The sequence below is a fragment of the Erwinia mallotivora genome (assembly GCF_000590885.1).
Lineage (GTDB): Bacteria > Pseudomonadota > Gammaproteobacteria > Enterobacterales > Enterobacteriaceae > Erwinia > Erwinia mallotivora.
This window is the reverse complement of the sequence record NZ_JFHN01000021.1, coordinates 1-53,141: the sequence shown is the minus strand read 5'-3', so window position 1 is coordinate 53,141 and position 53,141 is coordinate 1. Positions and strand designations below refer to the sequence as shown.

The window sequence follows — 53,141 nt, the reverse complement described above, 5'->3', positions numbered from 1 at the left end:
CAGCTCAGCAAACGGGCTGTGTGCCCATCCCTGTTTTTTCTTCGCCCTGAGTGCGTCAGGAAACACCAGCGGGTGCATATGCCACTGATTTTCTTCCATGTAAGGCACAAGATGCATCCAGCGCGTGTCCGTCAGAATCTTCACGCTCCAGGCGTACCATTCCGGCGATTCCTTCTTCATCGTGGGTGATAAGAAAGACTTCCAGATCGGATCTTCCGATGAGTAGTACCACTCACAGGGATGTTTCACGCACAGACGGTACAGGTAATCGCGCATTGACGGGTTCTGTACCGCCCGCCGGTACTGTTCCGGGTAGTAGCCGGTAGATTTTACGTCGTCAATTTTGTTCAGCAGCTGTCGGTAGTTGAACGCCACCGCCTTGCTCCAGGGCTTCCCGTCGTTATCCGCCACGCTGAAAAACCGCTCAAAAATTGTCTTCACCAGCCCTTTCGGCTGCTTCTTTCCATCGAGATGGTCAAAGCTCGCCGGGCTGTCTGTCGTCGTTTCAAAACCCCGACCGGTGAGGTCATATTGCGACAGCAACTGCATATCCGACTCTGCCAGCAGCCCGTGCGATGTCCCGCCCGGCCAGTAGCGTTTCCCTTCCTGGTCCGTCACAGCCTGCCCGGACAGCGCCATCACCTTTCGGTCTGCGTGGTTATCAGGCCCGGGTATACCTTTCCGTCACTGTCTTTCAGGTACACCGGAATGCCCTTCGGACAGCGGGCAAAGGCGGGCGTGTCACGCCCCGTGCCTTCCGGATTGCTCAGGAAGCGCGGCAGGTCATCCGTGGTCAGGCATTCGATATGCACCTGATAGCGTTTTTCATGCCCGTCCTCAGTGGGAACCTGAAAATACCCCAGATGGCCCACCGGGTCTCCGGCGTTAATGGGGCAGGGGGTGGGGCATACCACCGTATCAAACTGCACGGCTTCACGTGACGGCGGCAGGAATGGCGACCACCACGCCGGACGGGTGGCGCTGTCGCGGGCCGGAAGAAGATTGCCGCTGTCGCACAGCGTCCACACCCGGTCCCCGGTTTTCAGGCTCATTCTGCCCGAAACCGGCTCCGCCAGCGTGACGTACGCATACTGTCGCCCGTTGCTTCCGGTCATCATGCCGGCGCTGTCCGCTTTGTCCCATGTCACCCGCGTGCCGGATGGCAGCACCGTCGCCATCCACTGCCGGGACATGTCGACATACGCATTCAGATGCCGGCCGTCCGCCACCTTAAACGCCGTACTGTCCTGCCCCGGGTAGGCCAGCCACGGCGCGAGGTGCATGTACAGTGTGTAAAAGGTCAGCGCGCCCTCTGTCGTTTTCCCTGGCTGAATACGGTGGCGAATAAGCACAAAAGACCCGGAGTAGCACAAATCCCCCCCGTACCACGGCACGCTGAGGTAATCCCGGTTAATCCGGTACGCCACCACCTCACCGTCCACCATACACCGCACGGGCTGCTCTCCCGGAAATGGCAGCGGAAAATCCAGAGCCTCATTCATCGCCTGACCGCTGAGCGCACACCACGGGGTGGTGGCATCACTGATGTGGATGCCTCCGTGCCACATGCCGTGGCGGCCAATAAGCCAGTGCCCGGCGGCTTCACCCTCAAGATGTGCCAGAATTTCGCGGAGGTTACTGAACTCTCCACCCCGGTTATTTTTTGGTACCGGCCAGCGTATGGTCGGGAGCAGCGGAGCATTTTGTGTCTTAAGCATACCAAATCCTTTTAGTTGCTCTGGTTTAATACCGGCCATCATACACCGTAGGTGTTTTATCGCCGTTGCTGGAAGAGGAAATAAGTAAGATTTTTAAGATGGGATTTGATTATTGTCTGGCAATATTATCAAAAAATTACTGAATATGCTTTTTCTGACCAGTATCAGTCACCAGCAAGTATTCCAGTATTAGCAATAAATATGGCCCCTGAAGGGGCCATTGGTAAATAATCTCTGTATCAGAGAGGGAAATTGTCGGCTGTGCGATATCTTTAACTCAGCGTTAACGGCTGATCTGATGTCCGATAATTCCGCCTACGGCTGCACCACCGACGGTGCCCAGACCACTTCCGTTAGTCAGGATCGAGCCACCGATGGCACCGGCACCTGCGCCGATAGCTGTGTTGCGGTCGCGTTTGGACCAGTGTGAACATGCGCTCAGGGAAAGCACTAAGGTTGCGGCCAGCAGGCCAGCGGTAATACGTTTTGCAGTTATTGTCATTTTTCACTTCTCCATCATTGCTGCTACAGAAATTCTCTTTGAGTATAGAGAGAACTCTGCGTACCCGGCCGCCAGTGCTGCATTATTATTGCGACTCGTCTCACTAAGTAACAAAGTCACAATGGCTTAACGCATTCTTTCGGCTTGTTTACATTGTATGTGGTTCTGTTTTACCTGACAGGTAAAAAATCTTAATTCCCGCCACAATTCTGGGGTCTCCAGCCAAAACCTGCCTTTCATCCAGCCAGTACATCCATACCCTGTATCGCCGGTGCGGGGGAAAATGAAGTAAATGGCCAGGAGAGAGAAACAATGCTGGAAAAACTGAAACAACAGGTGCTGGAGGCGAACCTCGCCCTGCCGAAACATGGACTGGTGGTCTTTACCTGGGGCAACGTCAGTGCTGTGGATCGCGACAGCGGCCTGATGGTGATTAAGCCTTCCGGTGTCGGCTACGAAGTGATGAAAGCCGAAGATATGGTGGTGGTTGACCTGGACAGCGGCAGGGTGATCGAAGGTGAGATGCGCCCCTCATCAGACACTGAAACGCATCGGGCACTCTATCTCGCCTGGCCTGACGTGGGCAGTATCGTCCATACCCATTCGCGCCATGCCACTATCTGGGCGCAGGCCGGACGGGATATTCCGGCATGGGGAACGACTCATGCTGATGATTTTTATGGTGCAATACCCTGTAGCCGGCAGATGACGGCAGAAGAGATCGGGTCGGCGTATGAATGGCAGACCGGCCAGGTAATTATTGAGACTTTTCGTGACAGAGATCTCGACCCCGGCGTGATCCCGGCTATTCTGGTCAATTCACATGGACCGTTCTGCTGGGGGAAAACCCCGCAAAGTGCGGTGCATGCTGCGGTGGTACTGGAAGAAGTGGCTTACATGGGGATTTTCAGTCGGCAGCTGACGCCTGATTTACCGGCAATTGCTCAACCGCTGCTTGACTGCCATTACCTGCGTAAGCATGGCAGTAATGCCTGGTACGGCCAGAAAAAATAGTTTTTCAGCGGATGAAAACATCTGCCAGCCGGGATAAATTGCAAAAGGGAAATTCAGGGCGGAAAGGGCGGGATAACAACGGTTATCCCGCCTGGTAACGCTCTACGCTGCCGGACGCGCCACGATGCTGCGGGTTTCCATACGAACTTCCGCAATGGTGACCTCAATCAGGTCAGTCACCCGATAAACAACCTCGCCTTTGATCTGCACGCTGCCATTTTCCTGACTGCATACCAGCTCATCCCGCACGGCGTGGATAAACGGGGCAGGGATAAAGGCTACCGCGCCGTTGGCAGTCAGACGCACGCGCATTCCGCCACGGGAAACATCAATAATCTCTGCGCCAAACCGCTGGTCGGTTCCGGCGGCTTTTTGCAGAAAGCGGGAATAGAGCCAGTCACCGACATCACGCTCAGCCATCCGGTTCAGACGACGGCGTTCGCTCATCCTCACGGTGACCTCATCCTGCGGACGGGCAGCCTGTTCTCCACGTACCAGCGCTTTCAGCAGACGATGGTTAATCATATCGCCGTATTTACGGATAGGAGATGTCCAGGTGGCGTAGGCTTCCAGACCCAGACCAAAGTGTGGACCCGGATCAATACCGATCTCCGCAAACGACTGGAAGCGGCGAATACGGCTGTCGAGGAACTGTGTCGGCTGCGAATCCAGCTCACGACGCAGTTTACGGAAGCCCTCCAGCGTGGCAATTGCCAGCGGATCGACTTTAACACCATGATTTTCCAGCACCGCGGCGGCCTGCTCGGCACTGGCTGCATCAAAGCCCGGATGGATGTTGTAGATGCCAAAGCCCAGCGTGTCGCGCAACACCGTGGCTGCGCAGATATTCGCCGTGATCATCGCCTCTTCAACGATACGGTTAGCGATACGTCGGTGCTCTGCGATGATATCCAGCACTTCACCCTTTTCACCCAGCACGAAGCGGAAGTCAGGGCGATCTTTAAATACCAGCGCGTGGGTCTGGCGCCATTCGGCGCGGGCCAGGCACAGACGGTGCAGCAGGCGAATCTGACCGGCAATGGCCTCACTTTCCGGCTGCCATTCCCCGCTGTTTTCCAGCCAGTCTGAAACGTTGTCGTAAACCAGTTTAGCTTTTGACTCAATCCAGGCCGCGAAGAAATGCGGTTCACCCAGCGCGCCATCAGCGCTCACGCTGACGCGACAGGCCAGCACCGGGCGGCGCTCATGCGGGCGCAGCGAGCAGACGTCGTCAGACAGCTGACGGGGCAGCATCGGAATATTGAAGCCTGGCAGGTAGTTGGTGAAGGCACGCTGAGCGGCAATACGATCCAGCTCACTGTCGGCGGCGACCCAGGCGGTGGGATCGGCAATGGCGATGGTCAGCGCCAGCGCACCTTCCGGCGTCTCTTCCACATACAGCGCATCATCCATATCTTCGGTACTGGCGCTGTCGATGGTGACAAAAGTCAGCGCGGTCAGATCTTCACGCGTCAGCTTCTCGTCAAGCATTTCACCGGCCACGCCTTCAGGGGCTTCACGCTCCAGGTTATGGCGGGAAAGGGTGACCCACCACGGGGCAAGATGGTCATCACCGGTAGTGATAAACGCGGTCAGTTCGGCGTAAAAAGTGCGATCGCCTTTCAGCGGATGACGACGCATCTCAGCCACCGCCCAGTCACCGTCCTGGAAAGCATGCTTCACATGGCGATCGGCACGGCACTGGATGGCATCTTTCAACAGGGGATGGTCAGGAACAATCGACAGACGATCGTCTTTCTTCTGCACACGTCCCACAAAGCGGCTGAGGAAAGGTTCAACCAGCTTTTCCGGATCGGCAACTTCACGGTCCTTGTCGGTTTGCAGCACGGCAATCACCCGATCACCATGCATCACTTTCTTCATGAAAGGAGGGGGAATAAAGTAGCTTTTCTGCGGGTCGACTTCCAGAAAGCCGAAGCCTTTTTCAGTGCCTTTAACCACACCCTCAACACGCGGCGTCTGGGAGTGGAGTTTCTCTTTGAGCTGCGCGAGCAGCGGGTTATCCTGGAACATAATCTCAATAGTTTTCGTGGCCTGTAAGCGGCAGACAGTTTTACGCGATTAACTCTCTCGCGGCAAGTAAAAAGCCAGGGCATCGCGGCTTTCGCGCGGTGATTAAACGGGAATATGACAGCGATCAACACCACTCTTTTCTGAATGATGTCGCTCGTTCTCCCGGGAAGCCGTTTGTCCAGGCCGGGGCCGTCCGGCCTGGATTATCGCGCTATTTCGGGATCAGGCAATACGCAGGTCAGATTTAACCGCTGAAAGGGTAATTTTGACCGGGATTGATTTTGAGGTTGGCGTTCCGCTGCCATCACCGAAGCTGGAGAGCGGAACCAGCGGATTGGTCTCCGGGTAGTAGGCGGCCAGATTGCCGCAGGGAATGTTGTAAGGCACCAGTCGGAAACCTGAGACTTTGCGGGTAATGCCGTCATTCCACAGCGTTTCGATATCCACATCATCCCCGGCGGCAAAGCCCAGACTTGCCATATCCTGCGCATTAATAAACAGCACCTCACGCTGGCCGTAAACGCCGCGATAACGGTCGTCCAGTCCGTAAATGGTGGTGTTGTACTGATCGTGAGAGCGCAGGGTTTGCAGGGTGAAGGGCACCTTGACATCCTCGCCTAACTGCGGAAACAGGGAGTCCGGCAGGCGGGCAGCACTGAACTGCGCTTTATTATTGCGGGTATTAAAACGAAATTCGGCCGCTGCGTTGCCGAGATAAAAGCCCCCTTTGATATCACAACGGGCGTTGAAATTGCTGAATCCGGGAATGGTGGCGGCAATGTGATCGCGGATCTTGTTGTAATCCGCCGCCAGCGCCAGCCAGTCCACTTTTTCCCCACCGAGAACCGCATCGGCAATGCCGGCAACGATCGCAGTTTCCGAGCGCTGAGTGTCCGCCACCGGCTTACCGACGCCTTCAGAGGCATGAACCATGCTGAAGGAGTCCTCGACGGTAATAAATTGTGGGCCGCTGGCCTGGATGTCCTGTTCGGTACGACCCAGCGTCGGCAGGATCAGTGCATCCTTTTTGCCGGGGCAGAGGTGGCTGCGATTCAGTTTGGTGCTGATCTGCACGGTCAGGTCACAACGGCGCAATGCTTCCTCGGTACGGGGGCTGTCCGGCGCGGCGGCGGCAAGATTGCCGCCCAGCGCGATCAGGACTCTGACCTCGTCACGCAGCATGGCTTCCAGTGCTTCAACGGTGTTGTGGCCCGCTTCTCGCGGTGGTTCGAAATTGAAGTGGCGGGCAAGGCTATCGAGAAAGGCAGCGGAAGGTTTCTCATCAATCCCCATCGTGCGGTTACCCTGCACATTACTGTGCCCACGGACGGGACAAAGCCCCGCCCCTTTTTTGCCCAGTTGCCCAAACAGCAGTTGCAGGTTGACGATTTCCCGCACCGTATCGACGGAGTGTTTGTGCTGGGTAATGCCCATCGCCCAGGTGCAGATCACCCGTTCCGCACTCTGATATATCGCTGCCGCTTCGCGCAACTGCTGCTCGCTCAGGCCGGATTGTTGGGTTATCTGCTGCCACTCCGTGGCGGCAACCTGCTGAAGCCAGGCCTCCACGCCTTCGGTATGGGTGCGGATGAATGCTTCGTCGAACAGGCCCGGTTCGCCTTTTGCCCGTCGTGCCGCGTGGGTTTCCGCCAGCGCTTTAACCATACCCCGCACCGCTGCCATATCCCCGCCGAGGTTGGGCTGATAATAGGTGGAGCTTATGGTGCCGGCTTTACTGGTCACCACTTCCAGTGGTTTTTGTGGATCGGCAAAACGTTCAAGTCCGCGCTCACGCAGCGTATTGAAGGTAACAATTTTTGCACCGTGATCGGCGGCATGGCGCAGGCTGTGTAGCATTCTGGGATGGTTGGTTCCGGGGTTCTGCCCGAAGACAAAAATGGCGTCGGCGTGATCAAAATCATCCAGACGGATGGTCCCTTTGCCCACGCCAATACTCTCTTTCAGGCCGGTGCCGCTGGCTTCATGGCACATGTTGGAGCAGTCAGGAAAATTGTTACTGCCATGCATCCGGCCAAACAGCTGATAAAGCCATGACGCTTCATTACTGGCGCGGCCGGAGGTGTACAGCTCCATCTGGTGCGGGTTATCCATCGCCTTAATATGGCGGGCGATCAGTTTAAAAGCGTCGTCCCAGCTGATGGGTTCATAATGGTCGGTTTCCCGGTTATAACGCAGCGGCTCGGTCAGCCGCCCCTGATATTCCAGAAAATAATCACTCTGTTGAGAGAGCGCGCTGACGCTGTAGCTGGCAAAAAAACCAGCATCAACATAACGGCGGGTCGCTTCCCAGGTCACGGCCTTTGCGCCGTTTTCACAAAAACTGAAGGTGCTTTTATTGTCGTCACCCCAGGCGCAGCCGGGGCAGTCAAAGCCTCTGGCCTTATTCATGCGCATCAGGTTGCGCATATTTTTCAGAACTTGTTTGCTGTCGAAGACGAAGCGGGTGGTCGCTTCAAGAGAGCCCCAGCCGCCCGCAGCGGCCCGGTAAGGCTTGATAGCTGTTTTGAATTTCATAGTGCTTCGCAGGTTATGAATATGTTTATTTAATGTTAGCAGTCTATTTCTGATTTACAGGGAAGTGTGAGGTGAGTAGAAAAAATTGTCTAATTGATAGCTTTAATCATGCGATAGGTGCGGTTTATGACACAAGTACCAATGAAGATGAAACGTGAAAAATGTCATGAATATCTGAGTTCCGGCCACCTCGCAGATTCGGGTGGCGGATATCTGGTATTTCAGGTGTGGTGAACAGCTTGTCTGAAGCGGGCGAAAAGGTTGAGGTGCTCAGTGTGGCAAATATCATCGCTGCATGTAACAGTGTTTGAGGGACTCTGTAGTTACTCTATTTTATACCAAACTCAACGGTATCAGTCTGGCAATCTAACAAAGCTATCAATTGTTTCGTATTATTATCAACTCTTTGTGTTAATGGCACCATCCAGATGTTTTTTTCCAGGGTTATATTTGTAAAGTCAATTAAAATTCCGTTTTTCTCAGCGACGTCTTGTGCGACAGAAAATGAATTCCAGTCATCAATAGAGTTTGTTCTCGCTCTGATCACTTCAGACACAACCTCCTGATTGTTATAATGCAGACACGCATTCTTTATTTCATCAGAAACAGCGCCGGGTCTTAGCCCTAAAATAATCAGATAAAATCCCAGCGTCATAATAACTATTAAAAAAACTAAAGAGTATAAAACTATTTTAACGAACTTTTCCATATTCTCATCTCCAGTTCTCACTGAAGATGAGAACTATAAAAGTTCTATGGTCAGAAATTAACAGGCGTTTGACCATTTATTTGGATCTCGAAAGGAACACCGTTAAAACGTTCACCCAACCAGCGGCCAAATGTAGTTAAATCTTCATTGGTTTTCGACCTGTGTGTGCTGGCATTGAAGTTGTACAGGTCCGGCACCTGAGCACGAATAACACCGTTGAATCCCCAACTTCCTGATGCATTACGAGTGAATACACCATCAAGTTGAAGAGTTATATTTCCCAGAATATAAGGCATAAATACGTTTGTCCCTGCCGTATTATATGGGAATGAAAATGTCATATTGTGCTGACCGGGTCTACCTGTAGAATTCATTCTCTCATTGAATCCTGGAATATCATTTGGTTTTAGAAACTGGAGCGCCAAAGTACTTATGTCAATGCTCATTCCCCTACCATTTCCAGTAAGATAATTATTAAGTGCTGAAATTATCGCATATGGGTTGTTACCGAGAGTGGGTATTCCCTGGTCCAGCCTCATATCAAGGCGTTGTTTTGAATTCCACCCTTGTGCTATATATGTCCCATTATTTGGTTGTTCTACCATGCATTTATTGAGAAAAATGCAATCACGAAGAAAAATGATTGCATTTTTTTGTTTTTCGACTTCAAATTTTGTACTTTTCAATATCTTCGATAAAGCAGTAAGAGCCCGATTGTAATAATTACCGGACTGAAAATCTATCGCCAGCTGTGCCTGTGGAGGTGGTCCACCAACGATACTTCCTCCGCTTGCTCCACCTGAGGGCATCATAGAGGGATCTGGGTTTCCTCCTGGCACTACTGGTGAGATGACAACCATGTCATTTGACATAAAATACTCCTTTTATATAGTCTTTGAACTTAAAAACAACATAAAATTAAATGTTTAAAAATATCGACACAAGAATAAATTGCCAGATTTGCGACTTTGATTTATTTTTTTTTTGACATTCAAGATTAACACTATGATTTTGAATAAAAATATCCCAAAACGTATACCAGTCATGATTTGCTGTTTATTGTTTGCTTTTTTAACAGCTACATACATGTTAAATTTGGCACGGTTATAACTGGTAATACGGCAATAAAACCAGCCAGTTTGCGGGGAAAATCTATAATGAGGTGTTACGGGCGATAGAACTGAAAGTACTATTGAGACGAGCAGGAAAATCAACTGTGTGAACTGGAGATGGTTACTAATGCCATGGTATTGTGCAAGCCCAATTATATGTGGAAAAATCTGAGCTGGATGCACCTTAATGGGGAAAAACCCAGATATGAGGATATCACCCGGTTATCTCCGTTGAAATACGTTCATATATGTTCTGCATCAATATACATTTACGCTGTCGTAGCGTGTCAGGACATGAAAATTCATAACATCAGATTTCAATGTAAATAATCAATCTGGCGGACGTTTTAGTTCCACCAGAGCTCAAACCGTGTGACAGATTATAATCAATCAGCACTCTTGTATTGCGGTGATGATTGAGGGAGTGTACCAGCCAACAATAATTTTGGCATTATCTGTCACAACCTTTGGAATTCGTAGTGAACCATGGGGTCTTATCCCTATCACTGGAATCTGATTTTTGACTGCCGTTTCTATTTCCCATTGCATCCATTCACTGTGGCAGGTATACATACCTGCAACTACTATAAAAACGTCGGATGATTTTATTTTTTCCCTTAATACTCTTTTAATATAGGTTGCATCTTCTGAGTTGACAGGTTTGTCTACAGTCACTTCCTCATAGGAGGCAATCAAATCTGCTTCTTTATTTAGTTTGTCCTTTAGATTGTTCAATGCATCATTATAATCCCAGCAATGACTGATGAAGACATGGTAACTTTTTTTCATTTGTTTGATTCCATTTTATTTTCATTAAAAGAGTCGAGATCCCATGATTTGTCAGATAATGAGGTGAATTTTCTCCTGTAATCTTCTTCCTTAACTTTCAACCCCAGATATGCAGCGGATTTAGCCGCCGTTGCATAAACCCATTTTTTATCATTTCTTTCGTGAAAATTTTCTGATTCTATTATTTCTTCGGTTGTTGCAAAAACTGCCTGGAAGATTTGGGCTGCACTCATCTCATTAAATATAACATCTCGTGAATTTTTTTCTCCGGCATTCCTGAGTTGAACAGATTTCTCGTGGAAACAAAGAGCAAGGTTTTCACCATTGTAATAGTCTTTTTTTATTGTATATCCACGATTATAGAACTCGATAGCTTTATTTAAGAAAGAAATGTCCTTTGTGTCATGCCAAATGTATTTGTTTATAGCTCCTGCCATACCTGTGGTTTCTGGGTCGTTACTTTCTTCAGGTGAAAGTTGAGACAAAATAACCATAGCTTCCATGCAACACATTACTCTGCTTTTAGAATCTGATTTTTCTTTGTAAGTGCATAAGGTTAATCTCTGGATAAGGTATTCATCTCCGGGTCTTATCTCTAAAGCTTTTCTGTAATATTCCTTAGCCTCAGTAAAAGATCCTGTTTTAATACTTTCTTCTGCTTTGTTAAAAATCCTTTTCCACTCATTCTCCGCATCATCAGAGTCCCTGACTATCTCCGTTATTTGTTTAACCGTTAACATCGGCGTGTTCAGATCAGGTAAAAAAGTATATACAGGGCTGTCCGTGCGACTTTCGCTCATCGCTGAGGTGATAAGATTTTTTAGTTTCTCTTTTATTTTTCTTGCTTCAGAACACCCAATATCTTCCCCTAAATGCTCATATTCAACTGTGGCTACATGATTCAAATCGAAGTGTAAGATCCCCGATTTTTCAGACATGACGATAGTAGTTCCTTTTTTCAAAGCATGCCTGACACCTAATTCATATATGGCATTGGCGTTGCTTGTTGATATATCTGCTATAACAATATCAGCTGATAATAATAGTCGATACATTTCAACATCTATGATGGCAGAGTGACTTACTTCATCAGCTCTGACGCATTTTATATTTAATTCTTCGACCGCAGGTTTAATAATTTCGTTATATGTTGCATCGAGATTCAGGAGCTTCCCGGAGCGGAAGTCTGTTTTTTTACCAAATCCCATAACAACAAAGCATAAAGATGCTGATTTTCGTTTGCTCAACGCACTCACCTTCAGGCAGTAAACTGTTTTTTTAGTTATATATACAGCTCCTATCATATTACATTTTCTTAAGTTTTCACTTCTTTTCTGTCACAACGAGCCACCGTGCCTGCACTGTGCTCTCGTTGCCAGCAATCAGCAGAGGGCCTTCATTGCGCTCAGAGCCTACTCACCAGGCGTTATTGTCGCAGCCACTCTGGACAAGGACAGTACGAAGAAACCGGAGCGCACACGGAGTACGTGAGGATTTCGATCACTCCACAGGTTCAAAATGGCAAGTAAATTAGCCCTGATGGGCCAGACTTTTAGCGTTCTTTTCAGCAGCAGTTTACTCCCGGTGGCACGGTGAGCTCAGCAATTATCAATAGAAATATATTGTTCGGCTGATTGACAAGCTGATCTTTAAATGTAAACTGTACAGTACGGTTCACTTATGAGGTCAGTTAACATGATGTCAAAACTCTCGTTCGGTCTGTGTATCCTCGCGGCAACAGTGGTGTTGTCCGGATGCGTCTCACTCTTCTGAAACAGGAAAACAATGATGAAGCCACTCTTCATTTTTCTGATGACCACAGCGGCGTTTGCTTTGTCTGGCTGTCTCTCCATCGGTACACATATCTGATAACGCGCCTGCTGATGACCCGGCACGGATAAGCGTTATCAGCCAGCCAGAAAAATTGTCTTTATGGAGGCGGTTTTAATTACAGGTTAAATAAGCTGTAGCGAGCCTTTGATAAAAAAAACTGCTTTCTCTTCAGCAAAATTTAAGTGCCGGCATGAAAAGGCAAAATATCCTTCGTCCGTGGAGCACGCCTGCATGGTGCGGTTCAGGTCGGAAATACATTTATTCTCCCTAGCGTTATTTTCCCTAACGTCGGCAGATAGCCTGCGGCTTATTTATTCTTATGAGGTGCTCTCTGTGAAACTTATTTTTAAAAAATCTTTACTGACTCTGATTATGATCGCGGCCGGTATGGCTACTTCTTTTTCCTATTTTATCGACTGAAATCCTGAGCAATAACCGCATCAGCGGCAGGCCACCGTTACCTTGCGGCGGGATGCAATCAGTGAGTTGGGGGTAACGCCAAATGCTTTGCGAAACGCATGACTGAAGTGCGAAAAATCAGAAAAACCATAGTCCAGCGCAACCTGAGAAACGCTGGCTGCCTTGCCGTCAGCCAGCGCATCCCGGCTGGCTGTCAGTCGCTCCTGCCAGATAACCGCCGCCGGAGTCAACTGATGGCGGGCAAAGGTGCGGGTGACAGTGCGCACGGAGACGTAATGGGCGAGGGCGATATTTTCCACATTCAGCTGCGGATTGCTGAGGTTGCGACTGATGTAATTGCGCATTCTGGCATAGAGATCGGCGCTCCCGGGCTGTCCATCCGCGCTCTGCATCTCCAGGCTGAGGATCAGCAGATCCAACAACGTTTGCGAATAGCGTCTCGCCAGGTCTGGTTGAGCGATCATCAACGGTGACTGGACGGCCTGGCCAATCATCTGGCGCAGCGGGATGACGCCCGGCCTGGCATCATCCAGTACCGTGGCGGTTAAGGTTTCCGCACTGGCTACTTTGCCAGCCAGCAGATGTCTGGGGATACGAATCAGATGGTTATTTCTGCCGCCGATACTGAAGCGAAAGGTCTGTGCGGCATCGTAAAGCACCAGATTTGTGGCGGCGAGGCAGGCTTTACGTCCTCCCTGTTCTAACTCTCCGAAGCCATCCTGAATGTAACCCAGCCAGAGATCATCTTCCGGCCCCGTTCTTAAATGCTGCGCTTTTCGCTCCCAGTGATGCAGGGTTGAGCTGAGCGAACAGATATCCACCAGTCCCACTTCCCGCACCGCCAGTTCCCCTTCGAAATACCCCTGGGCAGGCGGTTTACCGTCAGACGGAATACAGTGCCGCAGCACCACGTCATTCCAGTATTCGAAGCGGTGAGGAAGGGAGATGTTTGCAGTGGAGTAACAAATATCACGGGAAGCGGAATCAGAATTCACGGCGTCACCTCACAGTCATACTGCCTGTCGGAAAGGGTTGTTTCAGACTGAAAGCAATATTTACGCCAGACTCGCCATGCGCCCGGATCCGGGCACTAAGGGCGATTTTTGTCACCGGTAACGATAAATCATGCACTGTTGGCGGGCATCGATGCACCGCGTCATCACCTGCGCGCTGTATTCTCTGCCGCCTGCGCCGACTGTCCTTGCCAGCCAGGCGGTTGTCCGACTGAGCCAGGCATCCTGCGGGATTCTCCTTAGTATCACTGGTGTATTCACTTACCGCCGCGATGGCACACCAGGGAGTTTCTATGGAATCAGCAATTGATAAACATCTGCAATGTCCCCGTACGCTTTCCCGTCGGGTGCACGACGACTACCAGCCACCCTTTCCGATGTTTGCCGGGCGTGCCGGTGAAGATCTGACCCAGGTGGTGATGGCCTGTATGGGTGTTCAGTTTCGCGAGGCCGATCGTGCAAAAGCGCTGGCGGGGATGCAACACCTTGTTGCCTCTTTCCGCATCGGGGAGGGTCCCGGCCACTACGACATGACCTTTCATACTGATAATCAGGGCTACGGGAATTTTATCGTGATGGGCTACTGGCGCGATCCGGCCGCCTGGTGCCGCTGGGTGCGTCAGCCGGAAATTGACGGCTGGTGGTCTGCTGAGCAGCGGCTGTCCGACGGCATCGGCTGGTTTCGCGAAATCATTGCCCCCAGGGCCGATCAGTTAGAGACGCTGTATGCCTTCCAGCAGGATCTGCCTGGCGTCGGGACGCTGATGGACAATATCAGTGGTGAAATCCAGGAGCACGGTTACTGGGGATCGGTTCGCGATCGCATTCCGGCCTCACAACATGACTGGCTTCAGCCTGACGGTGAGTTACGCATTATTTCCGGCGATCCGGCGGCAGGCGGTAGGGTGGTGGTGCAGGGCCATGACAATATCACCCTGATCCGTTCCGGACAGGACTGGGCAGAGGCCGACGAGCAGGAGCGCGCACTCTATTTCAGCGAAATGCTGCCGCCGTTGCAGGCGGGTATGGATTTTCTGCGTGATGAGGGGCAGGCGCTGGGTTGTTACAGCAACCGCTTTGTGCGCAACGTCGATATTGACGGCAATCTGCTGGATATTGCTTACGATCTGGGCTTCTGGCGTTCGCTGGACAGACTTGAGCGCTGGGCTGAATCACACCCCACGCATCTGCGCATTTTTACCACCTTCTTTCGGGTGGTGACCGGGCTGCAAAAGCTGCGGCTCTACCATGAGGTATCCGTCTCGGATGCCCGATTCCAGACCTTCGAATACATCAACTGCCATCCCACCACCGGGATGATGCGCGACGCGGTTCGTTAATTTTTCCATTCTTATCTTTTGGGGTCCGCCATGATGCAAGGATTACGTTTTTTCCTGCCTGCCATGTTGCTGTGTAGCGCGTCCGTCCGGGCGGTGGAAGTTGCGCCAGGGGACTACAGCCAGTTCGCGGATGGCACCACCGTTGGCCTGCTTTACTATCAACACGCCTCAACCGGCTCTGCCTGGGCTGAGGGTAAAAAAGTCGGCACGGATTACCGGATCAACTCGGATATCGGCATGTTGCGTCTGCTGCATACCGTGCAGATAAGCGATACCGCCACACTCGACCCGCAGTTCCTGCTGCCTTTTGGTCATCTCGCCAGCGGTGGCAACGCCGACGCGCTCGGATCGGCCAGCGGCACCGGGGACCTGATCCTCACCGTACCGTTAAAAATACGGCTCAACGCCAGCGGCGATCTGTTTGGGTTTGCGCCTTATCTCTCTCTTCCCACCGGTAGCTATGACCACAATCAGGCGCTGAATCTCGGTGAGAACCGCTGGAAGGTTGACCTGCAAGCCGCCTGGGTGAAATCGCTCAGTGAGAAGTGGGCGCTGGAGATGGTCGGTGACGCCATCTGGTACGGGGACAATAACGATTATGGTCCCGGCTCGGGCCGCCTTCAGCAGGACAATGCCTGGACCGCGCAGCTGATGGGCCGCTATATGCCGGATCCGACCCTTTCGCTGGGCGCGGGAGTCGGACAGAGCTGGGGAGGCAGTAGCACGCTGGATGGCAACCGGCAGAGCGGGGATGTCCGCACCAGCAATGTCCGGCTTACCGCCACCAAATTTGTCACCCCTCGCGACCAGGTGCAGATCCAGCTGGGCCGCGACTTGCGGGTGGAAAACGGCGCAGCAGAGGATTTCCGACTCAATCTTCGCTACGCCAGGGTGTTCTGATGCTGTCCTGGCAGGCCAGGTGGTTGTCCGGCTCAGCCAGGCAGACGCGCCGTCGGCAGGTTATTTTCACTCCATGAACCACGTCGTTTTTCTGTAAGGAACCGTTATGGCTATTGAACGTCCCGATATCGCTCAGTTACAGCAGCTTGCCCGTCAGCTCCATCTGCATATCTCAGAAAGCGAGGCGGCGGAATATCTCGCGCTGATGCAGCCCAATTTCGATGCCTATGACCTTGTCGATCAGGCAGAGGATGAGATCCCGCCCGTGCGCTGGCAACGTGGTCCGGGCAGGCGGCCAGACGGCGAAGAAAACCGCCTGAATGCCTGGTATTACAAAACAGAAGTGACGGGTGCCGCCACAGGCAAGCTGGCGGGAAAAACCGTCGCGCTGAAGGACAATATCGCGCTGGCCGGTGTCCCCATGATGAACGGGGCCAGCTCGCTGGAAGGGCATATTCCCGCCTTTGATGCCACGGTGGTCACCCGCCTGCTGGATGCCGGGGCAACCATCAGCGGCAAAGCCACCTGTGAACATTTCTGTCTCTCTGGCGGCAGCCATACTTCCGATCCGGCACCGGTACATAATCCGTGGCGACAGGGTTACAGCGCCGGCGGTTCATCATCCGGCAGTGCCGCGCTGGTGGCGGCGGGCGAGGTGGATCTGGCGGTGGGCTGCGATCAGGGGGGATCCATCCGCATTCCCTCTGCGTTCTGCGGCACTTATGGCATGAAACCCACCCATGGACTGGTGCCCTATACCGGTATCATGCCGATTGAGGCCACGCTTGATCACGCCGGGCCGATCACGGCGAACGTCAGGGATAACGCCCTGATGCTGGAAGTGATGGCCGGAGAAGATGGTCTTGATCCGCGCCAGTATGGCGGCCACCGCGGTAGCTACAGCGATGCGCTGGAGAAAGGCGTCAGCGGACTGAAAATTGGCGTGGTGACCGAAGGGTTTGCCTTACCGGCGCTGACCGACGGCGTGGCAGAAAAAGTGCGTCAGGCCATATATCGGCTGGAAAGCCTCGGCGCTGTCAGCCGCGAAGTTTCAGTGCCGGGTCATCAGCTGGCTGCGGCCCTCTGGTCGCCGATCGGCTGCGAAGGGCTGACCATGCAGATGATGCACGGCAACGGCATGGGGTTTAACTGGGAAGGGCTGTATGACCTTGATCTGTTGGATCGCCACGCGGGCTGGCGTCAGAGTGCAGACAGCCTTTCTGCTTCGCTGAAAATCTGCATGTTAATCGGCCAGTTCGGTCTGAGTCACTACAACGGACGCTATTATGCCAAAGCGCAGAATATCGCGCGCCGTGCCCGCGCCGACTATGACCGCGCGCTGGGCGATTTCGATCTGCTGGTGATGCCGACCGTGCCCTTCACCGCCCGCAAGCTGCCGGAACCCGGCTGCTCATTAACCGAAACCATCTCCTGCGCCTTCGGCATGATTGGCAATACGGCGGCGCTCGACGTGACCGGACACCCGGCGATGTCGGTTCCCTGTGGGCTGGTCGAGGGTCTGCCGGTGGGCATGATGCTGATTGGCCGCCACTACGACGAAAGCACCCTCTATCAGGCTGCTGCCGCCTTCGAAGCCAGTGGTGACTGGAAACTGATGTAACAGCCGTCAGGCATATCACAACCTATACGGAGAACCCCATGTCACACGACCACGACCATGAGCATACCGAACCACCTGAAGAAATCGCGCTGCGCGTTAAGGCGCTGGAGTCTCTGCTGACGGAAAAGGGCCTGATGGATCCGGCGGCGCTGGATGAGTTAATCGATACCTATGAACACCGCATTGGTCCACGTAATGGTGCCAGGGTGGTGGCAAAAGCCTGGTCTGATCCGCAGTACAAAGCGCGTCTGCTGGCCGATGGCACCCGTGCCATTGCTGAGCTGGGATTTTCCGGCGTGCAGGGGGAAGACATGATGGTGGTGGAAAACACCGCGCAGGTCCACAACGTCACCGTCTGTACGCTGTGCTCCTGCTATCCGTGGCCGACGCTGGGGCTGCCGCCAGCCTGGTACAAATCTGCACCCTACCGCTCACGGATTGTTATTGAGCCACGCAGCGTGCTGGCTGAATTTGGCCTGAACATCAGCGAAGAGACGGAAATCCGCGTGTGGGACAGCAGCGCAGAGCTGCGTTATCTGGTCCTGCCGCAAAGACCGGCAGCTACAGAAGGCTGGAGTGAGGATCAACTGGCGGCGCTGGTCACCCGTGATGCGATGATCGGCACCGGCGTGCCGCGTCAGCCTGCGGGCGAGCCGCAATAACGTCTTTTTGACGCAATTCTGGAGGTTCTGATGAACGGGATACACGATCTGGGCGGTATGCACGGCATGGGGCCGGTGATAACGGAAGAAAACGAGCCGCCTTTTCATTACGAGTGGGAACGGCGCGCCTTTTCGCTGTTTGCCTCGCTGTATGTTGGCGGCCATTTCAATGTGGATATGTTTCGCCACGCCATTGAGCGCATGGACCCGGCACACTACCTGGAAGAAAGTTACTACCAGCACTGGATGCATGCCTTTGAAACCCTGCTGCTTGAAGGCGGAGTGATCACCGCAGAGGAGCTGTCCGGGGCGGTAAAAGCGCAGCCTGCTCCGGCAGAAACGCCGGTGCTGAAACAGGAGATGGTTCAGGCGGTGGTCACCACCGGCGCATCCGCCCGTGTTGATGCGCAGGTAGCCGGGCGTTTTCAGGCTGGCGACCGGGTCAGGGCAAAAAACATCAACCCCTGCGGGCATACCCGTCTGCCGCGCTATATCCGTGGCAAAACCGGCACCGTTGAGCTTGATCACGGGGTATTTATTACCCCGGACACGGTGGCGCATGGCAAAGGCGATCATCCGCAGCATGTTTACAGCGTCAGCTTCAGCGCCCGTGAACTGTGGGGCGATAACGCGCCGCCAAAAGACACCGTACGTATCGATCTGTGGGACGACTATCTGGAGGCACCATGAACAGAGAGACTGAGACACCTTTTGCCAGCCCGGAACAGGAGGGCGCGCCTTTTGAGCATCCCTGGCAGGCCCAGATATTTTCGCTGATCGTTCATCTGCATCGTGCCGGACACTTCAGCTGGAAGAGCTGGGTGGCGATGTTCAGCGAAGAGATCACCGCAGCCCCGCTGTTGGCGGGGGAAAGCGTTAACGATGCTTATTACCGGCAGTGGGCCGCGGCAGCGGAGAAGATGCTGCTGAAACTGCAACTGACCGGGCAGGATGAGATCGTCCGACGCACGGAGCAGTGGCGACAGGCTTACCTGCATACCCCACATGGTATGCCGGTGATGCTGAGCAGTGCAGAGTGCGCGCCTGAACATGCTCATCACCATCCGACGCTACGCCAGCCGGTGGCCGTCAGTCCGGCCTTAGTCAGTCGCAGCGCCTGAGATGTCACTTTCTGCTTACAGAGGAATAAAAAAATGGAACGTACCGCCAGTGAAATTACTTTACAACCCGCACCGATCCCCGTAACTGCCGTGTTGCCCTGGGCGACCTTTATTGTGCTGATGGTGTTGCTGTCAGTCTATTTTATTGGTGCAGAGCAGGGCGCAACCGCGCTGTTTTCCGGCAATCAGGTGCATGAGTATTTCCATGATGCCCGGCATCTGCTGGGATTTCCCTGCCACTGAGGATCACACTATGACCGGAAAACTTCTGTTACAGGGAATGCTGGCCGGGCTGCTGGCCGGCGTGAAATAATCACACGGTGGATGCCGGGATCGGTTTTTTTGAGCCTTCGACGCTGCGGGAGTTGCATTTGCAGATGGAACCCTTACCGGACAAGGGTGCGGAAGTGGTGTTTCATCCCCGGTTTTTTCCGCAACTGGTGGGTGAAGGAAGTCTGGCGCTCAGTGCATTGCATCACCTTCCGCTCTGTCTGTCTGAGCAGACACGCTATTTCCGACGTTATCTGGATAATCACTTTCTTGATGCAGCGATCACGCCAAGAGTCATTGTGGAAACCTCTTCGGTGTTTCAGCTCTCTCAGGCGGCGCTGGTTGGCTTAGGTTGCCTGATTTCTCCTCGTGGACATCTGCCAGATGAGATGATGTCCACACTGCAATCGCGTCTTCTTGCCATTGCGCCGATGTCCCGACAGGCGGCGGTGGTTGTCGCTGCGCCGGGGCGGGCGACGCCGCTGGCACAGCATTTTTTCGACTGGATCAGGCAGTGGCTGGCTGAGCAATAAAACGAGCCTGCGCCCGCTGGATGTAAAGCCACCTTTTAAATAACCTTTTTAAGGTATTTACCATTTTATTATTATAAATTTATCTTTTGTATTGAAAATAATTTAATTTATTACCGTGTGATGTAAAATCTTTCTGTTATTTTTTTATCGAAAAAATAGCGTTTATTGATATTCCTGAAAGAAGATTTTTTATATTCTTTGAGTGTGATTTATTTTTGCATTTTTTATTAAGAGGTAGAGGTTTATATTGTGGTGCGCTATTTTAAAGAGTAACTCCCTATGAAATAACCATCAATGCAGGAGATAAGTATGTTTAAATGTGAAACATCGACATCCAGGCCTTTACGCACTGATGCAATTGAACGCGGAATTGAAAATGAACGCCGCGTCACTGAAAGAAAAAAAATTGAAGTTTCATTTGATAAAAGAATTCTGCACGTCACTAATAGTAACGGCACCTCTTTTAATATGGGAATGCCGCGGGGTGATTCAGTTATCATCGAGGGACTGGCCCATCGAATTTTTGAAGAAAAGAAAGAATCCTCTGCGAACACCACGATATCCAATGCTAAAACTGAATGCACACTTAAAAAAGAACGCTGCGTCACTGAAAGAAAAAAACTTGATGTCTCATTTGATAAAAGAATTCTGAAAGTCACTAATAGTAACGGCACCTCTTTTAATATGGGAATGCCGCGGGGTGATTCAGTTATTATCGAGGGACTGGCTCATCGCTATTTTCATGCAAAATAAGAATCCTCTGCGGACATCACGAAAAAAATTGTCGGCGAGTCGGAAGCATTATGGCTGTCATCGACGATCACAGTTCCGGCATTACTGCCGGATATGTGCTTCCTGCACGGACGGGCTGTGTAAGGTCAAAGCGCGGTGCGCTGCGTGGAGGCCAGCAAAAAATCAATCAGGGCCTTCACACGTTTCGTTTTGCCCGCGCTTTTCGGATAATAAAGATAAACCGGTGGGTAGGTTTTCCAGTAATTCTCCATTACCGGCAGGAGTTTCTCCCGGTCGGGCTGTAAGCGGTGAACAGGTTCAAATAAGCGTCCAATCCCCAGTCCGTTACGGATGCCATCGGCCATCACATCAATATCGTTGCTGATAAGTTGGGCTGGCATCTCAACGGTCAGTGCCTCTCCGTTCACCTCCAGCATCAGCGGGAGAATACGGTTATTGGTGATAAAGCGATAACCAATCAGCTGATGGGCGCTGAGATCGGCTGGCTCGACAGGCATTCCATACTTTGCCAGATATACGGAGGAGGCGTAGAGCCCTTCACGGAATGGCTTCATTAACAGCCGGGCGACCACGCCACCCTCCAGCACATCACCAAAGCGAATCCCCAGGTCAAAACGGTCGTCAATCACATTGACGGTGCCATCAAAGACTGAAATCTCCAGCTGAATGGCGGGATAGCGTTGACAGAAGGCGGCCATCGTGGGTTTGAGAATTAACAGCCAGGCGAAACGTGACAGTGTAATGCGCACCAGGCCTGAGGGTGCCTGATTCTGCTCGCGGATACTCTCCAGTGAGCTTTCCAGCGAATCTACTGCGGCGGTGGTTTTCTCCAGCAGTTGTTGTCCGGTTTCAGTCAATTCAATACGCCGGGTGGTGCGTACAAAAAGGGCGTGCCCGATATGCTGTTCAAGCAGTCTCAGCGCATTACTGACTGAGGGTGGGGTGATTTCAAGCTTCCTCGCGGCCGCTGTAATACTGCCTTCCCGTGCAATGCTTTGAAAGATGCGGATCTGATTGTATATGGCGTTATTCATCGCGAAATTCTGTAACAATGGCCTGTTGATTATTAACTACAGGCTAAAGATGCTGAAGTCAATCCTCGCCTGAACTGCCCGGAAAATAGCACTGACGGGGGATTGTTAGTTTATGGCTAAAAGTGATTAAGCTATTACTGCTCTAATAAAAAGCGTATGTCCGGCCTATACTGCTGTCAGGATTAACTTTTTAAAGTATTGAAAATGAATAATATTTTGATTATTTCTGGCCATCCCAATCTTAATCAGTCGGTGGCGAACAGCACAATTATCCTTGAGCTGGCTGCCGCGCTCCCCGAGGCTGAAATCCGGCGTCTTGACTGGCTGTATCCTGCGGGCAAAATCGACGTCGGCGCAGAGCAGGAAAGCCTGCTGAAGGCAGAGATTATTGTCTGGCAGTTTCCTTTTTCCTGGTATGGGCTTCCCGGGCTGATGAAATGCTGGCTGGACGAAGTTTTTGTTCACGGTTTTGCTCACGGCTCAACGGCAAAACTGGCGGGTAAAAAATTGCTCCTTTCTTTCACTACAGGTGCACCGTCTGCACTCTACGCTTCAGACGGTTTCTTTGGTCATCCGGTTGAAGAGTATCTTTTACCCTTCGAAACGACGGCCAGGCTTTGCCACCTGGCGCTGTTGCCCCCGCTTTATACCTGCGGTATCAGCTACGCCGACCGGGATGCTGAGAAAATTGCACAACAGAAAATCCTTGCCAGAGAACATGCTTCCCGGCTGGTTGAGATGTTGCATGCCTTAACCATTAATGCGTAATGGAAAGAGATCACGATTCGTTTCCCCAATTCTGAAGCAAGAGCAGCATAAACAATGCTGCCCGATCCCTGCGCGGTTAAAACTGATTTAACCGTCTGCCATAAGAGGTGAAGCTATGATCAACACAGAACCTTCAGCGCTCGCCACGACTGACATCCTGTCTGTCTCTCCGGCACTGGCCCGATTCGGTCGCGAAGTCATTTCGCAGGATCTCTGGCAGCGTGATGTGCTGTCCAGGCGTGACCGCAGCATGGTGACTGTTGCAATGCTGATAGCAAAAAATCAGGCCGCTGAACTTGGGCACTATATTGAGGTGGCCCTTGATGGTGGCGTCACTGCGGCTGAAATATCAGAAGTCATCACCCATCTGGCGTTTTATGCCGGCTGGCCCAATGCGATGTCAGCCGTCAGCGTCACCCTGCCGATTTTTCAGTCGCGCGGCGTGATGGCAGACAGGCTTCCTGAGGCCTCTGCTGAACTGCTTCCGCTCAATCAACAGGCCGAAAAGCAGCGGGCAGAAACGGTGGAAAAGAGTGTCGCGCCCGTATCGCCCGGACTGGTCAGATTCACCGCCGACCCGTTATTCCTCGATCTCTGGCAAAGGCCCGCATTGCAGCCGAGGGACAGGAGTCTGGTGACGGTCAGTGCATTGATTGCATCGGGACAGAGTGGGCAGATTGCTTATCACCTGAACCGGGCGATGGATAACGGACTGACGGCGGAAGAGGCGGGTGAAGTGGTCGCCCAGGCCGCGTTTTATGCAGGCTGGCCGAATGCGTTCAGCGCTGTGCCCGTTGTCGGCGAAGTGTTACGCGCCAGGCGATCCCAGGGTTTGTAATAACCGGTTACTCCAGTTGGCCAGCGCCACTTGCAGGATCACCGCCAGCGTCGTTTGCTGCGAAAATCCGGCCTCACTCAACGGTTGCAGGTGAGCGCTGCTGAAGCGTTCGGGCGCGCGCGTGAGCTGGGCCGCCGCCTGAATAATCGCCTGTTGCGATCGACTGGCACGGGTCAGCGCCTGAGAGACGCTTTGCCGAAGTGGCTGGCGTAATTCTTCATTTTCATAACGCCAGAAGCAGGTTGCACTGCCATTGATCCTTGCGGCAACGGCGGCAGCCAGCGCGCACTCTGGCGTCTGCTGCGTTTCCTGTAAAGTGTTGATTAAGGTGCTCCAGCCGCTGAGCGCGTCAGCATCGTGGGCCAGCAGCCAGGCACAGTCACTGAGCAGGGGTTGTGGCTGACACCATGTCAGGGTTTCAAGCTGACGGGGTGACGCGTAGCGGAGTTCAACCGGCGACAGCAGCGGCTGCCAGGGCGCGGGATGTTCAAAACCGTCGGCGGCGGCATCTTGCGGTTCTGATATACCGGGTATCCAGCGCACCGGCAGTTGAAGCATCGCCATGATGCCTGCCTGTACCCGCGCCTGGTAGCTGACAAAACCAATAATCTGGCTGAAGGTGATGATATCTGGCGCGGTCAGACCCACTTCATCCAGACGCCGTAGTGAGGCCGCAGTAATCAGTGACGGCTGACTGGCCAGCTGACGGGCATATTCAGTAATTTGCGTCAGGCGGCGATTGCTTTCTCTGGAAGAGTCAGGACTGGTAAGCGGATTAAGCCTGGCGGCGTAATGATTGCACAGGCGCTGGACACCGGTGACCTGAGCCACCGTCAGGGCGGTACTGAGACGGTCATAGAGCGTCAGAGTATGGGTCAGAGATGTGTCCAGCTGTGCAGGAAACAGCAGTTGATAAAGTTCGCGTGAAGCCAGCAGGGCAGGCTGTGCCTGTTCAAGCAGGGCGTTCAGTTCAGCAGAACAAAGCGGGACAAGGTCAAGCAGGAAGCGATCCTCAATGCCGGCGGCTTCAGGGACCAGCGGTGCGGCAGGTGCACTCAGCGTGCATTGTGTTTCATGATACCAGTGGCTGTTGCCGGAAAAACGGCGCTGTTCCATGACGATTCCTTTATCTGCGAGGATGCCGCTATCCTCGCCCAGCCGCAGTAGTCAGCAAAATAACGTTCAGTGCTAACCAATAACAGAAAGGCATAAAACCGAGCTCAGCTCAAAGCGGGTGATCCCTGCGCCAGGCGTCTGCGGTCAGGGCTTCGCCAAAATGGCTGTTAATCAGCCTGCGGGTTAAATCGTGTAACGGGCTGGCAAGCACCTCCGCCGTGCTGCCACGCTCGACCACTTCTCCCTGATGCATCACCAGCACCTGATCGCTGATGTGCTTCATCATCCCCAGATGTTGGGTGACGTAGATATAGGCGATGCCGTGTTTATCCTGTAACTCCAGCATCAGGTTGATTAGCTGTGAGCGCATCGACATATCCAGTGAGGCGAGGGCTTCATCGGCAACAATCACCCGTGGTTGCAGGATCAGCGCGCGGGCAAGCCCAATACGCTGCTTCTGGCCGGGGGCCAGCATGTGGGGATAATAGCCGGCGTGATCGCGCAATAACCCGACCTGACGTAGCGTGGCGATAATCCTTTTTTCGCGCTCTTCCGGCGTCAGTGACGTATTCAGCCGCAGGGGAAAGTCAAGGATCTGACTGATGCGTTGTCGGGGATTGAGCGCCGTAGAGGGATCCTGAAAAATCATGCGGATATGCTGACTGCGATAGCCATAGTCACCGTATTCCAGCGGATGATCATCAATAACAATTTCGCCGCCGCTGGGGGCGACCACCCCACTGAGCATTTTTGCCAGCGTCGATTTACCCGCGCCATTCTCACCAATAATGGCCAGCGTTTGCCGCTCGCGCAGCATAAAGCTCACCTCTTTCACCGCCTCCACATGCTGCCGCCGGAACAGGCCGGTGCGATAACGCCACGTTTTGCTGAGGTTGCGCACTTCCAGCAGGGTTTCAACCATCACTGACTCTCCATATTAAGCGGGAAATGGCAGGCAAAGAGATGTGTTTTCGCCCCGGTCAGTCGTGGTCGGGCAATGCAGGTCTTCTGGGCATAGGGGCAGCGTGGTCCCAGCCGACAGCCGGTCGGCAGATGTTCCAGCGACGGGATCGCTCCGGGTAAGGTATTGAGTCGGCTCTTATGGGGCAGTGAACGACCAAAATCAGGCATCGCCCGAATCAGCGCCTGGGTGTAAGGATGATGCGGCGCGGCGATCAGATCTTCGCTGGTTGCGGTTTCGACGGTTTGTCCGCAGTACATGACGTTGATGCGATCCGACCACTGGCTGAGCATCTGTAAATCGTGGCTGATCAGCAAGATGGTGGTGTTATTGTTCTGATTCAGCCGTCGCAACAGCCGAAAAATCTGTGCCTGAGTGGTGGGTTCCATTGCGTTAGTCGGCTCGTCTGCAATCAGCAGACGCGGCTGGTTGGCCAGCGCGATGGCAATCATCACCTTCTGACATTCGCCTTCGGTCAACTCATAGGGAAAACTGCTCATAATGTCTTTGTGGTCTTTAATGCCCACGCGGTGCAGCAGATCGATGGCCCGACGATGACGCCAGCGAAAACGTTGATACCAGCGGCCTTTCCAGGTCCAGCCGGGGATGGCCTGCATCAGCTGACGGCCAATGTTTTCAGATGGATCCAGACAGGATTGCGGCTCCTGAAAAATCATCGACACATTATGCCCGACCAGCTTACGCCGCTCGCGCGGGGAGAGGCGCAGCAGGTCGGTATCGTCAAAACGCATCCGGTCAGCGGTGACGCGCCAGTTGTCTTTGGTCACGCCACAGATGGCTTTCGCTATCAGACTTTTACCCGAACCTGACTCGCCGACCAGCCCACGAATTTCCCCTTCGGTCAGCGTCATACTCACCCGGTCAACGGCTTTCACCGGGCCTTCAGCGGTCATGAATTCAATGGTCAGATTACGAATATCAAGCAGCGGCATTTATTCCACTCCCGCAACAATGGCCCGGCGTACGCCGTCACCCAACAGGTTGACAATCAGTACGCTTACCATAATGGCTGCCCCTGGCAACATCACGGTCCAGGGGGCGACATAAATCAGCTCCAGCGCGTCACCCAGCATGGCACCCCATTCCGGTGAGGGGAGCTGCGCGCCGAGATCGAGAAAACCCAGCGCGGCAATATCCAGGATGGCGATCGATAAGGCGCGGGTGAACTCGCTGACCAGCGAAGCCAGAATATTGGGGAAAATGGCATGTCGCAGAATATTCAGGTTACTGGCACCATCGAGGCGGGCGGCAACCACGTAATCTTTTTCCCGTTCGTCATGGACGGCGCTGTAAACCGAACGCACCAGACGCGGGGTAATCGCCAGAAAGACCGCCAGCAGGGCATGTTCCAGTTTCGGCCCCAGAAAGGCCACCACAATGATGGCCAGCAGTAGCGAAGGGATTGACAGCAGCGTGTCAAGTATATGGTTCATCACCGCCGAGCGCAGTCCACGAGTCAGCCCGGCGAGAACGCCCAGTAGCACGGCGAACAGCGCGGCCGGCAGGGTTATGATGATGGCAGAACCGACGGTCGAGGCGGCCCCGCTCAGCAGGCGACTGAGTACGTCGCGGCCGAGGTCGTCAGTGCCTAAAAAGAATGACACATCGCCATAGCGTGACCATGAAGGTGGGAGTAACTGGTAACCGAGAAACTGTTGGTCCAGTCCATAAGGTGCCAGAAACCGGCCAAACAGGCAGATAAACAACAGGGCGATAAAAGCATAGAAGCCAACCATCGCGGTGGTATCACGATAAAAAAGCCGCCAGGTATGGCGCAGAGGACTGGGCAGCCGTTTCTCGGCATAGATATCAACAGAGGGCATAGGTGTTCACTTGATTGTGTTTTGCAATGCTCGAGCTCATTTGAAATTCCGCAGACTGTCAGTCATGTAAGATGCATTCCCTCGGCAATATTCTTCAGCATATCTGCGTGAGTACCGCACTGATTTACCTGCATGGCCGGGGTAAATCCGGGCCTGCCGGCACAGCCCGGCTGAATCTGTTCAAAAAAATCTTCTCAGTCGCGTCAACCGTAAATCAGGCTGTCGCTTACCTTGAAGGGACAGGTTATCCGGGCAGTGGTATCACGATGATGTGCTGAAATGTTTAACTGGCAGGAAGTGGCAGCTTCGAGATGATCGCAAGCCTGTTTTGATGCTGCTGAGGATCTCCCCACAGCCACTGTTCGTAACGGCCAACGTCATCATCTGACCTCATTACATGCAGGTCGCAACTGATCATATCGTACGCGTAAACTCTGAGGCCATAAGCCAGAGCGTCATACATACGGGCCTGCCAGAAAGACATGCCATCGTGCGTCTGGTTCATATCCGAAACAATAACATCATACTGATCAAGCAAATAGCTCAGAAATATAATGCCTGCCAGATCGTGAAGTTCTTTTCGGTGTTTTGGCTTCTGGGTACGCCAGACCAGTACCTGAGTGACAGGACGGCAGTTGAGAAACGTATCAGGTTGAATAACGACCCTGTTGTAGTAAGCGATGTCTTCAGAAACATCGTTGATGAGCGCCAGTTCAAAATGGTTCTGGCTCAACAGGCCGGAAAGACGACTGTCAACACGCACAATCCGGTAGCCTGGCGATAAAGTGACGCCTTTAATGTTAACGTCTTTACCCCGGGCGAGAGCAGAATAGAGGGCGCGATTATCCTCGCTTTCGTTCAGATGAGCGAAAACCTGGTTAATCTTTGCCGCATTAACCAATTTTGTTGGCATATGCTCCCCCTTACTGTTGTTAAAATAACCGCGTAATTGCTGATGATTGTATCGCTGGCGCGCTGTTTTAGCAATTAATGGGGCCGGTACTCTGTTTCCTCATCGCAGGGCATACCACTCCTTGTGCTTAAGTGGGTTGGTCATCGCCCCGAGAATATCCGCCAGCACATTGACACTGATGACCATTGCGCCAACCAACATCACCCCTGCGGAAATCGCGGCATAATCCTGCTGACGTATGGCATCGACCAGCCAGCGCCCCAGTCCTGGCCAGCTGAACACCACTTCGGTAATCATGGCCAGCGTCAGCATGGTGGAAAACTGCAAACCCAGGCGGGGGATAACCGGCGGCAGGGCATTGTGCAGCACATGACGGCGAATGATCCCCGGTCTGGACAGCCCACGGGTTGCCGCCGCCTTGATGTAGTTCTGCTCCATGACTTCCCGCGTACTGATGCGCAACAGCCTGACCACTTCAGTGGTTGGTGCGAGAGCCAGGGTGATAACCGGCAGGATCAGATGACGCAGGGCGCTCATCATCATTTCATGCCGCCACGGCGAATGACTGAGCCAGGCGTCAATCAGTGAAAATCCGCTGATGTTTTTTACCGGATAAAGCAGATCAAAGCGGCCGGAAACCGGTAACCAGCCAAGATTGAGTGAAAAAAGCAGCGTCAGCAGCAGTGCCAGCCAGAAGACCGGCATTGAGAAGCCCAACAGGGCAAAAATGCTGATCAGACGGTCGGGCAGGCGGTTGTGCATCACGCCTGCGGTGATCCCTAAAGGAATACCAATAAGCATTGCCAGACTGAAGGCCATGATGCACAGCTCAAGGGTGGCTGGAAACACCTCCCGCAGCTGGGAGACAACAGGGTCACCGTTGATGCTCGACACACCAAAATCGAGCTGAAACAGTCCTTTATACCAAAACAACAGCGCATCACTCAGCGACGCACCCTGCAAGGGCGCATGAGGCGTGTAATAGCACAGGCTGAATCCCACCAGCGTTAACATCAGCAGCGTCACCAGCCAGAGTACCAGACGACGCAGGGCATAAATTACCATGAGGATTGCTCTCCGTTTCTGTCACGCCAGACACCGGCGAAGGACGCATTACCAAACGGACTGAGCACCAGCCCGTGAATATCATAACGATAGGCCTGGAGCCGTAGCGATGAGGCCAGCGGCAGCACCGGTAGCGCCTGAGCCAACAGCGTTTGTGCCTGATTGTAATAGTCAATACGCGAGGCCAGCTGCTGTGAGAGCAGGGCCTTGTGGAGCGTCTCATCAAAAGCCGCATCGCACCAGTGAGCGAAGTTGGTCTGTGAGCCAATGGCGGCGCAACTCAACAGTGGGCGGAAAAAACTGTCCGGATCGTTACTGTCGGTGGTCCATCCGGTCAGCGTCAGGTCATGGTTCATGGTCATCAGACGCGCCTCCTGAAAACGACCTTCAACGGGGACGATGGTCACCCTGACGCCAACCTGGGCGAGATCGGCCTGGATCAGCTCAGCGGTTTTCAGCGGGCTGGGATTCCACGATTGCGAAGAGGAGGGCACCCACAGGGTAAGATGCAGATCCTTTACCCCCAGCGCCTGCAACTGCTGACGCGATTTTTGTGGATTGTATTCTGTCACTTTCGCGTTACCGTCATAAGCCCATGAGGCGCGCGGCAGGATGGATGCGGCGGTTTCTGCCGTGCCGTAATAAATTGAGGCCATCAGGCGTTCATTATTGACCGCCAGTGACAGTGCCTGACGCACTGCCGGCTGGTCGAGCGGTGCCTTACGGGTATTAAACGCCAGATAGGCAATATTCATTCCGGGACGGAGCGTCAGACGAAGGCGTGGATCGTTACGCAGTACCGAAATCTGACTTGCGGCGGGATAGGCCAGCACGTCACATTCGCCGGTAAGCAGTTTGGAGAGACGACCGGTTCCGCCTGCGCCCATATCAATCACCACCTGCTGCATGCGTGGTACCCCTTTCCAGTAGCGAGGATTGCGCGCCAGGCGGATATACTGCCCGGTACGGTACTGGCTTAATTGAAAGGGGCCGGTTCCCACCGGTTGCCTGTCGAGCTGTTCCTGCCGGTCCCTTTTGCTCAACTGGCTGGCATATTCAGCGGAAAGAACGGGCGCATAGTGGGTGGCCATATGCCACAGAAAGGAGGCATCCGGGCTGTTAAGCCGGATATCGACGGTATATTTATCCCGTTTCTTGACGCTTTGCACGGCATCGGCAAATTGCAGGCTGTCAAAATAGGGATAGTTACCGCCGTTGACATTGTGCCAGGGGGAGCGCCTGTCGAAAATGCGTTGAAAGCTGAACACCACATCATCCGCGTCAAGCGTGCGGGTGGGGCTGAACCAGTTGGTTTTCTGGAAACTGACGTTGCGGCGCAGATGGAAACGGTAGGTTGCGCCGTCATCCAGCACTTCCCAGCGTTCTGCCAGCTCCGGAATCAAACGATAAGTGTAGGGATCGACATCCAGCAGCCGGTCATACAGCTGGGCGGCAAGGGTATCGACCACCAGTCCGCCACTGGCCATCTGCGGATTGAAGGTGGTTACCGTGCCGCTGACACAGTAAACAAAACCGCTCTGGCGGATATCATCCGGCGCAGCTGAAAAAGCAGAGGCACTGGTCAGGCTGAGGCTCAGCAGCAGAGAAGAGAAAAATATACGCATTAAGTTATCTGAGAAATCAGGCAATGTTCAGAGTGTACCGCACTCTCTGCTGCTGCCCAAAATTTGCCGGAAAACGGGTGGATTTTCCGCCACCCGGCAGGGGACAGGCGGAGATAAAGGGTGACAATACACCCAGTCAGTTTATGGTAATGAGAAAAATTCTCAACAAACTGCTTTACAAATGATATTGCGAATGATTACTATTCACCTGCGCTTCAACGGTGGCTCTGCCGGAGAAGAGCACGACATTGCTCACATTGCTTCCAGTATTTTTCAGCCCGCCTTGCGCGGGCTTTTTTTTGCCTGATAGCGGCGATGTTTACCGGACCCGCGTGTGCTGATTGACAGCCTCAGCAGGCAGAATTACTGCGGGCTGGTTTTAACGTCAATCTCGTGTTTTTTCATCATTGCGCGCAGTTGATGGTAAGTCAGGCCCAGCAGTTCGGCGGCACGACGTTGATTAAAGCGTGACTGGTGCAGACTTTGTTGCAGCAATGCTTTCTCCTGCTGATTCTGCCAGAGGCGCAAATCAACGGGCAGAGTGGGTTGCCCGTGCGATTCTCCCGGGGAATCACTTTCAGTCGCGGGCTGAGGACGCAGAAACGGGTTGATGATGATGTTATCCAGTGCCTGATCCGTCGCGTTATGGCGATAAACCGACCGCTCCACCACGTTTTTCAACTCACGCACGTTGCCGGGCCAGCTGTAGTCAAGCAGCACGTCGCGTGCCGTGCGTGAAAAACCGGGGAACAGCGGTAAACCCAGCTCACGACACATCTGAATCGCAAAATGTTCTGCCAGCAGCAGGATATCACTGCGCCGCTCACGCAGGGGAGGCAGCTGCACCACGTCAAAGGCCAGTCTGTCGAGCAGGTCAGCGCGGAATTTCCCCTGACGCGCCAGCAGAGGCAGATCATCATTGGTTGCGCAGACCAGCCTGACGCTGACCTGTAACGGCTGACTGCCGCCGACGCGCTCCAGCTGACCATACTCAATCACCCGCAGCAGTTTTTCCTGTACCAACATCGGCGCCGTCGCCAGTTCATCAAGGAACAGCGTGCCGCCATCGGCGCGTTCAAAGCGGCCGAGGTGGCGTTTTTGTGCGCCGGTAAAAGCCCCGGCTTCGTGGCCGAACAGTTCCGAATCGAGCAGGCTCTCGTTTAACGCGGCACAGTTAAGGGAAATAAACGGTCCCTGCCAGCGCGCCGAGAGGTAGTGCAGACGGCTGGCAATCAGCTCTTTGCCGGTGCCTCGTTCGCCGATCACCAGCACGGGTTTATTCAGCAGCGCCACGCGGGAAACTTGTTCCAGTACTTCCAGAAAGTTATTCGACTCACCCAGCAGGCTGTCATTAAATTCACTCATGAAATTCACCATAAGTTAGTTATTCAGACCACATTAACCAGACGCGCTGGCGATGTAAAGCCGGATAAACAAGTAAAATCAGTGAGATAAAAACTGGCACGCTATTTGAATATATCCCGTCAGCGCATCGCGCAATCAGAAAAGACTAAAGAGGATTGTGATTATGGGTATTTTTTCTCGTTTTGCCGACATTGTGAACGCCAATATCAACTCGCTACTGGAAAAGGCCGAAGACCCGCAAAAACTGGTTCGCCTGATGATTCAGGAAATGGAAGACACGCTGGTGGAAGTTCGCTCCACTTCAGCGCGTGCGCTGGCCGAAAAAAAACAGCTGTTGCGTCGCATCAGCCAGGCGGAAACTCAGCAGGCGGAATGGCAGGAGAAAGCCGAGCTGGCACTGCGTCGGGATAAAGACGATCTGGCCCGTGCCGCGCTGATTGAAAAACAGAAACTGACCGAACTGACCACCTCGCTGACGGCTGAAGTGGAGCAGGTGGAAGAGACGCTGAGCCGAATGAAAGGCGAAATTGTTGAGCTGGAGAAAAAGCTCAGCGAAACCCGTGCGCGGCAGCAGGCGCTGACGCTGCGCCATCAGGCGGCTTCCTCCTCTCGTGATATACGGCGTCAGCTGGACAGCGGAAAAATTGATCAGGCGATGGCCCGGTTTGAATCCTTTGAACGCCGCATTGACCATATGGAAGCGGAAGCAGAAAGCCAGCGTTTTGGTAAACAGAAAACGTTGGATCAGCAGTTTGCTGAATTGCAGGCCGATGATGAAATCGGTGAACAGCTGGCAGCATTGAAAGCCAGAATCAACCGCAGCGAGTAATGCAACTTCAGGCATCCGGCAGATGCCTTCATCAATGCTGATTTCAAGGAGAGTCAATGAGCGCATTATTTCTGGCCATTCCCCTGACCATATTCGTGCTGTTTGTGGCACCCGTCTGGTTATGGCTGCATTACAGCAACCGTCAGAACGGGGGAAGTGATGATTTATCAACCAGTGAACGACAACGTTTACAACAACTGACGGCGGATGCAGGCAGAATGCGGCAACGGATCCAGGCGCTGGAGGAGATCCTTGATGCGGAACATCCGGACTGGAGGCAGCAATGAAAGGCGTGAGTTTTAAAGGTAAAAAACTGTACCGTATTCCGGCGCAGGGCAAACTGAAAGGCGTCTGCGCGGGCATTGCCGACTACCTCGATATCCCTGTCAGGCTGGTTCGGGTGATAGTGGTGTTGTCACTGTTTTTTGGCCTGTTTATGTTCACGCTTATCGCCTATGGCGTGCTGGCGTTTGTGCTGGATGAACAACCGGATGAATTTGCCCGGCAGCATGACAGCGCAGCCGATACACATCAGCTGCTGGAGCAGCTGGAGACAGATTTACAGAGCGGAGAACGCAGCCTGCGCGAAATGGAGCGTTATGTCACCTCGGAAACCTTTAACGTGCGCAGTCGCTTTCGTCAGCTTTGACCCCCGGCCCGCATGCGGGCCACCATCCTGTGGAGGAGAACGGTAATGCGTAACTGGCAGTCAGCGGTACAACGGCATGCCACACCGGCGCTGAAAAAAGCCGGAAAATTTGTTCTGCTTGGCGCGCTGGCCTATGGTCCGGCGGGCCTGACCGGTATGCTGGTTAAATCCGTGGCGCGCAGGCCGCTAAAAATCGCCCTGGCGTGGGCGATGGAGCCACTGATTCGTCGTGCCATGCTGCGGGCGACCTCGCGATGGCATAAACCCTGAAGCAGGTTAATATAGCCAGAACCGAACGTCATAAAGAAAAGACAAGGTGTCGATGCGTAGATGAAACGACTTCAGAATGAATTACGGTCACTGGTCAGTCGGGGGGCGGATCGCCATCTGCGGCTGGCCGTCACCGGACTCAGCCGCAGTGGCAAAACGGCTTTTATTACCTCCCTGGTTAATCAACTGTTGAATGTGAATACGGGGGCGCGTCTGCCCCTGTTTTCCGTGCTGCGCGAAGAACGTCTGCTGGGCGTCAGGCGCGTGCCGCAGCGCGATATGGGGATCCCGCGTTTTACTTACGATCAGGGCCTGGCCCAGCTCTACGGTACGCCACCCGCGTGGCCAACGCCGACACGGGGCGTCAGTGAAATCTCACTGGCGCTGCGCTATCGCTCCCGTGAGTCGCTGCTGCGCCATTTCACCGACACCGCCACGCTGAATCTGGAAATTGTTGACTACCCCGGAGAATGGTTGCTGGATCTGCCGATGCTGGCCCAGAACTATTTCAGCTGGTCGCGCCAGATGACCGGATTGTTGCAGGGTGACCGGGCAGCGTGGTCTGCTGACTGGCGGCAGCGCTGTCAGGGCCTTGATCCTTTTGCTCAGGCTGATGAAAACCGTCTGGCTGATATTGCCGCCGCCTGGACTGACTATCTGTTGAAATGTAAGCAGGAAGGTCTGCATTTTATTCAGCCTGGCCGTTTTGTACTGCCCGGAGATATGGCAGGTGCGCCAGCGTTACAATTTTTTCCCTGGCCGCAGCTGGATGAATATGGTGAGACTAAACTGGCTCAGGCGGCTGCCAACAGCTGTTACGGCATGCTGCGCGCCCGTTATAACTATTACTGTCAGCATGTGGTGAGCGATTTCTACAGAAATTATTTTCTGCGCTTCGACCGGCAGATCGTGCTGGTTGACTGTCTGCAACCGCTTAACAGTGGACCACAGGCCTTTAATGATATGCGACTGGCGCTGACGCAACTGATGCAGAGCTTCTCTTACGGTCAGCGGACGCTGTTTCGACGGCTCTTTTCGCCGGTGATCGATAAGTTACTGTTTGCGGCCACCAAATCCGATCATGTTACCCACGATCAGCACGCTAATCTGGTTTCACTGCTGCAACAGCTGGTGCAGGATGCGTGGCAAAACGCGGCATTCGAAGGCATCAACATCGAGTGTATCGGGCTGGCTTCGGTGCAGGCGACGCAAAGTGGACTGGTTGATCATCAGGGTGAAAAATTGCCTGCGCTACACGGTCATCGTCTGCTGGATAATCAACCACTGACCTTTTATCCCGGAGAAGTCCCTCCACGCCTCCCCGGCAGTGCATTCTGGCAGCAGCAGGGATTCCATTTTGAGCAGTTCCGGCCACAGCAACCGGAGACCGACCGTCCACTACCGCATATCCGGCTGGATGCAGCGCTGGAGTTTTTACTGGGAGATAAACTGCGATGACCACACCGCTAAAACCAAGAGTTGATTTTGCCCGGCCGCTGGAGGCCGACAAAACGCCATCCCTCAAAGCTGCACAGCTGTTTGATGGTGAAGAAAGTCAGTTTGTGGCTGTCGAAGCGGAGCAGGAGCTGGCAGAAGAGGGAGAAGGTGAAAAAGTGGTTGAGGCCGCGCTACGGCCAAAACGCACGCTGTGGCGCAGAATGATCAAAGTCGGGCTGCTGATCTCCGGCGCAAGCGTGGTGGCACAGGGGGTGCAATGGGCACACAATGCATGGATCCAGCAGGACTGGATTGCGCTGGGAGGCTGCGTGGCCGGCGGGCTGATTGTCTGTGCCGCCGCCGGTTCGCTGGTTGCTGAATGGCGACGCCTGTGGCGTCTGCGTGAGCGGGCGCAGGAACGGGACAGGGCGCGTGAACTGCTTACCAGCCACGCATCCGGAAAAGGGCGAGAATTTTGCGAGAAACTGGCCCGGCAGGCGGGCATCGATCAAAGCCATCCGGCGTTGCAACGCTGGCATGCCTCGCTGCACGAAACCCATAATGACCGCGAAATGGTCACGCTTTATGCCCAGCTGGTCCAGCCGGTGCTGGACAGGCAGGCGCGTTACGAAATCGGGCGCAGCGCGGTAGAATCCACCCTGATGATTGCGGTCAGTCCGCTGGCGCTGGTGGATATGGCGTTTATCGCCTGGCGCAATTTGCGGCTGATCAACCGGATTGCGGTGCTCTATGGTATCGAACTCGGTTATTTCAGTCGTTTGCGACTGTTTCGTCTGGTGCTGCTGAATATCGCCTTTGCCGGTGCCTCGGAGCTGGTAAGGGAAGTCGGTATGGACTGGATGTCACAGGATCTGGCCGCACGTTTTTCGGCGCGGGCGGCGCAGGGAATTGGTGCCGGATTACTCACCGCCAGGCTCGGAATTAAGACCATGGAACTCTGTCGCCCACTCCCCTGGCTGGAAGAGGATAAGCCCCGTCTGGCGGATTTCCGCCGCGATCTGGTTGCCCGGTTGAAAGAAACGCTTCATAAATAACCGGCTGTCAAGATTTCCTTCCACATGACTTCTGACGCCTGCGCCAATAGAGTATGATTATCCTTCGCCCGCCATGATGAAGGTTACAACGTATGCGTCTGGAAGTTTATTGCCAGGATCGACTGGGTCTGACCCGCGAACTGCTTGATTTATTGGTTGAACGACGCATTGATTTGCGTGGTATCGAAATAGCCTCCATTGGTCGCATTTACCTCAATTTTTCCTCCGTTGATTTTGAACTGTTGAGCCGGTTAATGGCGGAGATCCGGCGTATACCCAGCGTGACAGATGTTCGTACGGTGTCATTTTTGCCATCAGAACGGGAGCACCGGGCGCTGAGCGCGTTACTGGTGGCGTTACCGGAACCGGTATTCTCCATTGACCTGAAAAGCAGGATCGAGCTGGCTAATCCGGCAGCCCAGACGCTGTTTTCACTCAATGAAGAAAAAATACGCAGTTGCAGCGCCGGAACGCTGATCGCCGGTTTTGATTTCCAGCGCTGGGTGGAGAGCGATCATCTCAACGCGCAGACGCATCATGTGGTGATTCAGGGTCGCGATTTCCTGATGGAAATCACCCCTGTTTTTGATTCAGGCAGCGATCAGCCTGCGGGCAGCCCGGCTGGCGCGGTGGTGATGTTGAAATCCACGGTCAGAATGGGGCAGCAGTTGCAAAACCTGGCGGTAAACGATGACAGTGAATTTCAGCATATCGTGGCGGTGACGCCGAGAATGCGGCAGGTAATCGAACAGGCGCGTAAACTGGCGATGCTGGATGCGCCGCTGCTGATCGTGGGGGATACGGGAACCGGTAAAGACATGCTGGCACGGGCCTGCCATCTGCGCAGCGCGCGCGGTAAAAAGCCATTCCTGGCGCTGAACTGCGCTTCTCTGCCCGATGACGTGGCGGAGAGTGAGCTGTACGGTCATGCTGCCGGTGCCTATCCTAATGCGCTGGAAGGCAAAAAAGGCTTTTTTGAGCAGGCCAGCGGTGGGTCGGTGCTGTTGGATGAAATTGGTGAAATGTCGCCACGTATGCAGGCCAAGCTGTTGCGTTTTCTCAACGACGGCACCTTCCGGCGGGTAGGGGAAGAACATGAAGTTCATGTCGATGTCAGGGTTATCTGTGCGACGCAGAAAAACCTGACCGAACTGGTACAGCGCGGTGAGTTTCGGGAAGACCTGTTTTACCGACTCAACGTGTTAACGCTTAATCTGCCGCCATTGCGCGACAGGCCTCAGGACATTCTGCCACTGACTTCACTGTTCGTTGCCCGTTTTGCTGATGAGCAGGGGCTGGTCCGCCCCCGATTGTCACCCCAACTCAATGCGTTTCTCAGCCGCTACAGCTGGCCCGGCAACGTGCGTCAGTTAAAGAATGTGCTTTACCGCGCACTGACTCAGCTGGAAGGTAATGAACTACGGCCACAGGATATTGCGCTGCCGGAGCTGGCCGCTGCCCTGCCGCTCGACGAAGAAGTGCTGGAAGGCTCGCTGGATGACATTACCAGCCGTTTTGAACGCTCTATTCTTACGCGTCTTTATCTCTCCTATCCCAGCACCCGCAAACTGGCGAAGCGTCTGGGCGTCTCGCACACGGCCATCGCCAATAAGCTGCGGGAATATGGTCTGAGCCAGAAGAAAACCGACGCCGGGGAAAATCCCTGACTAACCTGCCTCGCTGGAGCGCGCGTGCGCTTCTGGCATAACGGCGTGATTTCTGCGCCATGCAGCGCCAGGGTCAGTCGGAACGGAAAACGTTGACAGGCAGGCGGTTAGCGGGGGGAAGTGAACAGGCCCGCCCCGGACGGGCCTCTGTTGAACGGCGCGTCAGGGTTCTTTTACCATCGAGACAATAAGCGTCTCAGGATCGTTAATCATTCCCACTGTATGATATAAGCCCGGGGTGTCTACCATTGACATGGTATTTCGGTATATCAGAAGGTTAATTAATAAGCTTTTAACTAACCGGACTTCAGCCCCCCTGCAAACCTGTGGCTTGCAGGGGGGAAGGATTACCGGAAAGGTGTCGCGACTATTTCAGCGCTGCCAGAGCAGCATCATAGTCTGGTTCGGTGGTGATCTCTTTTACCAGCTGGCTGTGCAGCACGTTGTCATGTTCATCCAGAACCACAACGGCACGCGCCGTCAGTCCTTTCAGCGGGCCATCATCAATTGCCACGCCATAGTTCTGCTTAAAATCGTCGCCGCGCAGCGTGGAGAGGGTGATTACGCTGCTCAGGCCGTCGGAGCCACAAAACCGCGACTGCGCGAAAGGCAAATCAGAGGAAATGCAGAGCACCACGGTATTGTTCAGTTCGCTGGCAAGCTGATTAAATTTGCGCACAGAAGCGGCACAAACGCGCGTATCAATACTTGGAAAAATGTTCAGTATTTTACGTTTGCCCGCGTAACCGGAAAGGGAAACATCCGAAAGGTCTTTGGCTACAAGGGTAAAGGGTTTGGCAAGCTCGCCCACACCCGGAAACTGCCCTGCAACGGCAACCGGGTTGCCCTGAAAATGAACTTTCTGTGACATAACTTTTCCTTATTGAAAGATGACAGACGTAGCTTTGAGTGTATGCCATGCGGCGTGACTGAGACAGTAAAACCTCGCTTTATGCCTCAGCCTGTAAAATATCTGCCATCATGACTATTGTTTTGGATGGGCTTTTTTTGCCGTAAGGACAGACCAATGAGAGCAGTGAAGGCATACCCGGAAACCTGGCCATTGCAAAAGCCTTTTGTGATTGCCAGGGGCAGTCGCAATGAAGCCGCAGTTGTGGTGGTGGAGCTGGAGGAAAACGGCGTCAGAGGGGTGGGCGAATGCACGCCCTATGCACGTTATGGTGAAACGGAGGCGTCGGTGCTGGCACAAATTGCCACGCTGATCGACGCACTCGAACAGGGCATGACGCGAGAGCAGTTACAAAATGCGCTGCCCGCCGGGGCGGCACGCAACGCTATCGACTCTGCTCTGTGGGATCTTGAGGCGCGCAGGCAGTGTAGCGATCTCTGGCAGCTCACCGGAACGGCGCAACCGGCAGTGATTGAAATGGTGCAGACCATCAGCATTGATACGCCGGAAAGTATGGCGGTGACCGCACTGGCGCTCTGGCAGAACGGTGCGCGACTGCTGAAAATTAAGCTGGATAATACGCTGATTACCGAGCGGCTGGTCGCCATCCGCGCGGCCGTTCCCGAAGCAACCCTGATTGTGGATGCCAATGAGTCCTGGCACAGTGAAGGGCTGGCGGCGCGTTGCCAGTTGCTGGCGGATCTGGGGATCGCCATGCTTGAGCAGCCGCTGCCCGCATCGGCTGATGCCGCACTGGAAAATTTTATTCACCCGCTGCCGATCTGCGCCGATGAGAGTTGCCACACGCGGAAAAGTCTGCCGGGTTTGCAGGGGCGCTATGAAATGATCAACATCAAACTGGATAAAACCGGAGGCCTGACCGAAGCGCTGGCCCTGGCGGCGGCGGCTGAAGCCAGAGGGTTGGTGGTGATGCTGGGCTGTATGCTGTGCACCTCAAGAGCGATTGGCGCAGCGTTGCCACTGGTAAATGTGGCGCGCTACAGCGATCTTGACGGTCCCACCTGGCTGGCAGTGGACGTGGAACCGGCGCTGGCTTTCAGCTGCGGCAGACTGCGTCTTTCAGCCCGGCCAGCGGAGTAATTCCACCAGGGAGTACAGATACTTCTCACTGGCAAGATCGGCAGAGACGGCCGGCAGTTCGGCGGTAATAACCGGCAGTTGCTGCTCTGCACACCAACTGCCAAACGAGCCGGGTGTGGCGTAACCTACCGTTGTAACCAGTGGCAAATCCATGCTGTTCGCCAGCCAGTGCCCCAACTTACTGCTCTGAGGATCTTCAATGCAGGCCAGTGGTTCATGAAATGTCACCACCCACGCCGGGCGCAGACGTTGAATTAAATCGCACAATGCCTGGGTTTCGGGTTCGGATCCAGCCCGTTCCCCGGTGGACAGGCGCACATCCCGCTGGTCGGCCATGCTGTTCCAGCGGTATACCGTCTGGTCAGGCTGCCAGTCGACCGTAGAAAAATTACGGTTCAAATCCACGCCACGGGAGTTGGCGCGCAGTCCCAGCTGACAGCCGTCTGGGTTGACCGCCAGCACCACATGATGGCGGCGCTGCGTCTCCTGCAAGGTGCGCATGGCACAGGAGAGGGCAATCACCGAGGCGGTTTCATCACCGTGTGTACCGGCGAGGATCAGCCCGCTCTCTTTATCTGCCAGCGGCGCGGGAAACCAGAGCAAAGGGGCTCCCATTACACTCCGGCCATAGATCTGGCCTGATGCGGTCAGTTTGCCGCGCTGTGGGCGGGGATTTATCAGGGACATGGATTCAGGCTCCGCAACAATTTTGTCCAGGCTAACCTGAAACCGCAGCGAAGAAAAGCGTTTCGGAATCGACAGATTGTGTGAATGGCTTCAGGGTGGTCAGCCGGTGGGCTGCACACCCTGCCAGCAAATCACTGGCAGGGTGGCGATCGTCAACAGTTAATCGGTGACTCAGACTGTTGAAAGGAAGCTCAGGCGCTGATGATTTGCTTCAGCTCATCTTTTGCCGCGTCGGTCGCTTTAGTTGCCACTTCCGGCCCGTAAGCGATGCCTTCAGCAAAAACGAATTTGATATCTGACATACCGAGGAAGCCGAGGAACAGCTTCAGGTATGGGGTCAGCAGATCGCTCGGCGTATCTTTATGGATGCCGCCACGGCTGGAGATAACCACGACTTTTTTCCCGATGACCAGACCTTCAGGGCCATTCTCACTGTAACGGAAAGTCACGCCAGCGCGGGCGACCAGGTCGAAGTAGTTTTTCAGCTGGGTCGGGATATTGAAGTTGTACATCGGCGCAGCAAAAACAATGGTGTCATGCGCTTTCAGTTCGGCAATCAGGGTGTTGGACAGATCCAGAGCTTCCTGCTGGCGCGGTGTCAGTGTCGCATCGGAAGGGCGTAACGCTCCCACCAGTTCGCCGTCCAGAACGGGCAGCGGATCGGCCGCCAGGTCACGCACGGTGATTTCATCGTCAGGGTGGGTGGCTTTCCACTCGGCAATAAAATGATCGGCCAGCTGGCCTGACTGAGAATAACCGGCAAGGATACTGGATTTCAGGACTAATACTTTGCTCATAATAAATTCCTGTTAGTTAGCGGAGGTCTTCTGGCCCAATGTTTTACACTCTAGGAGGAAACCCTTCACAGTGATAGTGCAATATTCTGAGGCCAGCATTCAAATTTACTGAACAAGCCTGGCAGGCAATGCTCCAGGCTAAGTGTTTGTCTGTGCTACACTACGTGAAATTTTTTCCAGCTGTTCCCTGTTAAACCGGCCAGTGAGCCTGCGATTAGCGAGTTTTTTTTATATGTCTGAAACACCCCATCTGCCCCTGGCGGCGCTGTTTAAGCGTCTTGATATGCTGATGCTGCGCGACCGCCAGCGTTTGCTGAAACGTCTGCATGGTGCGAAAAAAGTGAAAAACCCGCAGGCTCAGCTGACGCTTGCCGCTGAGCTGAGCCGGGAGATTGATGCGGCTGAGCTGCGTATCCAACAACGCCGGGCGGCCACGCCGGTGATTCGTTACCCTGAGAATCTGCCGGTCAGCCAGAAGAAACAGGAGATAGCAGATGCCATCCGGCAGCATCAGGTTGTGATTGTGGCGGGGGAAACCGGCTCCGGAAAGACCACCCAGTTACCGAAAATCTGTATGGAGCTGGGCAGGGGCGTCAGCGGACTGATTGGCCATACCCAGCCACGGCGGCTGGCTGCGAGAACCGTTGCCGATCGTATTGCTGACGAGCTGGAAACCACGCCCGGCGGCTGCATTGGTTACAAGGTGCGCTTTAACGATCGGGTCAGTGACACCACCCAGGTCAAACTAATGACCGATGGCATTCTGCTGGCCGAAATTCAGCAGGATCGCCTGCTGATGCAGTATGACACCATCATCATCGATGAAGCGCATGAGCGGAGTCTGAATATCGATTTCCTGCTGGGGTATCTGCGTGAACTGTTGCCACGACGTCGCGATTTGAAAGTCATCATTACCTCGGCCACCATCGATCCTCAGCGTTTTTCCCGCCATTTCCACAATGCGCCAGTGATTGAGGTGTCGGGCAGGACCTTTCCGGTTGAAGTGCGATATCGTCCGGTGGTTGAAGAGGCCGATGACAGCGATCGCGATCAGCTTCAGGCGGTTTTTGATGCCGTTGATGAACTGGGCAGGGAAAGTCGCGGGGATATCCTGATCTTTATGAGTGGTGAGCGTGAAATTCGTGACACCGCTGATGCGTTGAACCGCCGCGAACTCCCCCATACGGAGATTCTGCCGCTTTATGCCAGGCTGTCAAACGCCGAGCAGAACAGGGTATTTCAGCCCCATGCAGGACGCCGTATTGTGCTGGCAACCAACGTGGCGGAAACCTCGCTGACCGTGCCGGGCATTAAATATGTCATCGATCCGGGAACGGCGCGTATCAGCCGCTACAGTTTCCGCACTAAAGTACAGCGGCTGCCGATTGAGGCCATCTCCTAGGCGTCGGCGAATCAACGCAAGGGACGATGCGGTCGTGTCTCAGAAGGGATTTGCATCCGCCTCTATTCAGAAGAGGATTTTCTTAGCCGTCCGGCCTTTACCGACCCGGAGATTTTGCGTACCAACCTTGCTTCGGTCATTCTGCAAATGACCGCGCTGGGGCTGGGCGATATCAGTGCTTTTCCCTTTGTGGAAGCACCGGATAAACGCAATATCCAGGATGGTGTTCGTCTGCTGGAAGAACTTGGCGCGATAACCTACAGCGATGAGCAATACCGGCTGACGCCTTCCGGACGGACGCTGGCACAACTGCCGGTCGATCCCCGCCTGGCGAAGATGGTGCTGGCCGCACAGCACTATGCCTGCACCCGCGAGGTGATGATCATTGCCGCTGCGCTTTCCATTCAGGACCCGCGTGAACGTCCGGCAGACAGACAGCAGGCATCGGATGAGAAGCACCGGCGCTTTGCTGATAAAGAGTCTGATTTCCTGTCGTTTGTAAAACTGTGGGATTATCTTCAGGAACAGCAACAGGCACTCTCATCCGGTCAGTTTCGTCGTTTGTGTAAAACGGATTACCTCAACTACCTGCGCGTGCGCGAATGGCAGGACATCTACACTCAACTTCGTCAGGTGGTACGCGAGCAGGGAATGCCGCTAAACAGCGAACCGGCTGATTTTCGCGGTCTGCACACCGCGCTGCTGACCGGACTGCTGTCGCATATTGGCCAGAAAGATGCGGAAAAGCAGGAGTTTACCGGAGCGCGTAACGCAAGATTTGCCATTTTCCCCGGCTCGGCGCTGTTTAAGAAACCGCCGAAGTGGACCATGGTGGCTGAACTGGTGGAAACCAGCCGTTTGTGGGGGCAGATTGCCGCGCGCATCGATCCGGAGTGGATCGAACCGGTGGCACAGCATCTGATCAAGCGCAGTTACAGCGAACCGCACTGGGAAAAAGCGCAGGGCGCGGTGATGGCCAGTGAAAAGGTAACCTTATACGGGTTACCGATCGTCCCGGCGCGCAGGGTCAATTACAGTCAGATTGATCCGCTACTTTGCCGTGAGCTGTTTATTCGCCATGCGCTGGTCGAGGGCGACTGGCAGACCCGACATGCTTTCTTCCGCGCCAATCTGAAACTGCGCGAAGAGGTGGAAGAGCTGGAGCACAAATCCCGCCGTCGCGACATCATGGTCGATGATGAAACGCTGTTCAGTTTTTACGACCAGCGGATCCCACATGAGGTGATATCGGCGCGACATTTCGACAGCTGGTGGAAGAACGCCAGTCGCGAACAGCCGGAACGTCTGAACTTTGCCAAAGAGATGCTGATCAAAGACGGTGCGGACAGCGTCAGCAAACTCGATTATCCAAACGTCTGGCAACAGGGAAATCTGAAACTGCCGCTGACCTATCAGTTCGAGCCAGGGGCCGATGCCGATGGCGTGACCGTTCACATTCCGCTGCCGCTTCTGAATCAGGTTGAGGAAAACGGTTTTGAATGGCAGATCCCGGGACTCAGACGTGAGCTGGTTATTGCATTGATCAAATCGTTACCCAAACCAGTGCGACGTAATTTTGTTCCGGCGCCCAATTACGCAGAAGCGTTTTTTGGCCGGGCCACTCCTTTTGAGTTGCCCCTGCTGGAGTCACTGGAGCGTGAATTCCGCCGTATGAGCGGCGTGACCATTGAGCGTGAAAGCTGGCAGTGGGATCAGGTGCCCGATCATCTGAAAATGACTTTCCGCGTGGTTGATGAACACAATCGTAAGCTGAATGAGGGGCGCGATTTGGCAGCGCTCAGGTCGCAGCTGAAGGATAAGGTCCAGCAAACGCTGTCGCAGGTGGCTGATGATGGCCTTGAGCAGAACGGCCTGCATATCTGGAGCTTTGGCGATCTGCCCGATCATTACGAGCAAAAACGCGGCAATTATCGGGTTAAAGCCTGGCCTGCGCTGGTTGATGAAAAAGACAGTGTGGCAATCCGCCTGTTTGATTCTCAGCATGAGCAACAAAAAGCGATGTGGCAGGGCCAGCGCAGACTGCTGCTGCTGAATATTCCTTCTCCGGTTAAATATCTGCATGAAAAGTTGCCCAATAAGGCCAAACTGGGGCTCTACTTCAACCCTTATGGCAAAGTCATGGAGCTGATTGACGACTGCATCGCCTGTGGTATTGACAAGCTGATGGCTGAGTATGGGGGGCCGAGCTGGCAGGAACAGGGTTTCAACAAACTGCATGACAAGGTGCGCGCAGAGCTGAATGACACCGTGGTGGATATTGCGAAGAAGGTTGAGCAGATCCTCACTACCGTGTTCAACATTAATAAGCGCCTGAAGGGCCGGGTGGATATGAGTATGGCGCTGGCGTTGTCCGACATTAAAGAACAGCTCGGTGGGCTGGTGTATCGCGGATTTGTCACCGGCAACGGCTGGAAACGCCTGCCCGATACCTTACGCTATTTGCAGGCTATCGAGCGCAGGCTGGAGAAGCTTCCGGTCGATCCACACAGCGATCGCGCCAGAATGCTGAAGGTTGAAAAACTGCAACAGGGCTGGCAGAGCTGGTTTAATAAACTGCCGGAGACACGCAGGAATGATGCAGACGTACAGGACGTCCGCTGGATGATTGAGGAACTGCGGGTCAGCTATTTTGCGCAACAGCTGGGCACGCCGTACCCGGTATCGGAAAAGCGCATCCAGCAGGCCATGGATGAGATCGTCCTTTAGCCTTGTGCCGGGAAACCGCTTAATCCGTATCCAGTCGCGTGCTTTACTGGCCTTGTTCGGATGACAGGGCCTGTAAGTTATCGCGAAACGCGGTGACAGCAATGGCCCGGTTATCTGCCAGATAACGATCTTTTGCCGCCGGAGCGGAACTTTGCACGGCAATCAGCTGCCAGGCGTTATCCACCTTCATCAGCAACGGCGAACCACTGTCACCGGGCAGGGTATCACACTGATGTGACAGCACGCCTTTCTGTGCCCAGCCGGTAACCAGACAGTCACTGTGAGAATAGAGCGTATCAAGATGGTCCAGTGGATAGCCTGCCTGCGTCACTTTTCTTGCGGCATTCTTCAGCGCCAGAGTCAGATCGCTGCGGCTGCCGGTGAACAGTGGCAAAGGAACGATTCCCGATGGGGGGTTATGTAAAATAATCAGGCCGTAATCATAGGGAGCCGCAGAGGAGGGCACAACCCAGCCATCACCATCTGCCTTTAATTTTTTGCCCAGTTCCGGGTCAACCCGGCTTTCAATATCATGAATTTCATAGCGCCAGCCGCCCCGTCCGTTAGAAATAAAACGCAGTGCGACAGCTTTGTCCAGCTTGCCCGGCGGGGCAAACAGACAGTGTCCTGCCGTTAATGCCAGGTGGGGGGAGATTAAGGTGGCGGTACATAAATTGCCGCTGGTCGTCTCAAGCTGACCGATTGCTTCCCAGGGCTGCGTGCTGGTTGTGGTAATGGGTTTACGATCGTCCTTACCAAAAAAAAGGGTTTTAACTTCGGCCGGATCCGGGCCTTCATCATCATCAGCACGGGTCTGAAATGAAAGGGCAAAACAGCAGATTAAAAAGAAAGCAGTCAGGCGCATGTCACTCTCGGAGCGGAGAAATAATCAGAAAATCCAGGAACCAGCGGTGGCGATAACTATAGTAGTTAAGCGGGAAAAAAGGGAGCTTAATTTGGAATAGCAGCAGGTCAGGCGATTACAGATAGAAACTGACCGCCACAACACCACAAATGATCATCAAACCCAGGATAATTTCGAATAAATAGCGACGCACCATCATCCGATACTCCAGAAAGAAACACCCGGACGAACCGGGTGTTTGTATTGTCATTCTGAGTGGGAGCGGCGCTCCCGCTTCATCAATTATGCTTTCTGTGCAGCGGCTTTTTTAGCGGCTTTCTTGTGGTGTTTTTTAGCAGCCTGAGCTTTCTGTGCAGCGTCTTTTTTAGCTACTTTTTTGTGGTGAACTTTTTTAGCAGCCTGAGCTTTCTGCGCTGCATCTTTTTTAGCTACTTTTTTGTGGTGAACTTTTTTAGCAGCCTGAGCTTTCTGCGCTGCGTCTTTCTTAGCGACTTTTTTGTGGTGTACTTTTTTAGCAGCCTGAGCTTTCTGAGCTGCTGCTTTTTTGGCAACTTTTTTGTGATGCTTTTTAGCCGTGTCAGCTTTTGCTGGCGCGGTGGTCGTTGCTGATGCGGCAGGTGCAGCAGCAGAAGGAGCAGCAGTGGTATCAGCAGCAAAAGCAACTGAAGACAGACCCATAGCAGCGGCTACAACCAGAGCAAATAATTTTTTCATTGCAAAACCCTCAAAGTTTATTTCACGTGTCAGCCCACTGCGGGGCCGGTGAAAAGACTATATGAAAAGCAGGCAACGGTTTCCGTGAGTGATTGGTATCGGTATGTAACGGATTGTACAAACAGGCAGGAAAGCAGAAAGAGAGGGGGGATTGCGGCCTGAGCATCATCCTTGCTGCATCAGGCCGCTGCGCTGTAAATCAGCTGTTATGCAGGTAACGATTTTCCAGATGCTGTCTGAACCAGGCTGGATTAAGATCTTCCCCGGTAGCATTTTCAATCAGTTGCCGGGTAGTGAAACGGCTGCCGTGCTGCCAGATATTTTGCTCAAGCCAGGCAAATACCGGCTGCAAATTGCCTTCCTGTAACAGCGTGGTCAGATCGGGCAGGGCTTTATTAACCCCTCTGAACAGCTGAGCTGCATACATTGCGCCCAGGGTGTAGGTCGGGAAGTAGCCAAAGGCACCATCTGTCCAGTGGATGTCCTGCATACAGCCATCACGATAGTTACCACTTGTGTCGATACCTAACAACGACTGCATTTTTTCCTGCCATAGCGCGGGGATATCATCGACCTCAATTTCACCGGCAATCAGGGCTTTTTCGATCTCATAACGCAAAATGACATGGGCAGGGTAGCTGACTTCATCAGCATCAACACGAATAAGGCCCGGCCTGACCCGCTGATTGAGGGCAATGAAATTGTTTTTCTCCAGCGCTGATTGTTCGCCAAACAGCTGTCGGACGTGTGGCAAAAGCAGAGCCAGAAATTCCGGACTGCGTCCCAGCTGTTTTTCAAAGAACAGACTTTGTGACTCATGAACAGCCGTCGATCGGGCAAGGCCAACCGGCTGTCCGGCCCACTGCTTCGGCAGATTCTGTTCGTAACGGGCATGACCGGTTTCGTGGATAACGCCCATCATGGCACTGATAAATTCGTTTTCATTGTAACGGGTGGTGATACGCACATCTTCCGGCACGCCGCCACAGAACGGGTGCGCGCTGACATCCAGACGGCCGCTGTTAAAATCGAAATCCAGCAGCTTCATGATCGCCAGACCCAGCTGTTTCTGCGACTCCAGCGCAAAGGGGCCAACGGGTACCTCAACTTTTTCCTGTGCCTGCTTGTCAACAATGCGCTGTAAGAGCGAAGGCAACCACTCTCTGATTTCGCCAAATGTCTGATCGAGCCGTGCGCTGGTCATGCCTGGCTCATAAAGATCCAGCAGGGCATCGTAGCGGGAGCAGCCCGCAGCCTGAGAACGGATCTCTGCCTCTTCCCGGCTGAGTCTGACCACTTCTTTCAGATTGGCAGAAAAACCCTGCCAGTCATTTGCCGGTCTCTGCTGTCGCCAGGCGTGTTCGCAGCGTGAACCCGCGACGGATTTAGCCTCTACCAGTGAGGCCGGTAGCAGGGATGCCTGCTGCCAGCTGCGCTGCATTTCAGCCAGATTGGCGCGTTCCACATCGTTCAGCTGTTGCTGAGCGGCTTCTTCCAGCCACCTGCCAACCTGTTTGTCAGTGAGAATCTCATGTTTTAACACGCTGAGTTCAGCAAGCGCCGCACCGCGTGCGCTGCTGCCGCCGGGGGGCATCATCGTCATCATATCCCAGCCGGTAATGGCAGCGAGATGACTGAAGCGTGAGAGGCGGGTAAAAACCCGGGTCAGATTAGTGTAAGCAAATGACATGAATATCCTTAATGTTAACGGGCAGCATTCAGACTGCGCGAGGAAGTTCTGAGGGTAAATTAACGGGCCAGCAAAAGCGAACGCTGGCACCGCCCAGCGGGCTGGCATCAATAAGTACATAACCACCAAACGCCTGAGCGACCGAGTGAACAATTGCCAGCCCGAGGCCGCAGCCACCGGTCGCACGGTCACGGCTGGGATCGAGTCGCACAAAGGGTTCGAATACCCGTTCACGTTCACTGAGCGGGATCCCCGGCCCGTCATCTTCTACCTGAAGGCAGGCCAGATTACCGTCAAACCATAATCCCACACGTAAGCGATGATCGGCATAACGCAGGGCATTATTGACCAGGTTGTCCAGTACGCGTTCCATTAAACGGGTATCGGCTACCCCAACGTTCTGACGTTGAGGCGTATTCAGTTCAATGGTGAATTCACCGTGCACGGAACGAATATCGTCCAGCCGTTCAGCCAGCCATGCGGCCAGGTCCAGTGACTGTAAATTCAGCTCGACTTTCGGCCGATCCAGTCGGGCATAGGTCAGTAACTCTTCAATCAGCGATTCCAGCTGGCCGATATCACGATTGAGGGCGACCGATTCGGCATTACTGAGGTTATCACTCATTTCAAGGCGGTAACGCAGTCGTACCAACGGCGTCCTTAATTCATGAGCGATACCGTCAATCAGCTGTTTTTTACTGGCAACCAGGGTGTTGATATTGTCAGCCATCTGATTAAACGCTACGCCAAGACGTAGCAGGCTGGATGCGCTGTCAAAGTGAATACGCTCATCAAGATGTCCCTGACCAAGCCGTTGTGCTGCGGACTCCAGCCGTAACATATCCTTCCAGTGCGGTCGCATCCAGATAAATACCGGTAAGGCCAGTGAAATTCCGATAAATGCCAGTAGCGCAATATCCAGAATACGCATCTCATGCAGAAAAAACAGGTAGGGGATGGGGCCAACAGCCAGCACGTAATGGCTGCGTGGGATGTGCTGAATAAAGGTGTATTCATCATCCAGCGCCACGATCTCGCCTGCGCGCAGACGCCGCAACGTGACAGGATCAAGCTGATATTTACTCATCGGTTCGATGTGCAGTTTAAACGACAGATTCAGCTCAAGATTATCGATGGTTTTGTTCCAGTCGCGTGGGGGGATTTCCCGCAGTTCGCTGCGCATCAGATAGAGTGAGCTCTTCATCAGGTCGTCCATTGACTGGCGTCCGGCGCGCTCAGCGGTGAACTTATAAACCAGGCCCACCAGCATCGCCATGACCAGAAAACAGACAAACAGCAACAGGTAAAACTGAATAAACAACTTCTTCATTTTGCATCCCAGGCATGAGGCGCAAACAGGTAACCCTTATTACGAATGGTTTTGATGCGATACGGCTCGGTAGCATTATCCAGCAGTTTCTTACGCAGCCGGGAGATGGCCACATCGATACTGCGATCCATGCCGTCGTAGCTTACGCCTCGCAAGGTTTTCAGTAATGCATCACGGTTGAGAATTGAGCCAGCATGTGTTGCCAGTTCCCACAACAGATCGAAATCAGCGGTGGAAAGGGCAATCACTTCGTCACCGAGCGTCACCTGGCGGTTAACCGGATCGACGGTAAGCGTGCCGAAGTTCAGCGTGTTTTGCGCTGAAATTGTGCTGGTAATGTCCTCGTTCTGACTTTGTGTCCCGGCCTGACGCAGATGCAGACGCAGGCGAGCCAGCAGTACTGCCGGTGGAGTGGTCTTCAGAATGTAGTCGTTGGCGCCCATTTCCAGCGAAAGGATATGATTCATATCGCTGTCCAGCGAAGTGAGCAGCACGATGGGACCGGACCAGACATTACTGGCGCGAAGGTCCCGACATAGCGTCATTCCATCTTTACCGGGCAACATAATATCCAGCATAACCAGATCCGGGCAGGCGGCAGCAATGGTGGCTTCGGCGCGGTCACCACGATTTTCGACGATCACGTCAATATCATGACGGCTCAGATAGGCCGCAATCAGTTCACCCACATCCTGATCGTCTTCGACAAATACAATTTTGTTCATAGGGCTAATTATCTGTAAAGGAAACAACAGACTACTATTTGTTAATACAGACTACTATGATTCCGCGCTAAATAATTCTTGTTGTATAGTATAAGGTATCTGAAATATGTCATTATAGTTAACGGGTCTACTGTGGCTAATCTGGCGGAAAAAGGAGAACAAAGGGTGGCTGACAAAGAACAGGTTTCAGCAGCGCGAAGTGAAAGCATTTGCCTGAATTACATGGATTTTCTTTCTGCTTCCTGCAAGAAGCGCTGGAGCTTTGTTGATGCCATTTATGGCGTAATGCCCATCTTTGGTATGGTTACCAGAAATACCGCTGATCTGCCCGGTAGCGCCCCTGAAAGACTGAAAATACTGGCCTTACAGATCATTTCTACTCAGGTCAGCGATGAGATAAATATTGCCCGATTGATAACTCTCGCTGAACAACAGCATATCGCGCAGTTCGATATTTTACTGCCTTACCCACTCTCTGAACATCAGCTGGCGGTGATCCGTCAGGAATATACCCGCCCCGTAGAACTTGAGCAGTTTGATGACCGCCTGACGGTTGCGATGCCCGCCTTTTCTCACTGATTAATGTAACAGTACCCATAATGCGGGCGCTGCCACCACTACCAGTAACACCATCGCGACTTTCTCTGCGAGACAAAGCCTGGCAGCGCCTGTGCTGCCCCGACGGGCATAAATAAACAACGCGATGCCCGGTGCATATAACACCACAGACAGCAGCAGATGGAGCGGACCGGAAGCATAAAGCAACCACAGGCCATAAGCGCTGGCCCCGCAGGCTACGGTCATTGCACCAGAATTTTTTAATGAGCGCGCCACTTTAAACAGGAAGGCCCCCACCAGAAAATACGGCACCAGGATCATCTCAGAAGCAATGGTCAGCAGGGTGTTATAGTCCGAACCGGTCAGCCAGATCAGTATCAGACACAGCTGCACGCTGACATTGGTCAGCCACAAAGAGGCGGCCGGGGCTCCACGCTTATTTTGTCTTGCCAGCAACGCCGGAAATGCGCCATGCTGCGCTGCCGCCATCGGGACTTCCGCCGCCATAATGGTCCAGCTGAGATAGGCACCGCAGACTGAAATCACCAGCCCGCTGGCAATGACGATATCGCCCCAGGAGCCAGCCATCCGGGTCATCAGACCTGCCATCGATGGATTACGCATCGTTGCCAGTTCCGCTCCTGGTATCACCCCGAGTGAAAGCAGGGTGACCAGCAGATAGACTATCAGTGCAGCAGTGACGGCCAGCAGGGTGGCACGGCCAACGTCCTTCTTATTTCTCGCCCGGGCAGAAACCACCACGGCCCCCTCCACGCCGATAAACACCCACAGGGTGATAAGCATGGTTTCTTTTACCTGCTGCCAGACAGGTTTTCCCAGCGCCAGCCCGGTAAAGTCGAAATGAAAACGTTGAAAGTTAAAGGCTAAAACGGCCAGCACGATAAACAGCCCCAGCGGCACCAGTTTACCCAGCGTGGCGATCAGATTAATACTGGCGGCAGTCTGCACACCGCGAAGCACCAGACAGTGCACCAGCCACAGCAGTACCGATGCACCCAGCATCGCCTGCCAGGTATTGCCGTTACCAAAGATCACGCGTTCACCAGAGTCGGTAAAAAAACTCAGCGCCGAAAAAACAATAACCAGATAGGAGACATTGGCGATAACGGCACAAAGCCAGTAGCCCCATGCAGAGCAGAATCCTACCAGCTCACCAAATCCGGCTCGTGCGTAGGTGAAAATACCGCCGTCGAGTTCCGGTTTCAGACGTGTCAACAGGAGCAACGCCAGCGCAAGCATCATGATGCCTGTTCCGGTAATGGCCCAGCCAATCAGCAAGGCTGCTGGACTGGCTAACGC

General features: G+C 53.7%; 47 protein-coding genes and 5 pseudogenes. 23 read left to right on the top strand and 29 right to left on the bottom strand.

Annotation, left to right across the window (positions count from 1 at the left end; all coding sequences use genetic code 11):
* The 3 genes and pseudogenes from BG55_RS21325 to osmB form a co-directional block, all read right to left on the bottom strand.
* Positions 1–639, bottom strand: a pseudogene (locus BG55_RS21325) (hypothetical protein); the annotation flags it as partial.
* A complete protein-coding gene (locus BG55_RS02995; protein ID WP_152542596.1) occupies positions 639–1,718 on the bottom strand; it encodes a hypothetical protein in 1,080 nt (359 codons plus the stop codon). The gene BG55_RS02995 and the pseudogene BG55_RS21325, both read right to left, overlap by 1 nt.
* A gap of 283 nt (positions 1,719–2,001) precedes the next feature.
* On the bottom strand, positions 2,002–2,220 hold the full coding sequence (osmB, locus tag BG55_RS02990) for an osmotically-inducible lipoprotein OsmB (RefSeq protein ID WP_034934216.1): 219 nt from the start codon (positions 2,218–2,220) through the stop codon (positions 2,002–2,004).
* A 312-nt stretch (positions 2,221–2,532) separates the two neighbouring features.
* Here osmB and BG55_RS02985 point away from each other — a divergent pair, with 312 nt between their 5' ends.
* Positions 2,533–3,234: an L-ribulose-5-phosphate 4-epimerase gene (locus BG55_RS02985; protein ID WP_034934214.1), complete on the top strand. Its 702-nt coding sequence runs from the start codon at positions 2,533–2,535 to the stop codon at positions 3,232–3,234.
* 102 nt (positions 3,235–3,336) lie between these two features.
* Here the strand turns inward: BG55_RS02985 and BG55_RS02980 are convergent, their stop codons facing one another.
* The 4 genes from BG55_RS02980 to BG55_RS21320 all read right to left on the bottom strand — a co-directional run bounded on the left by BG55_RS02980 (position 3,337) and on the right by BG55_RS21320 (position 9,384).
* Positions 3,337–5,268 carry an exoribonuclease II gene (locus BG55_RS02980; protein WP_034934212.1) on the bottom strand — a complete coding sequence of 644 codons (1,932 nt, stop codon included), beginning with the start codon at positions 5,266–5,268 and terminating at the stop codon, positions 3,337–3,339.
* 222 nt (positions 5,269–5,490) lie between these two features.
* Positions 5,491–7,803, bottom strand: a complete 2,313-nt coding sequence (locus BG55_RS02975) for an FdhF/YdeP family oxidoreductase (RefSeq protein WP_034934210.1) — start codon at positions 7,801–7,803, stop codon at positions 5,491–5,493.
* A 328-nt stretch (positions 7,804–8,131) separates the two neighbouring features.
* Entirely contained in the window at positions 8,132–8,512 is a 381-nt protein-coding gene (locus tag BG55_RS02970; protein ID WP_034934208.1) for a YebF family protein, read from the bottom strand.
* Between the two features lie 50 nt (positions 8,513–8,562).
* Positions 8,563–9,384 carry a lipid II-degrading bacteriocin gene (locus tag BG55_RS21320; protein ID WP_052018659.1) on the bottom strand — a complete coding sequence of 274 codons (822 nt, stop codon included), beginning with the start codon at positions 9,382–9,384 and terminating at the stop codon, positions 8,563–8,565.
* Between the two features lie 336 nt (positions 9,385–9,720).
* On the opposite strand from BG55_RS21320, the pseudogene BG55_RS23475 reads away from it, so the two are divergent.
* Positions 9,721–9,954 (top strand): annotated as a pseudogene (locus BG55_RS23475) (hypothetical protein); the annotation flags it as partial.
* A 60-nt stretch (positions 9,955–10,014) separates the two neighbouring features.
* Here BG55_RS23475 and BG55_RS02960 read toward each other — a convergent pair.
* The 3 genes from BG55_RS02960 to BG55_RS02945 all read right to left on the bottom strand — a co-directional run bounded on the left by BG55_RS02960 (position 10,015) and on the right by BG55_RS02945 (position 13,661).
* Complete coding sequence (locus BG55_RS02960) at positions 10,015–10,413, bottom strand: TIR domain-containing protein (RefSeq protein WP_034934206.1); 399 nt, start codon at positions 10,411–10,413, stop codon at positions 10,015–10,017.
* Positions 10,410–11,717: a tetratricopeptide repeat protein gene (locus BG55_RS02955; RefSeq protein ID WP_235192700.1), complete on the bottom strand. Its 1,308-nt coding sequence runs from the start codon at positions 11,715–11,717 to the stop codon at positions 10,410–10,412. The genes BG55_RS02960 and BG55_RS02955 overlap by 4 nt, the downstream gene beginning before the upstream one ends.
* A gap of 969 nt (positions 11,718–12,686) precedes the next feature.
* On the bottom strand, positions 12,687–13,661 hold the full coding sequence (locus BG55_RS02945; RefSeq protein ID WP_034934202.1) for a helix-turn-helix domain-containing protein: 975 nt from the start codon (positions 13,659–13,661) through the stop codon (positions 12,687–12,689).
* A gap of 311 nt (positions 13,662–13,972) precedes the next feature.
* On the opposite strand from BG55_RS02945, the gene oxdA reads away from it, so the two are divergent.
* From oxdA to BG55_RS02900, 9 genes are all read left to right on the top strand, one after another.
* Positions 13,973–15,019: an aliphatic aldoxime dehydratase gene (oxdA, locus tag BG55_RS02940; RefSeq protein WP_034934201.1), complete on the top strand. Its 1,047-nt coding sequence runs from the start codon at positions 13,973–13,975 to the stop codon at positions 15,017–15,019.
* Positions 15,020–15,049: 30 nt separating this feature from the next.
* Positions 15,050–15,919 carry a transporter gene (locus BG55_RS02935; RefSeq protein WP_235192699.1) on the top strand — a complete coding sequence of 290 codons (870 nt, stop codon included), beginning with the start codon at positions 15,050–15,052 and terminating at the stop codon, positions 15,917–15,919.
* 106 nt (positions 15,920–16,025) lie between these two features.
* Positions 16,026–17,540: an amidase gene (locus BG55_RS02930; RefSeq protein WP_034934199.1), complete on the top strand. Its 1,515-nt coding sequence runs from the start codon at positions 16,026–16,028 to the stop codon at positions 17,538–17,540.
* Between the two features lie 38 nt (positions 17,541–17,578).
* Positions 17,579–18,202, top strand: a complete 624-nt coding sequence (nthA, locus tag BG55_RS02925; protein WP_034934197.1) for a nitrile hydratase subunit alpha — start codon at positions 17,579–17,581, stop codon at positions 18,200–18,202.
* A 30-nt stretch (positions 18,203–18,232) separates the two neighbouring features.
* Positions 18,233–18,892: a nitrile hydratase subunit beta gene (gene nthB / locus BG55_RS02920; protein WP_034934194.1), complete on the top strand. Its 660-nt coding sequence runs from the start codon at positions 18,233–18,235 to the stop codon at positions 18,890–18,892.
* The gene (locus BG55_RS02915) at positions 18,889–19,323 is read left to right on the top strand and encodes a nitrile hydratase accessory protein (RefSeq protein ID WP_034934192.1); all 435 of its coding nucleotides are present in this window, start codon (positions 18,889–18,891) and stop codon (positions 19,321–19,323) included. Before nthB ends, BG55_RS02915 begins: the two co-directional genes overlap by 4 nt.
* 33 nt (positions 19,324–19,356) lie before the next feature.
* Entirely contained in the window at positions 19,357–19,566 is a 210-nt protein-coding gene (locus tag BG55_RS02910) for a CbtB domain-containing protein (protein WP_034934190.1), read from the top strand.
* A 77-nt stretch (positions 19,567–19,643) separates the two neighbouring features.
* The gene (locus BG55_RS02905; RefSeq protein WP_052018658.1) at positions 19,644–20,126 is read left to right on the top strand and encodes a LysR substrate-binding domain-containing protein; all 483 of its coding nucleotides are present in this window, start codon (positions 19,644–19,646) and stop codon (positions 20,124–20,126) included.
* A 309-nt stretch (positions 20,127–20,435) separates the two neighbouring features.
* Positions 20,436–20,879: a hypothetical protein gene (locus BG55_RS02900; RefSeq protein ID WP_034934187.1), complete on the top strand. Its 444-nt coding sequence runs from the start codon at positions 20,436–20,438 to the stop codon at positions 20,877–20,879.
* A 125-nt stretch (positions 20,880–21,004) separates the two neighbouring features.
* On the opposite strand, the gene BG55_RS02895 is transcribed toward BG55_RS02900, so the two are convergent.
* Complete coding sequence (locus tag BG55_RS02895; RefSeq protein WP_034934185.1) at positions 21,005–21,913, bottom strand: LysR substrate-binding domain-containing protein; 909 nt, start codon at positions 21,911–21,913, stop codon at positions 21,005–21,007.
* Between the two features lie 204 nt (positions 21,914–22,117).
* On the opposite strand from BG55_RS02895, the gene BG55_RS02890 reads away from it, so the two are divergent.
* Both BG55_RS02890 and BG55_RS02885 read left to right on the top strand, forming a co-directional pair.
* A complete protein-coding gene (locus tag BG55_RS02890) occupies positions 22,118–22,681 on the top strand; it encodes an NAD(P)H-dependent oxidoreductase (protein ID WP_034934183.1) in 564 nt (187 codons plus the stop codon).
* A gap of 103 nt (positions 22,682–22,784) precedes the next feature.
* Positions 22,785–23,519, top strand: a pseudogene (locus tag BG55_RS02885) (carboxymuconolactone decarboxylase family protein); the annotation flags it as partial.
* Here BG55_RS02885 and BG55_RS02880 read toward each other — a convergent pair.
* From BG55_RS02880 to pspF, 8 genes are all read right to left on the bottom strand, one after another.
* Positions 23,490–24,635: a CMD domain-containing protein gene (locus BG55_RS02880; RefSeq protein WP_034934181.1), complete on the bottom strand. Its 1,146-nt coding sequence runs from the start codon at positions 24,633–24,635 to the stop codon at positions 23,490–23,492. The pseudogene BG55_RS02885 and the gene BG55_RS02880 sit on opposite strands and share 30 nt — an antisense overlap.
* Before the next feature lie 109 nt (positions 24,636–24,744).
* Positions 24,745–25,557, bottom strand: coding sequence for a putrescine export ABC transporter ATP-binding protein SapF (sapF, locus tag BG55_RS02875; RefSeq protein ID WP_034934179.1), 813 nt, complete (start codon positions 25,555–25,557; stop codon positions 24,745–24,747).
* Positions 25,557–26,549 carry a putrescine export ABC transporter ATP-binding protein SapD gene (gene sapD, locus BG55_RS02870; RefSeq protein ID WP_034934176.1) on the bottom strand — a complete coding sequence of 331 codons (993 nt, stop codon included), beginning with the start codon at positions 26,547–26,549 and terminating at the stop codon, positions 25,557–25,559. Before sapD ends, sapF begins: the two co-directional genes overlap by 1 nt.
* A complete protein-coding gene (sapC, locus tag BG55_RS02865; protein WP_034934174.1) occupies positions 26,550–27,440 on the bottom strand; it encodes a putrescine export ABC transporter permease SapC in 891 nt (296 codons plus the stop codon).
* A gap of 283 nt (positions 27,441–27,723) precedes the next feature.
* The gene (locus BG55_RS02855; protein ID WP_034934169.1) at positions 27,724–28,353 is read right to left on the bottom strand and encodes a hypothetical protein; all 630 of its coding nucleotides are present in this window, start codon (positions 28,351–28,353) and stop codon (positions 27,724–27,726) included.
* Between the two features lie 99 nt (positions 28,354–28,452).
* Entirely contained in the window at positions 28,453–29,418 is a 966-nt protein-coding gene (gene sapB, locus BG55_RS02850) for a putrescine export ABC transporter permease SapB (protein ID WP_034934167.1), read from the bottom strand.
* On the bottom strand, positions 29,412–31,043 hold the full coding sequence (sapA, locus tag BG55_RS02845; RefSeq protein ID WP_034934165.1) for an ABC transporter substrate-binding protein SapA: 1,632 nt from the start codon (positions 31,041–31,043) through the stop codon (positions 29,412–29,414). The genes sapB and sapA overlap by 7 nt, the downstream gene beginning before the upstream one ends.
* A gap of 363 nt (positions 31,044–31,406) precedes the next feature.
* Positions 31,407–32,408: a phage shock protein operon transcriptional activator gene (pspF, locus tag BG55_RS02840; RefSeq protein ID WP_034934217.1), complete on the bottom strand. Its 1,002-nt coding sequence runs from the start codon at positions 32,406–32,408 to the stop codon at positions 31,407–31,409.
* 163 nt (positions 32,409–32,571) lie between these two features.
* Between pspF and pspA the strand changes: the two genes are divergently transcribed.
* The 7 genes from pspA (at position 32,572) to tyrR (ending at position 38,315) form a co-directional block, all read left to right on the top strand.
* The gene (pspA, locus tag BG55_RS02835; RefSeq protein ID WP_034934163.1) at positions 32,572–33,237 is read left to right on the top strand and encodes a phage shock protein PspA; all 666 of its coding nucleotides are present in this window, start codon (positions 32,572–32,574) and stop codon (positions 33,235–33,237) included.
* A 56-nt stretch (positions 33,238–33,293) separates the two neighbouring features.
* On the top strand, positions 33,294–33,524 hold the full coding sequence (pspB, locus tag BG55_RS02830; RefSeq protein WP_034934161.1) for an envelope stress response membrane protein PspB: 231 nt from the start codon (positions 33,294–33,296) through the stop codon (positions 33,522–33,524).
* Entirely contained in the window at positions 33,521–33,886 is a 366-nt protein-coding gene (pspC, locus tag BG55_RS02825) for an envelope stress response membrane protein PspC (RefSeq protein WP_034934159.1), read from the top strand. The genes pspB and pspC overlap by 4 nt, the downstream gene beginning before the upstream one ends.
* A 12-nt stretch (positions 33,887–33,898) precedes the next feature.
* A complete protein-coding gene (pspD, locus tag BG55_RS02820) occupies positions 33,899–34,156 on the top strand; it encodes a phage shock protein PspD (protein WP_071994966.1) in 258 nt (85 codons plus the stop codon).
* A gap of 60 nt (positions 34,157–34,216) precedes the next feature.
* Positions 34,217–35,614, top strand: a complete 1,398-nt coding sequence (locus tag BG55_RS02815; RefSeq protein WP_034934155.1) for a YcjX family GTP-binding protein — start codon at positions 34,217–34,219, stop codon at positions 35,612–35,614.
* On the top strand, positions 35,611–36,648 hold the full coding sequence (locus BG55_RS02810) for a TIGR01620 family protein (RefSeq protein ID WP_034934153.1): 1,038 nt from the start codon (positions 35,611–35,613) through the stop codon (positions 36,646–36,648). Before BG55_RS02815 ends, BG55_RS02810 begins: the two co-directional genes overlap by 4 nt.
* 92 nt (positions 36,649–36,740) lie before the next feature.
* A complete protein-coding gene (gene tyrR / locus BG55_RS02805; RefSeq protein WP_034934148.1) occupies positions 36,741–38,315 on the top strand; it encodes a transcriptional regulator TyrR in 1,575 nt (524 codons plus the stop codon).
* Positions 38,316–38,682: 367 nt separating this feature from the next.
* Here tyrR and tpx read toward each other — a convergent pair whose 3' ends face one another.
* Positions 38,683–39,186: a thiol peroxidase gene (gene tpx, locus BG55_RS02800; protein ID WP_034934146.1), complete on the bottom strand. Its 504-nt coding sequence runs from the start codon at positions 39,184–39,186 to the stop codon at positions 38,683–38,685.
* 156 nt (positions 39,187–39,342) lie between these two features.
* Between tpx and ycjG the strand changes: the two genes are divergently transcribed.
* On the top strand, positions 39,343–40,326 hold the full coding sequence (ycjG, locus tag BG55_RS02795; protein WP_034934145.1) for an L-Ala-D/L-Glu epimerase: 984 nt from the start codon (positions 39,343–39,345) through the stop codon (positions 40,324–40,326).
* Here the strand turns inward: ycjG and mpaA are convergent.
* Together mpaA and BG55_RS02785 are read right to left on the bottom strand one after the other, a co-directional pair.
* Positions 40,306–41,013, bottom strand: coding sequence for a murein tripeptide amidase MpaA (gene mpaA / locus BG55_RS02790; RefSeq protein WP_034934143.1), 708 nt, complete (start codon positions 41,011–41,013; stop codon positions 40,306–40,308). The two genes, ycjG and mpaA, sit on opposite strands and share 21 nt — an antisense overlap.
* 191 nt (positions 41,014–41,204) lie before the next feature.
* Positions 41,205–41,810 carry an FMN-dependent NADH-azoreductase gene (locus tag BG55_RS02785; RefSeq protein ID WP_034934142.1) on the bottom strand — a complete coding sequence of 202 codons (606 nt, stop codon included), beginning with the start codon at positions 41,808–41,810 and terminating at the stop codon, positions 41,205–41,207.
* A 232-nt stretch (positions 41,811–42,042) separates the two neighbouring features.
* Here BG55_RS02785 and hrpA point away from each other — a divergent pair.
* Positions 42,043–45,939 (top strand): annotated as a pseudogene (hrpA, locus tag BG55_RS02780) (ATP-dependent RNA helicase HrpA).
* A 43-nt stretch (positions 45,940–45,982) separates the two neighbouring features.
* Here hrpA and BG55_RS02775 read toward each other — a convergent pair.
* The 6 genes and pseudogenes from BG55_RS02775 to rstA form a co-directional block, all read right to left on the bottom strand.
* Positions 45,983–46,804, bottom strand: a complete 822-nt coding sequence (locus BG55_RS02775) for a trypsin-like serine peptidase (RefSeq protein ID WP_034934140.1) — start codon at positions 46,802–46,804, stop codon at positions 45,983–45,985.
* A 115-nt stretch (positions 46,805–46,919) separates the two neighbouring features.
* Complete coding sequence (gene ydgU, locus BG55_RS23570; protein ID WP_477181465.1) at positions 46,920–47,000, bottom strand: small membrane protein YdgU; 81 nt, start codon at positions 46,998–47,000, stop codon at positions 46,920–46,922.
* A gap of 89 nt (positions 47,001–47,089) precedes the next feature.
* A pseudogene (gene asr, locus BG55_RS02770) lies at positions 47,090–47,518 on the bottom strand (acid resistance repetitive basic protein Asr); the annotation flags it as partial.
* A 199-nt stretch (positions 47,519–47,717) separates the two neighbouring features.
* A complete protein-coding gene (locus tag BG55_RS02765; protein ID WP_034934137.1) occupies positions 47,718–49,208 on the bottom strand; it encodes a carboxypeptidase M32 in 1,491 nt (496 codons plus the stop codon).
* A 28-nt stretch (positions 49,209–49,236) separates the two neighbouring features.
* A complete protein-coding gene (gene rstB, locus BG55_RS02760) occupies positions 49,237–50,538 on the bottom strand; it encodes a two-component system sensor histidine kinase RstB (protein ID WP_034934135.1) in 1,302 nt (433 codons plus the stop codon).
* Positions 50,535–51,263 (bottom strand): two-component system response regulator RstA, encoded by a 729-nt coding sequence (gene rstA, locus BG55_RS02755; RefSeq protein ID WP_034934133.1) that lies wholly within the window; start codon positions 51,261–51,263, stop codon positions 50,535–50,537. Before rstA ends, rstB begins: the two co-directional genes overlap by 4 nt.
* Before the next feature lie 165 nt (positions 51,264–51,428).
* Here rstA and BG55_RS02750 point away from each other — a divergent pair, with 165 nt between their 5' ends.
* Positions 51,429–51,842, top strand: coding sequence for a hypothetical protein (locus BG55_RS02750; RefSeq protein ID WP_034934132.1), 414 nt, complete (start codon positions 51,429–51,431; stop codon positions 51,840–51,842).
* Here BG55_RS02750 and BG55_RS02745 read toward each other — a convergent pair.
* On the bottom strand, positions 51,843–53,141 hold a 1,299-nt coding region (locus tag BG55_RS02745), incomplete at its 5' end, for a basic amino acid/polyamine antiporter (protein WP_034934130.1).

Coding starts and splice junctions, on each gene's coding strand:
- pspA (WP_034934163.1), top strand. CDS start 32,572: ATGGGTATTTTTTCTCGTTTTGCCGACATTGTGAACGCCAATATCAAC.
- pspB (WP_034934161.1), top strand. CDS start 33,294: ATGAGCGCATTATTTCTGGCCATTCCCCTGACCATATTCGTGCTGTTT.
- sapA (WP_034934165.1), bottom strand. CDS start 31,043: ATGCGTATATTTTTCTCTTCTCTGCTGCTGAGCCTCAGCCTGACCAGT.
- ydgU (WP_477181465.1), bottom strand. CDS start 47,000: ATGGTGCGTCGCTATTTATTCGAAATTATCCTGGGTTTGATGATCATT.
- BG55_RS02955 (WP_235192700.1), bottom strand. CDS start 11,717: ATGATAGGAGCTGTATATATAACTAAAAAAACAGTTTACTGCCTGAAG.
- BG55_RS02970 (WP_034934208.1), bottom strand. CDS start 8,512: ATGGAAAAGTTCGTTAAAATAGTTTTATACTCTTTAGTTTTTTTAATA.
- ycjG (WP_034934145.1), top strand. CDS start 39,343: ATGAGAGCAGTGAAGGCATACCCGGAAACCTGGCCATTGCAAAAGCCT.
- pspC (WP_034934159.1), top strand. CDS start 33,521: ATGAAAGGCGTGAGTTTTAAAGGTAAAAAACTGTACCGTATTCCGGCG.
- osmB (WP_034934216.1), bottom strand. CDS start 2,220: ATGACAATAACTGCAAAACGTATTACCGCTGGCCTGCTGGCCGCAACC.
- nthA (WP_034934197.1), top strand. CDS start 17,579: ATGTCACACGACCACGACCATGAGCATACCGAACCACCTGAAGAAATC.
- BG55_RS02975 (WP_034934210.1), bottom strand. CDS start 7,803: ATGAAATTCAAAACAGCTATCAAGCCTTACCGGGCCGCTGCGGGCGGC.
- BG55_RS02980 (WP_034934212.1), bottom strand. CDS start 5,268: ATGTTCCAGGATAACCCGCTGCTCGCGCAGCTCAAAGAGAAACTCCAC.
- oxdA (WP_034934201.1), top strand. CDS start 13,973: ATGGAATCAGCAATTGATAAACATCTGCAATGTCCCCGTACGCTTTCC.
- BG55_RS02815 (WP_034934155.1), top strand. CDS start 34,217: ATGAAACGACTTCAGAATGAATTACGGTCACTGGTCAGTCGGGGGGCG.
- BG55_RS02935 (WP_235192699.1), top strand. CDS start 15,050: ATGATGCAAGGATTACGTTTTTTCCTGCCTGCCATGTTGCTGTGTAGC.
- tpx (WP_034934146.1), bottom strand. CDS start 39,186: ATGTCACAGAAAGTTCATTTTCAGGGCAACCCGGTTGCCGTTGCAGGG.
- BG55_RS02915 (WP_034934192.1), top strand. CDS start 18,889: ATGAACAGAGAGACTGAGACACCTTTTGCCAGCCCGGAACAGGAGGGC.
- BG55_RS02895 (WP_034934185.1), bottom strand. CDS start 21,913: ATGAATAACGCCATATACAATCAGATCCGCATCTTTCAAAGCATTGCA.
- sapD (WP_034934176.1), bottom strand. CDS start 26,549: ATGCCGCTGCTTGATATTCGTAATCTGACCATTGAATTCATGACCGCT.
- BG55_RS02890 (WP_034934183.1), top strand. CDS start 22,118: ATGAATAATATTTTGATTATTTCTGGCCATCCCAATCTTAATCAGTCG.
- BG55_RS02775 (WP_034934140.1), bottom strand. CDS start 46,804: ATGCGCCTGACTGCTTTCTTTTTAATCTGCTGTTTTGCCCTTTCATTT.
- mpaA (WP_034934143.1), bottom strand. CDS start 41,013: ATGTCCCTGATAAATCCCCGCCCACAGCGCGGCAAACTGACCGCATCA.
- pspF (WP_034934217.1), bottom strand. CDS start 32,408: ATGAGTGAATTTAATGACAGCCTGCTGGGTGAGTCGAATAACTTTCTG.
- rstA (WP_034934133.1), bottom strand. CDS start 51,263: ATGAACAAAATTGTATTTGTCGAAGACGATCAGGATGTGGGTGAACTG.
- BG55_RS02985 (WP_034934214.1), top strand. CDS start 2,533: ATGCTGGAAAAACTGAAACAACAGGTGCTGGAGGCGAACCTCGCCCTG.
- pspD (WP_071994966.1), top strand. CDS start 33,899: ATGCGGGCCACCATCCTGTGGAGGAGAACGGTAATGCGTAACTGGCAG.
- BG55_RS02855 (WP_034934169.1), bottom strand. CDS start 28,353: ATGCCAACAAAATTGGTTAATGCGGCAAAGATTAACCAGGTTTTCGCT.
- nthB (WP_034934194.1), top strand. CDS start 18,233: ATGAACGGGATACACGATCTGGGCGGTATGCACGGCATGGGGCCGGTG.
- BG55_RS02995 (WP_152542596.1), bottom strand. CDS start 1,718: ATGCTTAAGACACAAAATGCTCCGCTGCTCCCGACCATACGCTGGCCG.
- BG55_RS02930 (WP_034934199.1), top strand. CDS start 16,026: ATGGCTATTGAACGTCCCGATATCGCTCAGTTACAGCAGCTTGCCCGT.
- BG55_RS02960 (WP_034934206.1), bottom strand. CDS start 10,413: ATGAAAAAAAGTTACCATGTCTTCATCAGTCATTGCTGGGATTATAAT.
- BG55_RS02785 (WP_034934142.1), bottom strand. CDS start 41,810: ATGAGCAAAGTATTAGTCCTGAAATCCAGTATCCTTGCCGGTTATTCT.
- sapC (WP_034934174.1), bottom strand. CDS start 27,440: ATGCCCTCTGTTGATATCTATGCCGAGAAACGGCTGCCCAGTCCTCTG.
- tyrR (WP_034934148.1), top strand. CDS start 36,741: ATGCGTCTGGAAGTTTATTGCCAGGATCGACTGGGTCTGACCCGCGAA.
- sapB (WP_034934167.1), bottom strand. CDS start 29,418: ATGGTAATTTATGCCCTGCGTCGTCTGGTACTCTGGCTGGTGACGCTG.
- BG55_RS02880 (WP_034934181.1), bottom strand. CDS start 24,635: ATGGAACAGCGCCGTTTTTCCGGCAACAGCCACTGGTATCATGAAACA.
- BG55_RS02910 (WP_034934190.1), top strand. CDS start 19,357: ATGGAACGTACCGCCAGTGAAATTACTTTACAACCCGCACCGATCCCC.
- BG55_RS02765 (WP_034934137.1), bottom strand. CDS start 49,208: ATGTCATTTGCTTACACTAATCTGACCCGGGTTTTTACCCGCCTCTCA.
- BG55_RS02900 (WP_034934187.1), top strand. CDS start 20,436: ATGTTTAAATGTGAAACATCGACATCCAGGCCTTTACGCACTGATGCA.
- BG55_RS02810 (WP_034934153.1), top strand. CDS start 35,611: ATGACCACACCGCTAAAACCAAGAGTTGATTTTGCCCGGCCGCTGGAG.
- BG55_RS21320 (WP_052018659.1), bottom strand. CDS start 9,384: ATGTCAAATGACATGGTTGTCATCTCACCAGTAGTGCCAGGAGGAAAC.
- rstB (WP_034934135.1), bottom strand. CDS start 50,538: ATGAAGAAGTTGTTTATTCAGTTTTACCTGTTGCTGTTTGTCTGTTTT.
- sapF (WP_034934179.1), bottom strand. CDS start 25,557: ATGGTTGAAACCCTGCTGGAAGTGCGCAACCTCAGCAAAACGTGGCGT.